The organism is Knoellia locipacati, assembly GCF_044791685.1.
GTDB classification, from domain to species: domain Bacteria; phylum Actinomycetota; class Actinomycetes; order Actinomycetales; family Dermatophilaceae; genus Knoellia; species Knoellia locipacati_A.
Map to the genome: position 1 here is coordinate 283,239 of NZ_CP087730.1, position 57,671 is coordinate 340,909.

The 57,671-nt window shown below is 72.1% G+C and carries 50 protein-coding genes (2 of these 50 cut by a window edge); 16 read left to right on the forward strand and 34 right to left on the reverse strand.

What is annotated here, in order from left to right; all coding sequences use genetic code 11:
- From gatB to LL946_RS01370, 7 genes are all read right to left on the reverse strand, one after another.
- Nucleotides 1–479, reverse strand: the start of a protein-coding gene (gene gatB / locus LL946_RS01340; protein ID WP_404384002.1) for an Asp-tRNA(Asn)/Glu-tRNA(Gln) amidotransferase subunit GatB. The gene continues 1,048 nt to the left of window position 1, outside the view; the window shows 479 of its 1,527 coding nt (coding positions 1–479); it begins with the start codon at nt 477–479; its stop codon lies beyond the left edge, outside the window.
- A 1-nt stretch (nt 480) separates the two neighbouring features.
- Complete coding sequence (gene gatA / locus LL946_RS01345; protein WP_404384004.1) at nt 481–2,007, reverse strand: Asp-tRNA(Asn)/Glu-tRNA(Gln) amidotransferase subunit GatA; 1,527 nt, start codon at nt 2,005–2,007, stop codon at nt 481–483.
- Between the two features lie 87 nt (nt 2,008–2,094).
- Entirely contained in the window at nt 2,095–2,436 is a 342-nt protein-coding gene (gatC, locus tag LL946_RS01350) for an Asp-tRNA(Asn)/Glu-tRNA(Gln) amidotransferase subunit GatC (RefSeq protein WP_404384006.1), read from the reverse strand.
- 129 nt (nt 2,437–2,565) lie between these two features.
- Complete coding sequence (locus LL946_RS01355) at nt 2,566–2,961, reverse strand: universal stress protein (RefSeq protein ID WP_404384008.1); 396 nt, start codon at nt 2,959–2,961, stop codon at nt 2,566–2,568.
- 1 nt (nt 2,962) lies between these two features.
- Entirely contained in the window at nt 2,963–4,519 is a 1,557-nt protein-coding gene (locus tag LL946_RS01360; protein WP_404384010.1) for a tripartite tricarboxylate transporter permease, read from the reverse strand.
- Between the two features lies 1 nt (nt 4,520).
- The gene (locus tag LL946_RS01365) at nt 4,521–5,024 is read right to left on the reverse strand and encodes a tripartite tricarboxylate transporter TctB family protein (protein ID WP_404384012.1); all 504 of its coding nucleotides are present in this window, start codon (nt 5,022–5,024) and stop codon (nt 4,521–4,523) included.
- Nucleotides 5,024–6,046, reverse strand: a complete 1,023-nt coding sequence (locus tag LL946_RS01370) for a Bug family tripartite tricarboxylate transporter substrate binding protein (RefSeq protein ID WP_404384014.1) — start codon at nt 6,044–6,046, stop codon at nt 5,024–5,026. Before LL946_RS01370 ends, LL946_RS01365 begins: the two co-directional genes overlap by 1 nt.
- A 148-nt stretch (nt 6,047–6,194) precedes the next feature.
- On the opposite strand from LL946_RS01370, the gene LL946_RS01375 reads away from it, so the two are divergent.
- Nucleotides 6,195–7,862, forward strand: a complete 1,668-nt coding sequence (locus LL946_RS01375) for a sensor histidine kinase (protein ID WP_404384016.1) — start codon at nt 6,195–6,197, stop codon at nt 7,860–7,862.
- A gap of 3 nt (nt 7,863–7,865) precedes the next feature.
- Entirely contained in the window at nt 7,866–8,576 is a 711-nt protein-coding gene (locus LL946_RS01380; RefSeq protein ID WP_404384018.1) for a response regulator, read from the forward strand.
- On the opposite strand, the gene LL946_RS01385 is transcribed toward LL946_RS01380, so the two are convergent.
- From LL946_RS01385 to LL946_RS01405, 5 genes are read right to left on the reverse strand one after another with little or no spacing between them, the layout of a single operon-like run.
- Nucleotides 8,558–9,985: an aldehyde dehydrogenase family protein gene (locus tag LL946_RS01385; RefSeq protein ID WP_404384020.1), complete on the reverse strand. Its 1,428-nt coding sequence runs from the start codon at nt 9,983–9,985 to the stop codon at nt 8,558–8,560. The two genes, LL946_RS01380 and LL946_RS01385, sit on opposite strands and share 19 nt — an antisense overlap.
- Complete coding sequence (locus tag LL946_RS01390) at nt 9,982–10,422, reverse strand: cupin domain-containing protein (protein WP_404384022.1); 441 nt, start codon at nt 10,420–10,422, stop codon at nt 9,982–9,984. The genes LL946_RS01385 and LL946_RS01390 overlap by 4 nt, the downstream gene beginning before the upstream one ends.
- 3 nt (nt 10,423–10,425) lie before the next feature.
- Complete coding sequence (locus LL946_RS01395; RefSeq protein ID WP_404384024.1) at nt 10,426–11,487, reverse strand: isocitrate/isopropylmalate dehydrogenase family protein; 1,062 nt, start codon at nt 11,485–11,487, stop codon at nt 10,426–10,428.
- Nucleotides 11,484–11,816, reverse strand: coding sequence for a putative quinol monooxygenase (locus LL946_RS01400; RefSeq protein WP_404384026.1), 333 nt, complete (start codon nt 11,814–11,816; stop codon nt 11,484–11,486). The genes LL946_RS01395 and LL946_RS01400 overlap by 4 nt, the downstream gene beginning before the upstream one ends.
- Nucleotides 11,813–12,883, reverse strand: a complete 1,071-nt coding sequence (locus tag LL946_RS01405) for an Ldh family oxidoreductase (protein ID WP_404384028.1) — start codon at nt 12,881–12,883, stop codon at nt 11,813–11,815. The genes LL946_RS01400 and LL946_RS01405 overlap by 4 nt, the downstream gene beginning before the upstream one ends.
- A 64-nt stretch (nt 12,884–12,947) precedes the next feature.
- Here LL946_RS01405 and LL946_RS01410 point away from each other — a divergent pair, with 64 nt between their 5' ends.
- Entirely contained in the window at nt 12,948–13,652 is a 705-nt protein-coding gene (locus LL946_RS01410) for a GntR family transcriptional regulator (RefSeq protein WP_404384030.1), read from the forward strand.
- A 51-nt stretch (nt 13,653–13,703) separates the two neighbouring features.
- Here the strand turns inward: LL946_RS01410 and LL946_RS01415 are convergent, their stop codons facing one another.
- Nucleotides 13,704–14,417 (reverse strand): transporter substrate-binding domain-containing protein, encoded by a 714-nt coding sequence (locus LL946_RS01415; RefSeq protein ID WP_404384032.1) that lies wholly within the window; start codon nt 14,415–14,417, stop codon nt 13,704–13,706.
- Between the two features lie 160 nt (nt 14,418–14,577).
- Here LL946_RS01415 and LL946_RS01420 point away from each other — a divergent pair, with 160 nt between their 5' ends.
- Nucleotides 14,578–15,003 carry a hypothetical protein gene (locus tag LL946_RS01420; RefSeq protein WP_404384034.1) on the forward strand — a complete coding sequence of 142 codons (426 nt, stop codon included), beginning with the start codon at nt 14,578–14,580 and terminating at the stop codon, nt 15,001–15,003.
- Entirely contained in the window at nt 15,000–15,404 is a 405-nt protein-coding gene (locus tag LL946_RS01425; protein WP_404384036.1) for a hypothetical protein, read from the forward strand. Before LL946_RS01420 ends, LL946_RS01425 begins: the two co-directional genes overlap by 4 nt.
- A 62-nt stretch (nt 15,405–15,466) precedes the next feature.
- Here LL946_RS01425 and LL946_RS01430 read toward each other — a convergent pair whose 3' ends face one another.
- The gene (locus tag LL946_RS01430) at nt 15,467–15,835 is read right to left on the reverse strand and encodes a hypothetical protein (RefSeq protein ID WP_404384038.1); all 369 of its coding nucleotides are present in this window, start codon (nt 15,833–15,835) and stop codon (nt 15,467–15,469) included.
- 113 nt (nt 15,836–15,948) lie between these two features.
- Here LL946_RS01430 and LL946_RS01435 point away from each other — a divergent pair, with 113 nt between their 5' ends.
- Together LL946_RS01435 and LL946_RS01440 are read left to right on the forward strand one after the other, a co-directional pair.
- Entirely contained in the window at nt 15,949–16,254 is a 306-nt protein-coding gene (locus LL946_RS01435) for a hypothetical protein (protein WP_404384040.1), read from the forward strand.
- Nucleotides 16,251–17,273 carry a hypothetical protein gene (locus tag LL946_RS01440; RefSeq protein WP_404384042.1) on the forward strand — a complete coding sequence of 341 codons (1,023 nt, stop codon included), beginning with the start codon at nt 16,251–16,253 and terminating at the stop codon, nt 17,271–17,273. The genes LL946_RS01435 and LL946_RS01440 overlap by 4 nt, the downstream gene beginning before the upstream one ends.
- A gap of 90 nt (nt 17,274–17,363) precedes the next feature.
- Here LL946_RS01440 and ligA read toward each other — a convergent pair whose 3' ends face one another.
- The 7 genes from ligA to LL946_RS01475 are packed head-to-tail and all read right to left on the reverse strand — an operon-like array spanning nt 17,364 to nt 28,119.
- Nucleotides 17,364–19,583, reverse strand: a complete 2,220-nt coding sequence (ligA, locus tag LL946_RS01445) for an NAD-dependent DNA ligase LigA (protein ID WP_404384044.1) — start codon at nt 19,581–19,583, stop codon at nt 17,364–17,366.
- Nucleotides 19,584–19,604: 21 nt separating this feature from the next.
- Nucleotides 19,605–20,951, reverse strand: coding sequence for a nucleotide disphospho-sugar-binding domain-containing protein (locus LL946_RS01450; RefSeq protein WP_404384046.1), 1,347 nt, complete (start codon nt 20,949–20,951; stop codon nt 19,605–19,607).
- A complete protein-coding gene (locus tag LL946_RS01455) occupies nt 20,926–22,812 on the reverse strand; it encodes a glycosyltransferase (RefSeq protein ID WP_404384048.1) in 1,887 nt (628 codons plus the stop codon). The genes LL946_RS01450 and LL946_RS01455 overlap by 26 nt, the downstream gene beginning before the upstream one ends.
- A 58-nt stretch (nt 22,813–22,870) precedes the next feature.
- The gene (xdhC, locus tag LL946_RS01460; protein WP_404384050.1) at nt 22,871–23,710 is read right to left on the reverse strand and encodes a xanthine dehydrogenase accessory protein XdhC; all 840 of its coding nucleotides are present in this window, start codon (nt 23,708–23,710) and stop codon (nt 22,871–22,873) included.
- Between the two features lie 3 nt (nt 23,711–23,713).
- Entirely contained in the window at nt 23,714–26,152 is a 2,439-nt protein-coding gene (gene xdhB, locus LL946_RS01465) for a xanthine dehydrogenase molybdopterin binding subunit (protein WP_404384052.1), read from the reverse strand.
- On the reverse strand, nt 26,149–27,630 hold the full coding sequence (locus LL946_RS01470; RefSeq protein WP_404384054.1) for a xanthine dehydrogenase small subunit: 1,482 nt from the start codon (nt 27,628–27,630) through the stop codon (nt 26,149–26,151). Before LL946_RS01470 ends, xdhB begins: the two co-directional genes overlap by 4 nt.
- 21 nt (nt 27,631–27,651) lie before the next feature.
- Nucleotides 27,652–28,119: a DUF664 domain-containing protein gene (locus LL946_RS01475; RefSeq protein WP_404384056.1), complete on the reverse strand. Its 468-nt coding sequence runs from the start codon at nt 28,117–28,119 to the stop codon at nt 27,652–27,654.
- 94 nt (nt 28,120–28,213) lie between these two features.
- Between LL946_RS01475 and LL946_RS01480 the strand changes: the two genes are divergently transcribed.
- The gene (locus LL946_RS01480) at nt 28,214–29,725 is read left to right on the forward strand and encodes a long-chain fatty acid--CoA ligase (protein ID WP_404384058.1); all 1,512 of its coding nucleotides are present in this window, start codon (nt 28,214–28,216) and stop codon (nt 29,723–29,725) included.
- 121 nt (nt 29,726–29,846) lie between these two features.
- Here LL946_RS01480 and LL946_RS01485 read toward each other — a convergent pair whose 3' ends face one another.
- Genes LL946_RS01485 through LL946_RS01495 form a run of 3 tightly spaced genes read right to left on the reverse strand, consistent with a single transcriptional unit; the run spans nt 29,847 to nt 32,493 of the window.
- Nucleotides 29,847–30,854, reverse strand: coding sequence for a DMT family transporter (locus LL946_RS01485; protein ID WP_404384060.1), 1,008 nt, complete (start codon nt 30,852–30,854; stop codon nt 29,847–29,849).
- A complete protein-coding gene (locus tag LL946_RS01490) occupies nt 30,854–31,855 on the reverse strand; it encodes a methionine synthase (RefSeq protein WP_404384062.1) in 1,002 nt (333 codons plus the stop codon). The genes LL946_RS01485 and LL946_RS01490 overlap by 1 nt, the downstream gene beginning before the upstream one ends.
- A complete protein-coding gene (locus tag LL946_RS01495) occupies nt 31,852–32,493 on the reverse strand; it encodes a pyridoxamine 5'-phosphate oxidase family protein (protein ID WP_404384064.1) in 642 nt (213 codons plus the stop codon). Before LL946_RS01495 ends, LL946_RS01490 begins: the two co-directional genes overlap by 4 nt.
- 77 nt (nt 32,494–32,570) lie before the next feature.
- Here LL946_RS01495 and LL946_RS01500 point away from each other — a divergent pair, with 77 nt between their 5' ends.
- A complete protein-coding gene (locus tag LL946_RS01500) occupies nt 32,571–33,989 on the forward strand; it encodes a PLP-dependent aminotransferase family protein (protein WP_404384066.1) in 1,419 nt (472 codons plus the stop codon).
- 29 nt (nt 33,990–34,018) lie between these two features.
- On the opposite strand, the gene LL946_RS01505 is transcribed toward LL946_RS01500, so the two are convergent.
- From LL946_RS01505 to LL946_RS01525, 5 genes are all read right to left on the reverse strand, one after another.
- The gene (locus LL946_RS01505) at nt 34,019–34,993 is read right to left on the reverse strand and encodes a pirin family protein (RefSeq protein ID WP_404384068.1); all 975 of its coding nucleotides are present in this window, start codon (nt 34,991–34,993) and stop codon (nt 34,019–34,021) included.
- Nucleotides 34,994–35,029: 36 nt separating this feature from the next.
- Nucleotides 35,030–36,226, reverse strand: coding sequence for a tRNA 2-thiouridine(34) synthase MnmA (gene mnmA / locus LL946_RS01510; protein WP_404384070.1), 1,197 nt, complete (start codon nt 36,224–36,226; stop codon nt 35,030–35,032).
- Nucleotides 36,226–37,374 carry a cysteine desulfurase family protein gene (locus LL946_RS01515; protein WP_404386760.1) on the reverse strand — a complete coding sequence of 383 codons (1,149 nt, stop codon included), beginning with the start codon at nt 37,372–37,374 and terminating at the stop codon, nt 36,226–36,228. Before LL946_RS01515 ends, mnmA begins: the two co-directional genes overlap by 1 nt.
- 155 nt (nt 37,375–37,529) lie before the next feature.
- Entirely contained in the window at nt 37,530–38,486 is a 957-nt protein-coding gene (locus tag LL946_RS01520) for an electron transfer flavoprotein subunit alpha/FixB family protein (RefSeq protein WP_404384072.1), read from the reverse strand.
- 13 nt (nt 38,487–38,499) lie between these two features.
- Nucleotides 38,500–39,291: an electron transfer flavoprotein subunit beta/FixA family protein gene (locus LL946_RS01525; protein WP_404384074.1), complete on the reverse strand. Its 792-nt coding sequence runs from the start codon at nt 39,289–39,291 to the stop codon at nt 38,500–38,502.
- 207 nt (nt 39,292–39,498) lie between these two features.
- On the opposite strand from LL946_RS01525, the gene LL946_RS01530 reads away from it, so the two are divergent.
- A complete protein-coding gene (locus LL946_RS01530) occupies nt 39,499–40,116 on the forward strand; it encodes an HAD family hydrolase (RefSeq protein WP_404384076.1) in 618 nt (205 codons plus the stop codon).
- A gap of 15 nt (nt 40,117–40,131) precedes the next feature.
- Here LL946_RS01530 and LL946_RS01535 read toward each other — a convergent pair whose 3' ends face one another.
- Together LL946_RS01535 and LL946_RS01540 are read right to left on the reverse strand one after the other, a co-directional pair.
- On the reverse strand, nt 40,132–40,926 hold the full coding sequence (locus LL946_RS01535) for an enoyl-CoA hydratase/isomerase family protein (RefSeq protein WP_404384078.1): 795 nt from the start codon (nt 40,924–40,926) through the stop codon (nt 40,132–40,134).
- 1 nt (nt 40,927) lies between these two features.
- Nucleotides 40,928–41,455, reverse strand: a complete 528-nt coding sequence (locus tag LL946_RS01540; protein WP_404384080.1) for a T3SS (YopN, CesT) and YbjN peptide-binding chaperone 1 — start codon at nt 41,453–41,455, stop codon at nt 40,928–40,930.
- 87 nt (nt 41,456–41,542) lie between these two features.
- Between LL946_RS01540 and glgX the strand changes: the two genes are divergently transcribed.
- From glgX to LL946_RS01555, 3 genes are all read left to right on the forward strand, one after another.
- On the forward strand, nt 41,543–43,708 hold the full coding sequence (gene glgX, locus LL946_RS01545; RefSeq protein ID WP_404384082.1) for a glycogen debranching protein GlgX: 2,166 nt from the start codon (nt 41,543–41,545) through the stop codon (nt 43,706–43,708).
- A gap of 100 nt (nt 43,709–43,808) precedes the next feature.
- Nucleotides 43,809–48,245: an FtsK/SpoIIIE domain-containing protein gene (locus LL946_RS01550; RefSeq protein WP_404384084.1), complete on the forward strand. Its 4,437-nt coding sequence runs from the start codon at nt 43,809–43,811 to the stop codon at nt 48,243–48,245.
- Between the two features lie 203 nt (nt 48,246–48,448).
- Complete coding sequence (locus LL946_RS01555; RefSeq protein WP_035938865.1) at nt 48,449–48,697, forward strand: WhiB family transcriptional regulator; 249 nt, start codon at nt 48,449–48,451, stop codon at nt 48,695–48,697.
- A gap of 135 nt (nt 48,698–48,832) precedes the next feature.
- Here LL946_RS01555 and LL946_RS01560 read toward each other — a convergent pair whose 3' ends face one another.
- Both LL946_RS01560 and LL946_RS01565 read right to left on the reverse strand, forming a co-directional pair.
- A complete protein-coding gene (locus LL946_RS01560; protein ID WP_404384087.1) occupies nt 48,833–50,314 on the reverse strand; it encodes a sensor histidine kinase in 1,482 nt (493 codons plus the stop codon).
- 25 nt (nt 50,315–50,339) lie between these two features.
- Complete coding sequence (locus tag LL946_RS01565; RefSeq protein WP_404384089.1) at nt 50,340–55,238, reverse strand: NAD-glutamate dehydrogenase; 4,899 nt, start codon at nt 55,236–55,238, stop codon at nt 50,340–50,342.
- 144 nt (nt 55,239–55,382) lie between these two features.
- Here LL946_RS01565 and LL946_RS01570 point away from each other — a divergent pair, with 144 nt between their 5' ends.
- From LL946_RS01570 to LL946_RS01580, 3 genes are read left to right on the forward strand one after another with little or no spacing between them, the layout of a single operon-like run.
- Nucleotides 55,383–55,697 carry a hypothetical protein gene (locus LL946_RS01570; RefSeq protein WP_404384091.1) on the forward strand — a complete coding sequence of 105 codons (315 nt, stop codon included), beginning with the start codon at nt 55,383–55,385 and terminating at the stop codon, nt 55,695–55,697.
- Nucleotides 55,694–56,218, forward strand: coding sequence for a hypothetical protein (locus LL946_RS01575; RefSeq protein ID WP_404384093.1), 525 nt, complete (start codon nt 55,694–55,696; stop codon nt 56,216–56,218). Before LL946_RS01570 ends, LL946_RS01575 begins: the two co-directional genes overlap by 4 nt.
- 53 nt (nt 56,219–56,271) lie before the next feature.
- On the forward strand, nt 56,272–56,760 hold the full coding sequence (locus tag LL946_RS01580) for a DUF2505 domain-containing protein (protein WP_404384095.1): 489 nt from the start codon (nt 56,272–56,274) through the stop codon (nt 56,758–56,760).
- Between the two features lie 74 nt (nt 56,761–56,834).
- Here the strand turns inward: LL946_RS01580 and pruA are convergent, their stop codons facing one another.
- A protein-coding gene (pruA, locus tag LL946_RS01585) for an L-glutamate gamma-semialdehyde dehydrogenase (RefSeq protein WP_404384097.1) crosses the window boundary here: on the reverse strand, nt 56,835–57,671 show its 3' portion. 795 nt of this gene lie beyond the right edge of the window; only the last 837 of its 1,632 coding nucleotides appear in the window; the start codon falls outside the window, past its right edge; its stop codon occupies nt 56,835–56,837.

A 57,671-nucleotide genomic window follows, 5' to 3' on the forward strand; every position in this document is an offset into this window, starting at 1 on the left:
GCGCCGTGGATGCGACCCGTGGAGCCGCCGACGTGCAGCGACTTGCCGGTGTCCTCCTCCATGTGCGCGCGCTCGATCTCGACGCGGAAGGTCGAGCCGTCGTCGAGCGGGACGTCGAGGTAGCCCTCGAAGGCGATCGGCTCGTCGTACTGCGAGGTCTGGAAGTTCTTGGGCATGTCCGGGTAGAAGTAGTTCTTCCGGGCGAAGCGGCACCACTGCGCGATCTCGCAGTTGAGCGCGAGACCGATCCGGATCGCCGACTCGACGGCGACCTCGTTGACGACCGGCAGCGCTCCGGGCAGGCCCAGGCACACCGGGCAGACCTGGGTGTTGGGCTCGGCGCCGAACTCGGTCGCGCAGCCGCAGAACATCTTGGTGTTGGTCCCGAGCTCGACGTGGACCTCGAGCCCGAGCACCGGGTCGAAGGCCGCGAGGACGTCGTCGTAGGCGAGGGTCGCGTCGGTGGTCGTGGTGCTCATGTCACGCACCCTTCGTCGTGGAGGTGGACAGGTCGGGCGCCTTCGCGAGCAGGGGTCCGCCCCACGCGGCGAGGAGGCGCTGCTCGAGAGCCGCGCCGACGGCATACAGGCGGTCGTCGGCCGTGGCCGGCGCGAGGATCTGGAAGCCCGCGGGCAGCCCGTCCTCGTCGGCGAGACCACTCGGGAGCGACATGCCGGGGACACCGGCGAGGTTGGCCGGGATCGTCGCGATGTCGTTGAGGTACATGGCCATCGGGTCGTCGAGCTTGTCGCCGAACCGGAACGCCGTCGTCGGCGCCGTCGGCGACACGAGGACGTCGGCCGACTCGAAGGCGCGGGTGAAGTCATCGGCGATGAGCCGCCGCACCTTCTGCGCCGAGCCGTAGTAGGCGTCGTAGTAGCCCGACGACAGTGCGTAGGTGCCGAGGATGATGCGGCGCTTGACCTCGTCGCCGAAGCCCGCGTCACGCGTCGCCGCCATGACCTGCTCGGCGCTCGGGTCGTCGACGCCCTCGGGCAGGACCCGCAGGCCGTAGCGCATGGCGTCGAACTTCGCGAGGTTGCTCGACGCCTCCGACGGAAGGATGAGGTAGTAGGCAGCAAGCGCCGCGGTGAAGCTCGGGCACGAGACCTCGACGACCTCGGCGCCGGCGTCGACGAGGTGCTGGACCGACTCGTCGAAGCGGGCCTGCACGCCGGCTTGGAAGCCCTCGCCTGTGAGCTCGCGGACGATGCCGATCCGCAGGCCCGTGACGTCGGCGCGACGCGCGGCCTCGACGACGGCGGGGACGGGCGCGTCGATCGAGGTCGAGTCCATCGGGTCGTGCCCGCCCATGACCTCGTGCAGCAGCGCCGCGTCGAGGACGGTGCGCGTGCACGGACCCGCCTGGTCGAGCGATGACGCGAGCGCGACGAGGCCGTAGCGCGAGACGCCGCCGTAGGTCGGCTTGGTCCCGACCGTGCCCGTGACGGCGGCCGGCTGGCGGATGGAGCCGCCGGTGTCGGTGCCGATCGCGAGCGGCGCCTGGAACGACGCGACGACCGCGCTCGAGCCACCACCCGAGCCGCCGGGGATGCGGTCGAGGTCCCACGGGTTGCGCGTCGGGCCGTAGGCCGAGTGCTCGGTCGAGGAGCCCATCGCGAACTCGTCCATGTTGGTCTTGCCGAGGATCGGCATGCCGGCCTGCTTGAGGCGCGTCACGACCGTCGCGTCGTAGGGCGGGATCCAGCCCTCGAGGATCTTGGAGCCGCATGTCGTCGGCAGGCCCTTGGTCGCCATGACGTCCTTGACGGCGATCGGAACGCCGGCGAGGTGGTGCAGCTGCTCGCCGCGGCCCCGTCGCTCGTCGATGTCGCGAGCGGCCGCGAGGGCCCCGTCGCGGTCGACGTGGAGGTAGGCGTGGACGTCGCCGTCGACGGCGTCGGTCCGGTCGAGCAGCGCCCGGGTCACCTCGACCGAGCTCGTCCCACCACTGGTGAGGAGGTCGGCGAGCTCGGCGGCGCTGGCGCGGGTCAGGTCGGTGGTCACATCGGTCCTTGGGTGGTCGCTGCGGGAAAGCGTGGTGCGGCAGAGGCGGAGGTATGCCGTGAGCTCACCTCACGGCATACGGTCGCCTCAGTCCTCCCTGACGAAGCCGGCTCCTACGTCGCCGTATTCGTCTGGGGCCGGATCCAGGATGCGGGGGACGGAGAAGCGCTGCTGGTCGGACTCCGGGGCACCCGCGAGGGCCGCCTCGGCGCCGAGGCTGGGCCGGACGACGTCGGGACGGGTGACGTTGACGATCGGCATCGGGTGGCTCATGGGCTCGACGCCCTCGATCGGCGACTGCTGCACGATCGCCACCGACTCGAGGATGACGCCCAGCTCGCCGACCATCTTGTCGAGCTCGGCGTCGGAGAGGTCGATGCGGGCGAGACCGGCCAGGTGTGCCACGTCGTCGCGGGTGAGTTCAGCCATGCGCGCCAGTCTAGGACTCCGCGCAGGGCGCCGCGTCAGGGCTCCGACGGCACGGTCGTGGGGCGACCGACACGGCAGAGCCGCCCACGGGAGATCCCGTGGACGGCTCCGACCGTGGTGCGGTCCGGCTCAGCGGGGGGCCTTGACGGCGAGCACCGGGCACTCGGCGTCGAGCAGCACCTTCTGGGCCTGGCTCCCGAGGAGGAGCTTGCCGACAGGGGTGCGGCGACGGACGCCGATGACGATGAGCTCGGCGTTGGTCTCCTCTGCCAGCTCGACGAGCACCTCCGCGGGGTCCTTCTTGTGGACCGCGTGCGACACCTCGTAGTCGAGGCCCGACGCGTCGAGCTCGTCCTTGAGCGCGGTGAGCTCCGCGTCGTCGACGTAGCGGTTGTCGGCCGAGGCCGCCCCGGTGCTCGCGTTGACGACGAGCAGCCGGCTGCCCCGGCTGCGGGCCTCGACGACGGCCGCGTCGAGGGCGGCCCGCCCTTCCTTGGTGGGTACGAACCCCACGATGACCGGCATGTCAGGCTCCTTGGTTGTTGGCGTGCTGCTGGAGGCGGGGGTCGTCGGGGCCCGTGGTGGGGTCCTCCGGCGGCGTCCGGCGGTCGCGGACCCGCGACCAGACGAACGGGACGAGGACCACGAGCAGGATGAGCAGGTAGACGACCTTCGAGAACGTCGTGTTGACGAGGCCAGAGAGGTGCCCGTCGCTGATCTGCAGGGCGCGGCGCATGAAGACCTCGGCCCGGGGGGCGAGGATGAGGCCGACGATGAGCGGCACGACCGGTAGGCCGTAGCGCCGCATCGCGAACCCGAGCCCGCCGACGAGCAGCAGCAGCCAGAGGTCGAACGGCGAGCCGTTGGCCGCGTAGGCGCCGAGCGAGGCGAACATGAGGATGCCGGCATACAGGTAGGGCCTGGGGATGAGCAGGAGCTTGGCCCAGAGACCGGCCATCGGCAGGTTGAGCGCGAGGAGCATCGCGTTGCCGATGAGCAGGCTCGCGATGAGCGTCCACACCAGTGGCCCCTGCTCGTCGAACAGCCGCGGACCCGGTTGGATGCCGTAGGTCTGGAAGGCGAGGATCATCACGGCCGCGGTCGCGGTCGTCGGGATGCCGAGCGTGAGCAGCGGGACGAGGCTGCCGGCTGCCGAGGCGTTGTTGGTCGCCTCGGGTCCGGCGACGCCCTCGATGGCGCCGTGGCCGAACTCCTCGGGCTTCTTGGACAGCTTGCGCTCGGTGACGTAGGACAGGAACGTCGGGATCTCCGCACCACCTGCCGGGATGGCACCGAACGGGAAGCCGATGGCCGAGCCGCGCAGCCACGGCTTCCACGAGCGCGAGAGGTCCTCGCGCGTCATGAGCCGGCCCTTGATGGGGATGATCCGGGCCGGCGCTCGCCGCAGGTGCGCCGCGATCCACAGCGCCTCGCCCATCGCGAAGACCGCCACGGCCACGACGACGACGTCGATGCCGTCCGAGAGCTGGTCGATGCCGAAGGTGAGTCGCTGCTGGCCCGACGTCTGGTCGATGCCGACGAGCCCGATCCACACGCCCAGCGCGAGGCTGGCGAAGCCGCGGATCTTCGAGGAGCCGAGGACCGTGGTCACCGCGACGAACGCGAAGAGCATGACGGCGAGGTAGTCCGGGTCGCCGAGCTGGATCGCGAACTTCACGACCTGGGGCGCGAGGAGCGCGAGGCACAGCGTGGCGATCGTGCCGGCGACGAACGACCCGATGGCCGCGGTCGACAGGGCCGCGGCACCGCGGCCCGCCTTGGCCATCTTGTTGCCCTCGATGGCTGTCATCACCGAGGCGCTCTCGCCCGGTGTGTTGAGCAGGATCGAGGTCGTCGAGCCGCCGTACATGCCGCCGTAGTACAGGCCGGCGAACATGATGATCGCCTGCTCGACGGGCAGGGTGTAGGTGAGCGGCAGGAGCAGGGCGATGGCCATGGCCGGCCCGATGCCGGGCAGGACGCCGATGGCGGTGCCGAGGAGCACGCCGAGGAAGGCGTAGAGGAGGTTCATCGGCGTGAGGGCTGCCGACATCCCATCGAAGAGGGCGTTGAGGCCGTCCATGTCAGAGGATCCCGTCCAGGAGCCCGGCCGGGAGCTTGACGTCCAGGCCGAGGAAGAAGCCGTACCACGTGACGAGCGAGAGCAGGACCGAGATCACCGCGAGCCTCACGTAGTGGCGGTTGCCGAGGGCGAAGGCGGAGCCGAAGAAGAGCACGGCGCCGGTGATGGGCCAGCCGAGGCGGTCGATGAAAGCCGCGTTGAACGCGAACGCCGCCGCGAGCATCCCGACCGTCCTCCAGTCCGACCCGTGGCTGAGGTCGACGTCCTCACCGCTCTCCTGCTCACCGCGCCCACCGCGCGCGATGTCGACAGCGAGGAGCACGGCGCAGAGGATGAGGAGGCCGCCGACGAACATGGGGACGGTGCGTGCGGTCATGAAGCCGCGCGCGCCCCGCTCGATCAGGCCGAGGGCGTCGACGATCGCGACGATCCCCAGGGCCAGCAGGAGGAGGGACACCCCGTACTCGGAGCGCCCCTCCCCCCGCGACTGCACCTGGTCGCTCATCAGGCGAGACCCAGCTCCTTGAGCACACCGGCGACGCGGTCGCTCTCGGAGGTCAGGAAGGTCGAGAACTCGTCGCCGGGGATGAAGGCGTCGGTCCAGCCCTTGTCCGCGAGCGTCTTCTTCCACTCCTCGGTGCCGTGCAGGGCCGTCACGGCCGCGATGAGCTTGTCCTTGTCGGCGGCGGAGATCTCCGGAGCCGCGACGAGACCGCGCCAGTTGGTGAAGGTGAGGTCGACGCCCTGGTCCTTGAGCGGCTTGGCATCGAGGCCCTCGACCGCCGTCTCGCTCGTCACGGCGAGGACACGCACGTCACCGGACTTGGCCTGCTCGACGACCTCGCTCACGCCGGTGGCGGCGAAGCCGAGCTTCTTGCCGAGCACGGCCGTCATGAGCTCGCCACCGCCGTCGTAGGCGACGTAGTTGACCTTCTTGGCGTCGAGGCCGACGGCCTTGGCGAAGAGCATCGGGGTGAGGTGGTCGGGACCGCCGACGTTGGACGCGCCACCGACGGGCACGGCGCCGGGGTTGGCCTTCCAGGCGTTGATGAGGTCGTCGAGCGTCTTGAAGGGCGAGTCCTTCGCCACGACGATCGCCTCGGACTCCTCGATGAGCTTGGCGATGGGCGTCGTGTCGGTGAGCTTGGCCTCCGACTTGTTGCTGTAGGACGCACCGACGACGCCGAGGCCCATCTGCATGAGCAGGTCGCCCTTGCCCTTCTCGTTGATGAGGCGGGCAAGACCGACGGTGCCACCGGCACCGGCCTGGTTGAACACCTCGACGGAGCCGCTCAGGCCCGCGGACTGGAGGTCTGCGGAGACGGCGCGGGCCGTCTGGTCGTAGCCGGAGCCGGGCGAGTTCGGGACCATGATGCGCAGGCCGGAGAGCTTCTCGGCCGTGGCGCTGCCACCGGAGCCGGAGCCGGAGGCGGTGTCGTCGTCGGTGTTGCTCACGCCGCACGCGGTGAGGGCGAGGGCTGCGGCTGCAGTGAGGGCGGCGCTGCGAACCAGAGTGGTCAGTCGCACGGGGGACTCCTTTGTCGAGGTGGGTGCGTCGCGTCCAACGTTCGCCCCTGCAGGCGGCCCTGTCACTGTTGCGGGCACAGACGTCGTTGAGTTCTTTGTGCTCACGGCCCTGCGTCGTGCTCGCACCGGCGACCGGCACAATCGAGGGGTGGCGCGACGACGGTCAGGACGGGTGCGGGCGGCGCTGCGCCGTCTCTGGCCGCAGACCCTGGCCGGCCGCATGCTCGCGACCCAGCTGCTCATCGTGAGCATCGTCTTCGTCGGAGTGGGTGCCCTCTCCGTCGCCCAGCAGGGGGCGGGCGTCACCGACCGCGAGGTCCGGCGGGCGCGCCAGGTCGCGGAGCAGGTGACCCAGGAACCGGGCGTCCGCCAGGTGCTCGGCCCGCAGGGCGAGGCGTGGATGTCGCAGGCACAGGCGGCGCTGGAGTCCGCCCGCACGCTGTCGGACTCCGAGGGCGTCTACCTCGCCCGCACGTCCGACGGCTCCGTCGTGGCCGCGGCCGCCGAGAACCCGGTGAGCCGGCTGCCCCGGACCGATGCCTTCGAGGGCAGCTCCTGGCTCGGCGGCGAGGGCGACGACGACGACCCCGAGACCATCATGGCGATGGCACCGGTGAACGTCGCCGGGGAGCTCGAGCCGGTCGGTGTCGTCGCCGTGACGCGCACCTCCCCCTCCGTCTGGGACGACCTCGCCACCATCACCCCCAACCTCCTCACCTACCTCGGTCTCGCCGGGCTCATCGGCGTGCTCGGCTCACTGCTGCTCGCCCGTCGCGTCAAGCGGCAGACGCTGGGGCTCGAGCCGCGCGAGATCGCCGGGCTCGTCGAGCAGCGCGAGGCGGTGCTGCACGGCATCAAGGAGGGACTGCTCGCCATCGACCTCGCCGGACGCGTCACCCTGATCAACGACGAGGCGGCCACCCTGCTGTCCATCCCGCAGGCGGGCGCCGTGGGGCACTCCCTGTCCGAGCTCGGCGCCGACCGCCCGCTTCTGGGGCTCTTCCCGACGCGACGGCTGCGCAGCGGCCCGACGGTCACGGTCACCGACGAGCCGGAGGTCACGTCCGTCGACCGGGTCCTCCTCGTCAAGGGCCGGCTCGTCACCGCGAACGTCATGCCGGTGCGGCAGCAGGGACGTCTCGTGGGACACGTCGCCACCCTCCGCGACCGGACCGAGCTGCTCGAGCTCCAGCGCGACCTCGACGTGACCCGCGCGACCACGGACTCGCTGCGGGCCCAGGCCCATGAGTTCAGCAACCGGATGCACGTCGTCGCCGGGCTCATCGCGCTCGAGGAGTACGACGACGTCCGGGACTACATCCGTCACATCACGGCCGACGAGGCCGAGCTCACCGCACGGGTGGGGACCGCGGTCGCCGACCCGGCCGTGGCGGCCATGCTCATGGCCAAGTCCCGGCAGGCCGCAGAGCGGGGCATCACGCTCGACCTCGACGACGACACCCACCTGGCCCGCCTCGACGGTGACCTGTCCACGGACCTCAACACGATCCTCGGCAACCTCGTCGACAACGCCCTCGACGCCGTCCCTGAGCTCAGCGGCCGGGTGCGGGTGGCCCTGGCGGGCCCGGACGACGGCACGGTCCGCCTCACGGTGCGCGACAACGGCCCCGGCGTCCCGACCGGCGACATGGGCACGCTGTTCGTGCGCGGCTTCTCGACCAAGGACAGCGAGCCGGGGTCGTCACGCGGCATCGGCCTGGCCCTCGTGCGTATGGTCTGCACCAAGCGAGGAGGAGAGGTGAGCGTGAGCAACGACGACGGTGCCGTCTTCACGGTCCACCTCCCGACGTCCTGAGCCATGGCGCCCATCGACTCCCTCCCCATCCGCACCGTCGTCGTCGACGACGACTTCATGGTGGCTCGGCTGCACTCGAGCACGGTCGCCCGCCTCGACGGCTTCGAGGTAGTCGGTGTCGCGAGCACGGGCGCCCAGGCCCTCGCGCTGGTCAAGGACAAGCGGCCGGACCTCGTGCTGCTCGACGTCTACCTGCCCGACCTCACCGGGCTCGAGGTGCTGCGCCGGCTGCGCGGCCTGGGTGCCGACTGCGACGTCATCGTCATCAGCGCGGCGCGCGACCTCGACTCGCTCCGCCAGGCGATGCAGTCAGGGGTCTACCAGTACCTCGTCAAGCCGTTCGAGCTCGACGAGCTCCGACGACGGCTCGACGAGTACGCCCGGCACTGCGCGCGGATCCGTGGCCAGGACCCCGGCACCGCGGTCGAGCAGGAGGAGGCAGACCGCCTCTTCCGCACCGGCCCCGCGGGCCGGTCCCGCAGTTCGCTCCCCAAGGGGATCAGCCCCGAGACGGTTGCGCTCGTGAGCGGCGCGCTCGCAGGTGCCGGTGACGACGGCCTGTCGGCGACGGAGTGCGGCGAGGCCGTGGGGATCGCGCGCAGCAGCGCCCGCCGCTACCTCGAGTACCTCGTCGACTCGGGCGCGGCCGCCGTCCGTCACCGCTACGGGTCGGCCGGCCGCCCCGAACGTCGCTATCAGACGGCGGCCCAGTAGGTCCGCTGGTTCATGAACGCGTACATCCCCTCGGCACCGAGCTCACGGCCGTAGCCCGACTGCTTCGTCCCGCCGAACGGGACGCGGACGTCGGAGGCGACGACCGCGTTGACGAAGACGGCGCCGGTCGTGACCCGCGCCGCCAGGGCGACGGCCCGCTCGGTCGACGCGCTCCAGACCGACAGACCGAGCCCGTATGCCGTCGCGTCGGCCAAGCGGGCCGCGTCCGCGTCGTCCCGGGCCACCACGACGGCGGCCACCGGGCCGAACGTCTCCTCGTCGAACACCGGGACCCCGGGCCCGTCGACGATGAGGACGGTCGGCTCGAAGAACCAGCCGTCACCCGTGATCGCCGACCCGCCGGCCACGAGGCGCGCCCCGGCCGTCACCGACTCGTCGACCTGGCGCTGGACCGCCGTGCGGAGGTCGTCGCGCGCCAGCGGCCCGACGTCGACCGACTCGTCCGTCGGGTCGCCCACGCGCAGGGCCGAGACCCCCAGGAGGAAGCGATCCATGAACTCGTCGGCGACCTCGGCGGCGACGATGAACCGCTTGGCACAGACGCACGACTGACCGCCGTTGTGGAAGCGAGCGCGCACGGCGGCGTCGGCCGCCGCCGCCACGTCGGCGTCAGAGAGCACGACGAAGGCGTCGGACCCACCGAGCTCGAGGACGGACGGCTTGACCGCACGGCCGGCCGCAGCCCCGACCGCGGCACCGGCGCGGTTGCTGCCGGTGAGCGTCACCCCCGCGACCCGTGGGTCGGCGACGAGCCGGTCGCTCACCTCCGGGACGTGTGCCTCGGCGACGACGAGCGTCCGCAGGAGGCCGTGCGGCGTCTCCTGTTCCATGCCTGCACCGCGCACGAGCGACTCGATGGCGAGCGCCGACCCGGTGACGTTCGGCGAGTGCTTGAGCAGCACCGTGTTGCCCGCGCCGAGGGCGGGCAGCACGAAGCGCATGACCTGCCACAGCGGGAAGTTCCACGGCATGACGGCGAGGACGGGCCCGATGGGCTCACGGGTCACCCACGCACGCGCGCCGCCTCCCACGTCGACCGGTTGTGGCTCGAGGAGTCGCGCGAGGTTCGCGGCATACCAGCGCGCTGTGGTCGCGGACTTGTCCACCTCACCACGGGCCTCGCGCAGGGGCTTGCCCATCTCGGACGTGATGAGCGCAGCGAGCGACTCGCGCTGTGCGTCGAGGGAGTCGGCGATCCGGACCAGGAGGGACGACCGATCGGCGCGCCGGACCGACGCCCACGTCCGGGCGGCCTCGGTCACCTCGGTGACCGCCGCCTCGATCGCAGCGTCGTCCATCACCGGGTAGGACGCCAAGGCCTCGCCGGTGGCCGGGTTGACGGTCTCGATGACGGCTTCGACGGCGGTCTCGGTGTCGGTCTCGGTCACGGGGTGCTCAGCCCGCCCCGGTCGGCATCGGACAGGTGCTCGAACGTCTCCCCGGTGGCGGTGATCGTCCGGGTCACGTCGCGGCCGCCGTAGACCCAGTAGATGCGCATGACGCCGGTGCCACGGTTGTAGAAGCGGTGTGGCACACCGGCCGGGACCCACGTCGCCTCGCCGGCGACGAGGTCGAACTCCTGCCCGTCGACCTCGGCGACGGCCTCGCCCTCGAGGATGAGCACGGACTCCTCGACGTTGTGGCTGTGCAGCGGCAGGCCGGTCCCCTCCTGGAACTGCGTCTGCCCGGTCGTCACGTGGTTGCTCTCGCAGTTCCACTTCCCGACGTAGGGCACGGTGCGGACGCCGTTGCCGCGGTCGAACGGCTCGACCTCGTCGGGGCGGATGAGGAGGTTGGGGGCGTCGGGTGCGGTGCGGTCGGTCATCGGTCAGGACTCCAGCTTCGTGAGGAGGGCGGTTGGGAACTGGTCGGTGTCGAGGGAGCCGCGCAGGTCGCGCGTCCGGGTGGCGGGGTCGGCGAGGCACCCGTCGACCGCCGCGTCGACGGCGTCGGCGGCCTTGGCGAACCTCTCGGACCCGCTCCTCTCCGCCCACCAGCGCAGCAGCATGGTGGTGGAGAGGATGAGCGAGGTCGGGTTGGCGATCCCCTGACCGGCGATGTCCGGCGCGGAGCCGTGCTGGGCCTGGGCCACGGCGACGCCGTCGCCGACGTTGAGGGAGCCACCGAGACCGAGGCTGCCCGAGAGGGCACAGGCCAGGTCCGAGAGGATGTCGCCGAACATGTTGGTCGTCACGACGACGTCGAACTCCCGCGGGGAGCGCACGAGGTGGGACGTCGCGGCGTCGACGATGAGCTCGCGCAGCTCGACGTCCGGGTGACGGGCGGCCACGGCCCGGACCTCGTCGAGGAACAGCCCGTCCGAGAGCCTGAGCACGTTCGCCTTGTGGACCGCGGTGACCCGCCCTCGTCGACCGGCCGCGAGCCGGAAGGCCTCCTCGGCGACGGCGTTGCAGGCACGCCGGGAGATCTTGCGGACCGAGAGTGCGAGGTCGGGGTCGGGCATGAACTCGCCGCTGCCGGCCACCATGTTGCGGTCGCTGTAGAAGCCCTCGGTGTTCTCCCGGACGATGACGAGGTCGAGCGCGTCGGGCAGCACGGTGAGGTCTGGGATGCTGCGCGCCGGCCTGACGTTCGAGTACAGGCGGTAGGTCGTCCGGATCGCGGCCGAGGGGTTCCACCCGCCCTCGGCGCGCGAGGGGTAGTCGAGGTGCGACACCGGTCCGAGGATGGTGCCGTCGACCTCGCCGACCCGGTCGAGCACGTCCTGCGGCATCGTCTCTCCGACCGCCTCGTGGGCGGCCCAGCCGACGTCGCGGTGCTCGATCTCCAGGTCGAGCCCGAAGGTGTCGTCGGCTGCGCGGAGCACCCGCTCCGTCGCCGCGGCGATCTCGGGTCCGATCCCGTCGCCGGGCAGCAGGAGCAGCTTCATGCCGTCGCCCCGTGCGGCTTGTCGGTCTCACGGTGGGCGATGACGAGCTCGGTGACCGTGTTGACCTGGCTGCCGGGGACGACGGTGCGCGCCACGGCCTCGCGCCACTGCGCGAAGTGCGCTGCGGCGCGATGTGCGTCGAGCGCCGCCTCGTCCCGGTAGATCTCGTAGAAGACGAAGTGGTGGGGGTCGGACTGCGACCGGCAGACGTCGAACCGGAGGCAGCCGGGCTCGTCGCCGAACGTCGCGGCGGCGTTGCGGGTGATGGCCTCGGTGAACTCCACCAGGCGGTCCGGGAGGACATCGAGCCGGACGACGAGCGAGATCATGAGCTCTCCTTGGGTGCGGTGGTCTCGGGCAGGGCGACGCCGGTGGCGTCCGCGAGCGTCGTGAGCTCGGCCCAGGTCTGGTCGGAGACGGGTATGCCGTCCGCCTCGGCGCGCCGCCGGTTGCGGTCCTCGAGCTCGCCCGGCGTGAGCACCCCGGCGGACCAGGAGGCTGGCTCGCTCCCCCGCACCTGTTCGGCGAGGGCGCTCACGCGGGCGTCGTAGTCCTCGCGGTCGCAGAAGGCGGCCACGTCGAGCGTGATGAGCAGGTGGCCCGCTCCGCTGGCGCCCTCGGGGCGGTAGGGCCCGACGACGTCGGCGCCGAACGCGCTCCCGGTGAGCACACCGGCGAGGACGTCGAACATGAACGCCATGACGTAGCCCTTGGCTCCACCCACGGGGAGGATGAGCCCCTCGATCGCCTCGCGCGGGTCCGTCGTCGGCGTCCCGTCGGCCGCGGCGCCCCACCCCTGCGGGATGGCCTCCCCCCGGTCCGCGGCGACGTAGACCTTGCCGCGGGCGACCGCGGTGTTGGCCATGTCCATGACGAGGACGTCGCCGTCGGGACCCGGGGCGGCGATCGACCACGGGTTGGTGCCGAGGAGCTTCGTGCGCCCGCCCCACGGCGCCATCGCCGGCGAGGCGTTGGTCGCGAGCAGCGCCACGAAGCCGCGCTCGGCGGCATACCTCGTGAAGTAGGCGGCCGTCCCGAAGTGACCCGAGCGGCGCACGGCCACAGCGCTGATGCCGTGCACGCGAGCCCGCTCGACACCGAGCTCGACGGCGCGCTGGGTGACGACCTGCCCGAGGCCGTCCTGCCCGTCGAGGACGACGACGCTGCCCGAGTCACGGACCGTCACCGCCTCGGTCTGAGCGCGCATCGCACCGCTGCGGAGTCGGGCGAGGTACCAGGGCAGGCGGATCGCGCCGTGCGACGGGTGCCCCCACAGCTCGGCGACGAGGAGCGAGTCGGCGAGCAGGTCGGCGTCTTTGGACGGCACACCGTGGGCGCGGGCCACGTCGGCCATGAAGGTGGCGAGCTGCTGCGCGTCGACGGTCCGGGCGGTCATGACACGATGGTTGCATATTTGTATACAAGTAGACAAGTAGTGTCCGCGACGGCAGGATGCCCCCATGTCCACGAGCGCGAGCCCACGACGCCGCAGCGGCGCGCAGTTCGTCTACGAGGAGCTGCTCGCGCAGATCCAGGACATGCGGCTCGAGCCGGGGCAGCGCCTCCACGAGACCGAGCTCGCGAGCGCCCTGGGTGTGAGCCGCACTCCCCTGCGCGAGGCTCTCCGGCTGCTGCTCGCCGAGGACCTCCTCGAGCAGCTCCCCACCGGCGGCATGGTCGTGCGTCGCCTCTCTCCGCGCGATGCCGCGGAGCTGTATGCCGTCCGCGCCCGTCTCGAGGGTCTCGTCGCCGCGGCGGCAGCCGAGCGCGCCGAGCCCACGGATGTCGAACGGCTCACCGCTTTCGTGCAGCGCAACGAGGCGCTCGCCGGTCTCCCCGAGGGCGCCATGGAGTCGGGCCACGCCATCCACGTCGAGATCGAGCGGATCGCCGACCACGCCTGGGCGTCAAGGGTGCTCGCGCAGATCGAGGGTCAGCTCGCGCGCTACCGCCGCTTCAGCAACGCGTCGCCCGACCGGCGCGCAGCGGCACTGGCGGAGCACCGCGGCATCGTCGAGGCGATCGCCGCCGCCGACCCCGCCCGGGCCGGCGCGCGGGCCGAGGAGCACGTGCTGGCGGCGCGCCGGGCGACGGTGGCCCAGCTCGAGGTCAGCCTCGATGCGTCCACCGGCGCAGGATCATCGGGATCACGCCTCCGGACCTGAGCAGCTCCACCTCGACGCGGCGACGAGCGCGCGGTCAGCGACCACCGCCGGTCAGGACGTTCCGGCGGACGCCGCGAGCGCAGGGTCGTGACCGTGCCTCGCGAGGGCCTCGGCGACCCACCCGGTCGCGACGAGCTCGTCCACGACCGAGCGCAGCCAGGCGACGGACTCGTCGCCGTGACGACGTGACACCGCGACCGCCTGCGGGATCTGCATGAACGCACCGTCGAGCACGCGCAGGCCGGGGTTCGCCGACACGTAGGCCTCGATCGGCTGTGCGATGCCGGCCGCGACCTCCAGGCCCTGCTCGGCGAAGACGTCGACTCCGTCCGACCCGCGCACCAGCTCGGCCGAGCCGAGCGACCGCGAGAGGTGGAGGTCGTAGGCGGACCCTAGCTTGACCCCGATCCGTATGCCGTCCCGGTCCACGTCGGCGGCCGAGCGCAGAGGAGAACTCTCGCGGACGGCATACGCGCCCTCGATGAGGACGTAGGGCGCGCTGAAGGCGAGCTCCTCGGCACGCACCGGGTCCACGGCGAGGAAGCAGACGTCCGCGGCACCGTCCCGGACCGCGTCGACCGACTTGCGGGCCGCATCCCAGAGGACGAGGTCCACGGGCACGTCCAGTCGCCGACCGAGCTCGTGGGCGATGTCGACCGTGATGCCGGCCGGCGACTCGGACGAGCCGTTCGTCAGCACGGCGTTGCCGAGGTTGATGGAGGCACGGAGCGCCCCGGTCGGCGCAAGGTCCTCGGTGGTCGTCACGCCGCGATGCTCTCACCCGCGGGCGCTCGGGGCACAGGGCTGGTTCGACAGCTGGACGTGCCGACGCCTGGCGAGGGCCGGTGGCGGTGGCGGCCTCACTGAACGCAGACGTGCCGGGGTTGCGGTGGTTCGCGGCCGCATGGCGGCTAGCCTGCACCGCATGACATCAGGGGATGGCCAGAGGGTGGACGACGACCACCGCTACGACGACGAGGTGCGCGCGGCCCAGCACCGCGCCGAGACCAGTACGGCCTGGAGCGCGCAGGTCATGGCGCTGACAGGGACCGGCTCCGCCGACCGGGGCCGGGTGCGGGCGACGGTGAACCTCGACGGCATCGTCACCGGACTGACGGTGGCCGACAGCACGGCGGCCCGGGGCGGCCGCGTCGTCGAGCTCGCCGTCCAGAGCGCCGTGCACGCTGCCCAGGAGGACGTCCTGCGGCAGACGACCGACCTCACCAGCGCGCAGTGGGGTGCGGACTCGCCGACGACGCGGGTCGTCACCGGTGAGATCGCCGCCAACGTGCGCACGCCCGACCCGGACGAGCCAGATCCCGCCGCCGGCAACCCGGGAGGTCAGTGGTGAGCGCCTTCGACGCCTTCGGTGGCGGGCTCACGGGTGACATCCCGGCGCAGGGCGACCTCGACCGCGCGGTGGCCAAGGCGCGGGCGGCCTTCGCCTGGCGGGCCGAGGTCGACAGGCTCAGCGCAGAGGGCCGGTTCGAGGGCGTGACCGCGACGGTGTCCGGCAACGGCGCCCTCACCGGCCTCACCGTGGCGACGAGCGCCTGCGCCGAGGGTGGCGACGCGGTGACCCAGCGCATCCTCTCCGCGATCGCCGCGGCACAGGAGGAGCTGGTCCGGCTCATCGCCCGCACCAGTGCGGAGGCGTTCGGCGAGGACTCGGAGCAGGACCGCCTCGTGCGGAGCTCGCTGGAGACCCGGTTCGCCCGAGGCGAGGTCCTGCCGGACGACGACGGTCGCTGAGACCGCCTGCGCGTCGGGGCGCCGGCGCGGCGGAGCCAGCGCGGCGGTGCCAGCGCGGCGCCTCAGACCCAGGTGCGTCCGAGGGCCCGGACCCAGGCCCACATCGCCGCAACGCTGCCCACGGTGAGACCGACCGAGGTGAGCACCCAGGCGGTCCAGCGCCAGGCGAGCTCGCCGCTCGACCCGCGGGACTCCGACCGGAACACGCTCCACCACCGGTTGGACGCCAGCGGGCCGTAGTCGCCGCGCTCGTTCGGCAGGAAGGGCAGCCACATGTCCCCCGCCGACCGCGCCCGGAGGAACTCGGTGATGACGGGTCGGACGAGCAGCCAGAGGACGAAGAAGAACATCGCGAACAGCGCCACGCTGACGATGACGAGGAACAGGCGAACCCCCCACACGAGGCCGGTCATGTCAGTCTCGCGAATCATGCGAGCGACCCTAACCGGTCACGATGGGGAGTGCTCCCCATCGCCCCGGTGACGACCGGTCACTAGCCTGTGCGGTGCATCGCACTTCACGACGACCGCATGGGGGATCCGAGTTGACCAGCTTCGACGTCCGCACCGAGGACATCAGTGGGCACGGCCGCAGGGTCGGCTCCTTCGCCGACCGGCTCTCGAACGCCAGCTCGGCCGGCCAGACGTCCCTCGATCCCACCGCCTTCGGTCTCATCAACCAGCCGCTCGCGCTGCTGGCGACCGGCATCGCCCTGGTCGGCAAGAACACCGTGTCCAACCTGTCGATGGACATGGAGGAGACGATGATCGGCCTCACCAACACCGTGACCCAGTACACCAGCGACGACGACACCGCGGCCACCTCGATCGGGAACGCGGGTCAGCGATGAGCGACAACCCGCTGGTCGTCCAGCCCTCCGACCGCTCGTGGCACTCCGGCGCCGGGCTCATCGACTCGGGCGCGAGCTACTGCGAGGCCATCGCCGGTGAGAACTGGGTCGACGCGGCCCTGTCGGGCGTGGCCGTCGGCTTCGACGTCTACGCGACGGTCTCTGACCCGCTCGGCAGCCTGTTCGCCGCCGGCATCGGGTGGATCATCGACCACCTCGACCCGATCAAGACCTGGTTCGACGAGCTGACCGGCAACCCCGAGGCGGTGTCGGCTTTCGCGGGCACCTGGCAGAACGTCTCGACCGAGGTGGGCTCCGTCCGCGACGACTTCCGCGAGAACGCGAGCAGCCGGCTCGAGGGCATGACCGGGCCCAACGTCACCGCCTACCGCGACCACGTCGAGAAGCAGGTCCAGAAGCTCGACCTCATGAGCAAGGGAGCCCGGGCCATCTCGCTCGGCTTCGACGGGTGCGCGGTCCTCGTCGGCTTCGTCCACGGCCTCATCCGCGATGCGCTGGCCCAGATCGCCGGCGCCATCTGCAGCTACGTCGCCGAGCTCGTCCTCACCCTCGGTGCCGCGACCCCGCTCGTCATCCACCAGGCGACGACACGGGTGTCCGCCCTCTGCGCGGAGGTCCTGCCCAAGATCACGGGCCTGAAGAACTCGGTGCGCGACCTCGACACGCTCATCAGCTCGCTCAAGGACATCCTCAACGACATCCCCCGCTTCCTCGGCAGCCGCTACAGCGTCCCGAACCACCCCAACCTGCGCTGGCGCAACGTCCTGCACGACGAGCTCCCGCAGTTCCCGGGCACGAGCCTCAACGACTGGATCCGCGAGATCAACCTCAAGCCGCAGTACGCGCACCTCCTGTCCAAGAACCCGGACCTCTGGGCCAAGGTCATCCGGGACGCGTTCGCCAACGGCACGCCGAACAATCTCAACGACGCCGCCAAGGCGATCCACGCCGCGGTCGACCGTCAGCTGGGCTCGGAGGACCACGCCGGTCACCGCTGACGCAGACCTCGGCGACTCTCGCCACCTTGACCCGGGGCCTTCCCTCGCCCAGCGCCGGCGCTGCCCCATCGGCCAGTGGGCGGCCAGGGGCTACTCGGCGGCCGGCGCGGAACCCGTCTCGAGCAGGGTGCCGAATCCGGCCTCGTCGAGGATGGTCAGTCCGAGCTCGCGCGCCTTGTCCTCCTTGGACCCGGCGCCGGGCCCGACGACGACGTAGTCGGTCTTCTTGGAGACCGAGCCCGACGCCTTGCCGCCGCGCGCGAGGATCGCCTCCTTGGCCTCGTCGCGGCTGAAGCCCTCGAGCGACCCGGTGACGACGACGGTCAGCCCGGCGAGCGTCTGCTCGACCGACTCGTCGCGCTCGTCCTCCATCCGGACACCGTCGGCGGCCCACTGGTCGACGATGGCGCAGTGCCACTCGTTGTCCTCGCGGTCGAACCAGTCGCGGACCGACTCGGCGATGACACCGCCGACGCCCTCGACGCCGGAGAGCTCCTCGACGCTCGCCGCCCGGATCGCGGCCATCGAGCCGAAGTGCTGGGCCAGGGCTCGCGCCGCCGTGGGGCCGACGTGGCGGATCGAGAGCCCGACGAGCACGCGCCACAGCGGCTGCTGCCTGGCGGTCTCGAGGTTGGCGACGAGCTTGGCGCCGTTGGCGGACAGGACCCGGCCGTCGACGACGGCGTCCTGGGGGTCGGTCTTCTTGGCGGCGCGGGTGTAGAGCGGGACCCGCGCGATCTCCGCTGCGGTGAGCCCGAAGAGGGTCGACTCGTCGGTCAGCACTCCCGAGTCGAGGAGCGCGACCGCACCCTCGAAGCCGAGCGCCTCGATGTCGAAGGCCCCCCGACCGGCCAGGCTCGTCAGCCGCTCGCGCAGCTGGGCCGGGCAGCTCCGGGTGTTGGGGCAGCGGATGTCCTTGTCGCCCTCCTTCTCGGGGGCGAGGGGCGTGCCGCACGACGGGCACTCGGTCGGCATGACGAACTCGCGCTCGGTGCCGTCGCGCAGGTCGACGACCGGTCCGAGGATCTCGGGGATGACGTCGCCGGCCTTGCGCAGCACGACCGTGTCACCGATGAGCACGCCCTTGCGTTTGACCTCGGTGGCGTTGTGCAGGGTGGCCCGCTCGACCGTCGAGCCGGCGACGAGCACCGGTGACATGACCCCGAACGGCGTCACCCGGCCGGTGCGCCCGATGCCCACCTGGATGTCGAGGAGCGTGGTGTTGACCTCCTCCGGCGGGTACTTGTAGGCGATCGCCCACCGGGGCGCCCGTGAGGTCGCGCCGAGCTGGCGCTGCACGGCGATCTCGTCGACCTTGACGACGACGCCGTCGATCTCGTGCTCGACGTCGTGGCGGTGCTCCCCCGTCGAGACGATGAAGGCGTTGACCTCCTCGATCGTGTCGAGCACCCGGAAGTGGCTCGACACCGGCAGCCCCCAGGAACCGAGCGCGGCATACGCCTCGATCTGCCGGGTGAGGTCGAAGCCCTCGCGCTTGCCGATGCCGTGCACCAGCATGTGCAGCGGACGCGTCGCGGTGACCCGTGGGTCCTTCATCCGCAGCGAGCCGGCGGCGGCGTTGCGCGGGTTGGCGAAGGGCGCCTTGCCGGCCTCGACGAGCGAGGCGTTGAGGTCGGCGAACGCCTCGATCGGGAAGAAGACCTCACCGCGCACCTCGACGAGGTCGGGGACCGGGTGCTCCGTGGTCCCGGCGAGCTCGGTCGGTATGCCGTCGATCGTCCGGACGTTGAGCGTCACGTCCTCGCCCGTGCGGCCGTCTCCCCGGGTCAGGGCGCGGGTCAGCCGGCCCTTCTCGTAGAGCAGGTTGACCGCGAGCCCGTCGATCTTGAGCTCGCAGAGGTAGTGGAAGCCCTTGCCGGCCTCCCGCTCGACGCGTCCCGCCCACTCGAGCATCTCGTCGGGCGCGAAGGCGTTGTCGAGGCTGAGCATCCGCTCGAGGTGGTCGACGGCCTGGAAGTCGGTCGAGAAGACCGCGCCACCCACGGACTGGGTGGGGCTCTCGGGCGTGCGCAGCGAGGGGTACTCGTCCTCGAGCGCGTTGAGCCGCTTCATCAGGGCGTCGTACTCACCGTCGCTGACGGTCGGCGAGTCCTTGACGTGGTAGGCGAACTGGTGCGCCGTCGCCTGCTCGGCGAGGTCGGTCCACTCGTGGCGGACCTCCTCGGGCACCTCCGCGGCCGGCTCCCCCGACGTCGCGGACTCCAGCTCGTCCTCGGCCACCAGCTCGCTCTCGCTCACCCGGTCATCCTGCCGCACACCACCGACAGGGTGCCCACCGCCGAACGACATCCGGCAGACGGCGGGCCCGGGTCAGCGCACCCCGCCGGACCGGCTCGGCCGCGCGCCCGCGCTGTCGTCAGCCGCAGTCAGCGCCGCGCGGGCACGTCGGGCCCCGGGACGTCGAGTGAGGTCCCGGGACAGCCGTGTGAGCCGGGCCCTCGCGTCCGGAGCGAGGGAGAGGAGTCGCTCGATGGCGGTCCGCAGCTCCGCCGAGGTGGCCGAGTTGGGGTCGAGCGCCTCGCCGAGGCCGGCGGACTCGATCCCGGCCGCGCCCGCGAACTGGTCGGTGGACAGGGGCAGGAGCAGCAGGGGCACTCCTGCGGTCATCGCCTCGGTCACGCTGTTGTTGCCACCGTGCGACACGGCCAGGGCGGCCCGACCCAGCACGGTGACCTGCGGGAGCTCGGGACGGACCAGCCAGGACGGCGGGATCGGGCCCAGCTCGTCACGCGGGGTGGAGCCGGTGGCCAGGGCGACGCGCACGTCGAGGCTGCGCAGGGCGTCCGCGACGCGGGCGAGCACGTCCGAACGCACCGAGAGGAAGCTGCCGAGGCTCACGTAGACGACCGGTGCTCCATCGCGTACCAGCCAGGCGGAGACCTCCTCGTCGGGTTCCTCGGTGCGGACCGAGGACCCGAGGAAGGCGTGCCGCGGCAGCAGCGCGGTGCGCTCGGGCGGGTGAAGCTCCTCGGGGTAGTTGAGCAGCAGGACGTCGCCGGTCTCGGCGAAGGCGTCGGGGCTGGCCGCGGCGCCGGGGTCGAGGGTGGCAAGCACGCCGTTCCACTGCTCGGTGAACGCGTCGCGCACACCCTCGCACTGGCGGCGGAGGGCGACGAGAGCATCCGGGTCGGGCTGCAGACAGCTCGGCCACGCGGGCGGGTAGCCGTAGACCTCGTCCCCCACCGTGAGCGCGGACGGGTGCCCGAGGACGACGTCCGCGTGGGGCACGCCCGCGCCCGTGAGCCCCAGCCGCGCGCTGAAGGCAAGGTGGTCGACGATGACGTGGTCGGGTCGGACGCGGTCCACGAGGACCTGGACCTCACGCGCGACCCGCAGCGGTTCCCACAGCAGGTCGTCGCCGCGAGCGGCCGCCTGGAACGCCAGCGTCGGAACGGCACCGAGACGGGTCGCCTCGAAGAACCCGCGCAGGGCCTCGTCCTCCCCGCGGGGCTGGTCCTCGGCGCGGATGACCCCCGGGTTGGACCCGCGGCCCAGACGGAGGTCCTCGCGCTCGAAGCCGAACCTGTGCACGATCGCGTCGGTCGCCGGGCCCGTGGCGACGACGACCCGTTCGCCCGCCTCGGTCCATGCCGTGCCCAGCGTGGCGAGCGGGAGCAGGTGCGAGGCGTAGTCAGGACTGACGACGAGCAGCGTCACGGGTCACCTCCACGTAGACCGTGGCGAGTGACGCGGCCATCGTGGCGATGCTGAACTCGTCGGCCACGACGTCCCGCGCGTGTTCCGCGCGGGCGGCTGCGTCCGGGGCAGCGGCCAGGCCCAGGGCCGACACGACGGCATCCGCGAGGACCTCCGGCGAGGTGGTGTCGACGAGCAGGCCCGTCACCCCGTCCTCGACGTAGGTCGCCGGTCCGCCAGTTCCCGGGGCGACCACCACGAGCCCCGACGCCATCGCCTCGAGGATGGCGATGCCGAACTCCTCCTTGAGGCTGGCGGACACGTACACCCCACCCGCCGCGCTGAGACCGGGCCGGCCCAGACGGACGGCCGCCAGCCAGGTGGCGACCACCCCGTTCGGGCGATGGCCCGCGAGCAGCAGACCACGCTCGGCGGCCTGCGCCCGGGGAACCGACGCGTCGATGCGGGCGAGCTGCTCGGCCTCGTCGCTCGAGGGGTCGTCGAGGTCGCCCCCGACGACGAGCAGGTTGCACCGGTCGGCGCACGCCGGGTCGGCCGCCCACGCCTCGACGAGCGTCGCCATCCCCTTGACCCGGTGCAGCCGCCCGACCGTGATGGCGAGCGGGAGCCCGCGGCGCGCGGGAGGCAGGGTCGACAGCAGCGCGTCGAGCTCGGTCAGCGCACGTCGGGCCGGCAGGGGGACCTCGACGCCCTGAGCGGCCATGGCCACCTCCCGTGCCGCGCGGTCGACCGGGGCGAGGTCGATGCCCTCGGGCACGACCACGGGACGGTCACCGGCATCCGGGTCGAGGTGCAGGAGGTCGCGCAGGTCGCGCTCCAGCTGGGGCCGAGGGAAGGCCACGAGGCCCGCAGCGCCGGCCGCGAGGTCGCGCAGGAGCCGCACCCGGAAGACGAGGTGCTCGACGTGGTCCGCGGCGCCGAAGGTGGAGCGGTCGAGCGTGCCCGCCTCCTCCCGTGCGGAGATGAGCGCGTGCGGGTCCGGCGCCAGGGTGAGCACCGTGGGGATCCCCAGCTCGCGCGCCACGTCGGCCGCGACCCACGAGCCGACGTCGGCCATCCGCAGGTGGAGGACGTCCACCGGGGCTGCAGCCCTGAGGGCGCGGCGCAGTCCCTGCCGCACGGGCACGCGCAGAGACCAGGTCTCCGCGGCGGGACGGACGCGTCCGGGCAGGGGAATGCCGAGGTAGTGGTGGCCGGGGGCCAGTGGGTCCTCGGGTGTCCGACCGTCGTCGTGGCTGCGCGAGAGGGTCAGCACCCGCGCGATCCGGGGGTCGTCCACCAGCGAGTCGCCCAGGTGGACGAGCAGGGTTGCAATGCCCCCCGTGTCGCCCTTCCCGGCGTTCATGAGGCTGCCGTCGATGTCGGCGTGCAGGAACAGCTGGGCCACGGTCAGACCGGGCCGGCCAGCCTCGGTGCCACCCACACGTGGAGCGTCGTCGACGTCGTCGTCGTACCGGATGACACCCCAGGCCTCGAGCGTCGCCTCGGCGAGCATGCCGACGAAACCGCCCTCGGCCATCGCCACCCGCAGCGGGGCGACGGCATCCGGCAGCGGCGAGCACGAGCGCAGCGCCCAGGTCGCGTGCTCCCGGAGGAACGGCACGGACGAGGTCAGCAGGGGCACCAGGAGCTCGGCGGCCACGGCCGCTCCCCCTGCCGCGGCCGCGTGCACGGCCGCGATGGCCGTCACCTGGTCGGTCTCGTCCTCGATGGCGTCGCGCAGGGCGCACAGCGCGGCATCGCCCTCGTCGCGCACGGAGTCCACGAGGGGGTCGATGAGCTCGATCGCCGCGAGGAGGGAGAGTGCGGTTCGCACCGCGTCGAGCATCCTCAGAGTCGGCGCTGCCAGGGTGGAGGTCACGTCTCCATGGTAGGCCGAAACCCTGTACAAACCCTAGACGTCGCCTGATCGCCTGCTGTCAGGCCGGGCTGCGGCCCTTCCTCGCCGGCTCCGCCGAGGCGGCCGTGAACCGGATGAGCAGGTCGGCGGCCACGCCCACCGCGATCGTCGCCGGCTCCTTGCCGGCGAGCTCAGGGAGCCCGATCGGCGTCGTGACCCGGGCGACGTCGCTCTCGGCGAGGCCACCCTCCGTCAGGAGCCGCTGACGGAGCCGCGCCCACTTGGCGCTCGAGCCGATGAGCCCGATGGATCCCAGTCCCTCGGTGCGCAGGGCCGCGTCGAGGATGGCCGCGTCCTCGGCGTGGTCGTGGGTCATGACGAGGACGTGGGTGCCCGGCGGGAGCTCTCCGAGGACGAGCTCGGGCAGGACCGGGACGGGGTGGACGTGCACCCGGGCGTCGGCGTCGGCCAGTGGCGAGAGCAGGTCGCGCGCCAACGCCTCAGGACGGCTGTCGACGAGGTGCAGGTCGAGGTCGTGGCGCGCGAGGATGCGCGCGAGCTCGTGGCCCACATGTCCCATCCCGAAGATCGCCACGACCGGTGCCACAGCCAGCGGCTCGAGCAGCACGCTCACCTCGCCGCCGCAGCACTGCATGCCGTGCTGGAACGGCGCCTTGTCCGACAGTGACGACGTGAAGGTCTCGGGGACGGTCCTACCCTCGCCGAGCATCGACCGGGCCCGCTCCACGGCGGCCGCTTCCAGGTTGCCGCCCCCGATCGTGTCCCACGTCTGCGTCCGGCCCACGACCATCTTGGCCCCCGCCTCGCGCGGCGCGTGACCCCGCACCGACGTCAGCGTGACGAGGACGCCCGGCTCTCCGCTCGTCCGGAGGTGCTCGACGGCTCGCAGCCAGCGCACGGCTCAGGCCTCCGACAGCTGCTGCAGGGCGGACTCGGACTCGGGGTGCCGGGTGGGCGCGGCCGGGTCGGCCTCCGGCGGCGTGGGCCCCGCTCCCGCCTCGACCTCATGGTCGTGTCCGGCCCGGGCCTCCTGCAGGGCCCAGAACACCGCCTCGGGCGTCGCCGGGCTCGCGAGGTCGACACTCGTCCCCTCCGGCCCGAAGGCGGCGCACGCCTGACGCAGCGCCTCCCTCACCGAGAAGGCGAGCATGAGCGGCGGCTCGCCCACGGCCTTGGACCCGTAGACCGCACCCTCCTCGTGGGCGCGGGCGAGCAGGGCGACGTTGAGGACCTCCGGCATGTCGGCGACGCTCGGCAGCTTGTAGGTGCTGGCCGACGCCGTCGCCAGCCGGCCGCGGTGCTCACCCTCGGAGGTGTCCCAGCGCAGGTCCTCGAGGGTGAGCCAGCCCGCGCCCTGGACGAAACCCCCCTCGATCTGGCCGACGTCGACGAGCGGGGAGAGGCTGTCACCGACGTCGTGGACGATGTCGACGCGACGGGTGCGGTGGGCGCCGGTGAAGCCGTCGACCTCCACCTCGGTCGCGGCGACCCCGTGGGCGAAGTACTTGAAGGGGCTGCCCCGCATGACGGTGGAGTCCCAGTGCAGCCCCTCGGTCCGGTAGTAGCCCGCCGCGAAGAGCTGCGTGCGGGCGAAGTAGGCCTCGCGCACGAGCTCGGCCCACGACAGCGTCTCGTCGGTCGCACCACCCGACACGACGCCGTCCACGAACAGCACGTCCGAGGCAGGCACCCCGAGCCGGTCGGCGGCCACCTCGGCCAGCCGGCCCCGGATCTGCTCGCAGGCGTCCTTGACCGCGCCACCGTTGAGGTCGGCCCCCGACGACGCGGCGGTCGCCGAGGTGTTGGGGACCTTGTCGGTGCGGGTAGGAGCGAGGCGTACGACGGCCAACGGGACCCCCAGCGTGGTCGCCGCGACCTGCAGCATCTTGGTGTGCAGGCCCTGCCCCATCTCGGTGCCACCGTGGTTGACGAGCACCGACCCGTCCTTGTAGACGTGCACGAGCGCCCCGGCCTGGTTGAAGGCGGTGAGGTTGAAGGAGATGCCGAACTTCACCGGCGTGACGGCGAGCCCGCGCTTGACGTGCTCGTGGCCCGCGTTGAACTCGGCGATCTCAGCCCGTCGCCGCTCGAGCTCCCCCTCCACGGCCACCTGCTCCCAGGCGCGCTCGACACGCTCCGCCTGGGTGATGACCTGTCCGTAGGGCGTGCTCTGGCCGTCCTCGTAGAAGTTGCGGCGCCGCAGCTCGTGGGGCTCGATGCCGAGCAGCGGTGCGCACCGTCCGAGGATGTCCTCGATGACGAGCATCCCCTGCGGGCCGCCGAAGCCGCGGAAGGCGGTCTGCGAGGTCTTGTGGGTGCGGGCGACCCGCCCGGTGACCCGGATGTCGGGGATCCAGTAGTTGTTGTCGACGTGGCACAGGGCACGGGCGAGCACCGGCTCGGACAGGTCCAGGCTCCAGCCGCCGTCGGAGGTCACGGTCGCCTCGAGCGCCAACAGGTGGCCCTCGTCGTCGAATCCGACCCGCCACTGGGCGTGGAACCCGTGGCGCTTGCCCGACATCGTGAGGTCCTGGGTTCGGTTGAGCCGCAACCGAACCGGTCGCCCGGTGAGGGTGGCCCCGAGAGCCGCGACCGCGGCATACCCGTGCGGTTGCATCTCCTTGCCACCGAAACCGCCGCCCATGCGCAGGCACTGGACGGTGACCTGGTTGCTGCTCAGGCCGAGGACGTGGGCGACGATCTCCTGGGTCTCGGTCGGGTGCTGCGTGCTGCTCTGGACGAAGATGCGGCCGTCGTCCTCGACCGTGGCCAGGGCGGCGTGGGTCTCGAGGTAGAAGTGCTCCTGCCCCGCCATGTCGATCTCGCCGTGGAAGACGTGCGCCGAGCGCTCGAGCGCCGCCTGCGGGTCACCGCGCTGGACCGTCGGCTGGGCACCCTGGAAGCTCTCGGCAGCGATCGCCTCGGCCAGCGTGATCGTCGACGGGAGCGGCTCGTAGTCGACCTCGACCGCGAGCGCGCCGCGACGCGCGGCCTCGAGGCTCTCGCCGAGGACCCAGCAGACGGCGTGACCGTGGAAGCAGACCTCGCTCGGGAAGAGCGGCTCGTCGTGCTTGATGCCGGCGTCGTTGGTGCCGGGCACGTCGTCGGCGGTCAGCACGCGCACGACTCCCGGCACGGCGTATGCCGGCCGCACTCGGAGTCCGGTCACGCGGGCGTGCGCATGGGGCGCCTGGACCGGCCACGCGTGCAGCACGTCCTTCGTGCGCGGGTGCAGGTCGTCGGTGTAGAGCGCCCGGCCCGTGACGTGCAGTGCCGCGGACTCGTGCGGCAGGGCCAGGCCGACGACCGCGTCGACGGGACGCTCGGACAGGCTGCTCACGGCCGGCCCTCCGACGTCGCGGACCACCCGGCATACAGCTTGAGGAGTGCCTGCCCGAGCATCGCGCTGCGGTAGCCGGCGCTGGCCCGGTGGTCAGACAGCGGCGTGCCCTCCGCGGCGAGGGTGCTCGCGGCGGCCTCGACGCCCGATCGGGTCCACGGCGCACCCTCGAGGGCCGCCTCGGTGCCCAGCGCGCGGATCGGAGTCGGTGCCACGCCGCCGAGCCCGATCCGGGCCCGCGTCACGGTCCCGTCCACGACGTCGAGGGCGAAGGCGACGGCCACGCTGGAGATGTCGTCGACGCGGCGCTTGGCGACCTTGTGGAACGTGGCGATCGGGGCCAGGGGCAACGGAACTCGCACCTCGCGAATGAGCTCGTCGGGGCGGCGCACGCTCTCGCGGTAGCCGATGAAGTAGTCGGCCAGCGCCACGACCCGCTCGCCGTCGGCGCCCGCCAGCACGAGCGAGGCGTCGAGCGCCAGCAGGACGGGCGCGACGTCGCCGATCGGCGACGCCGTGCCCAGGTTGCCGCCGAGGGTGGCCCCGTTGCGGATGAGGGGCGAGGCGAACTGCGGGAAGAGCTGGGAGAGCAGTGGCACCCGGCCGCCGAGCCCGCGCTCGACCTCGGTGAGGGTCAGGGCCGCGCCGATCCGCACCTCGTCGTCGGAGACCTCGAGGCCACGCAGCTCGGGCAGCCGGTCGACGGCGACGAGCAGCGCGGGTCGTGAGCCCTTGAGGTTGAGGTCGACGCCGACGTCGGTGGAGCCGGCCAGGAGCACCGCGTCGGGTCGCTCGACGAGCAGCTGGACCGCCTCGGCCAGGTCGGCCGGGCGCACGAGCTCGGCTCCGTCGGCCACGAGGCGGGTGTGCCGTGCCGGCGTCGGGCGCGCGCGACGCCGCGCGGCGAATGGGTCGGACTCCTCGGGCACGCCGAGGGCGAAGGCCGCGTCACGGATGGGCCGGTACCCGGTGCACCGGCACAGGTTGCCCGAGATCGCGTGGAGGTCGAAGCCGTTCGGGCCGCACTCGTGGTCCGCCCCGTCGCTCGGCTCGGTGGCGGTCCGGCCGGCCCGGTAGAACTCCGCCGCCATCGAGCAGACGAACCCCGGTGTGCAGTAGCCGCACTGCGACCCACCGCGGTCGGCGAGCTCCTGCTGGACGGGGTGCAGCCGCTCGGGGGTGCCGAGCCCCTCGACCGTCACGACCTCCTGGCCGTCCAGGGCCCCGACGGGCACGAGGCAGGAGTTCACCGCCACCCACTCGGTCTCCGTCGTCCCCTCGCTGCCCGGTCGGGCGACGAGGATCGCGCAGGCGCCGCACTCCCCCTCGGCGCAGCCCTCCTTGGCGCCGGTGAGCCCGCGGTCGCGCAGCCAGTCCAGGGTCGTCGTGTGCGGTGTGGCGCGCTCGCCCAGCGGCACGGACGTGCCGTTGACGGTGAGGGAGGCCGCCCCGGCCTCCGTGGGCGACATGCTCGTCATGATGCTCGATCCTAGGACGGATCAGTCCTGTCGCGCGGTGGCGAGCAGGACGTCGCGGGTCACCTCGAGCTGCCCGAGGTGCTGGGCCAGCTCCTCGTAGACGTGCAGGAGCACCTCACCCTGGGTCTCGTATGCCGTTCCGTCCCGTCCCTGGGGCGGGTTCACCGGCGGGGCGCCCGGGTCCGTGACCCGCACGTCCTCGTGGAGCCGACCGCGACCCGACTCGAGCAGGGCGAGCGCCTCGTCGACGGTCCCCGTCGCCGTGAACTCCGCGTCCCGGTCGCGCGGGACGACGATCCCGCGGTTGACCGTCCGGCCCCACCGACCCATGACCCCGACGACGTGGGACACCAGCGCGAACGCCGAGTTCGACCCCTCGACGGAGGGGACCGACGCGTTGACGAGAGGGTCGCCCAGCTCCCGCGCGCACGCGGCATACGCGTCGAGTGCCTCGTCGCAGAACCGGAGGTACGTGTCAAGGGTGATCACGCACAGGAGTCTCTCAGGCGGGGTGCTCCCCACACGGCGCCTCGGCAGACCACAATGGCGGCGACCCCCGTCACGGCAAAGGAGCCAAGATCCCATGGGCAGTGCAGAGTCCAACCTCGCCTCGAACCTCGTCCGCACGGCCACCTCGATGCCGGAGCGACCGGCGATCAAGATGAACGGGCAGGACATCAGCTACCAGCAGCTGCACGGCCTGGCCGCGAAGCTCGCCGGAGCGCTGCGCGCCAGCGGGATCGAGCCCGGTGACCGGGTGGCGCTCATCCTCCCCAACGTGCCCGCGTTCCCCGTCGCCTTCTTCGCGACGCTGCTCGCCGGTGGCGTCGTCGTGCCGATGAACCCACTCCTCAAGTCCGGCGAGATCGACTTCTTCTTCACCAACTCCGGCGCCAAGATCGCGTTCGTGTGGCCGGACTTCGTCGACGAGGCCACCAAGGGCGCCGCGAACTCGGGCACGACGATCGTCGAGTGCGGGCCGATGGGCCCCGTCGAGGGCGTCCTCACCAACGGCGAGCCGATCCCCGAGCCCACCGAGCGCGAGGGAGACGACACCGCGATCATCCTCTACACCTCCGGCACGACCGGCCGGCCCAAGGGCGCCGAGCTCACCCACGACAACGTCAACCTCAACGCGATGCGCTGCGCCGAGGTCATCCAGGAGATCTCGCCCGACGACGTCATCATGGGCTGCCTGCCGCTCTTCCACGTCTTCGGTCTCGTCGTCGGCCTCAACGCCGCCGTCCGGGTCGGCGCCTCGCTCGCCCTCATCCCCCGCTTCGACCCGGCCGCCGCGATCAAGGTCATCGGCGACGAGAAGGTCACCGTGATGCAGGGCGTGCCGACGATGTACGCCGCGATCCTCAACCACCCCGACGCCGACTCGCTCGACGCCTCGTCGCTGCGCACCTGCGCCTCGGGTGGCTCGGCCATGCCGCTCGAGGTGATGAAGGCCTTCGAGGAGAAGTTCGGATGCGTCATCCTCGAGGGCTACGGACTGTCCGAGACCTCACCGGTCGCCTCGTTCAACCTGCCCGGCCGTGAGCGCAAGCCCGGCACCATCGGCCTCGCGATCCCCGGGTGCGAGATGAAGGTCGTCGACCTCGACGGCAACGAGGTCGCGCACGGCGAGGTCGGCGAGATCGCCATCCGCGGCGACAACGTCATGAAGGGCTACTGGGACAACCCCGAGGCGACCGCCGAGGCCATCCCCGACGGGTGGTTCCGCACCGGCGACCTGGCCACGCGGGACGACGAGGGCTACTTCACGATCGTCGACCGCAAGAAGGACATGATCCTGCGCGGCGGCATGAACGTGTACCCCCGCGAGGTCGAGGAGGTCATCTACCAGCATCCCGACGTCCTCGAGGTCGCCGTCGTGGCCGTCCCGGACGAGCTGCTGGGCGAGCAGGTCGGCGCCGGGGTCGCGCTGCGCGAGGGCTCCACCGCGACGCCCGAGGACATCATCGAGTTCACCAAGGAGCGGATCGCGGCCTACAAGTACCCGCGGTCGGTCTGGATCCTCGACGAGCTGCCCAAGGGCCCGACCGGCAAGATCCTCCGGCGCGAGGTCAAAGCACCGACCACGGCCTGACGCCGGTCGACGGACCGGTCCCGGAGAGCACGGACCGCATGGATCGCGCCGGGTGTCGGGGATCGGGGCCCACTGCGAGGTGGATGGCCCCGGATCCCCGACACCGGATCCGGGGGTGGCGTCAGGTGCGAGGAACCGCCGACGCCACCTCGGGTGCGGGGGTGGCCACCCGTCGCGCCGGCGCGTTGATCACCGCGGCCGCGGTGAGGACGATGACGAAGCCGACGACCTCCCACACACCGAGCGCCTCACCGAGGACGAGCACGCCGAGGAGCACCGAGACGATCGGGATGAGGTAGGTGATCGTCGAGCCGACCACCGGCCCGGCCCCCCGCACGACGTCGAACTGCAGGATGTATGCCGCACCCGTCCCGACGATGCCGAGCGCGAGGATGCAGAGCAGCGGCAGCCAGACCCAGCCGCCACCGTCGCTGCCCGCCTCGATGGTCGACGTGCCGAGCCGGGCCCGGTCGTAGGCCCAGATCGACGCGACGCCACCGGGCTGGAACGCGCCCCAGGCGAGCGTCACGGGCACCATGAGCAGGCAACCCATGAGCAGCGTCGCCGCCGGCTGGCTCAGCCCACCGAGGTCGGCCCGGGCGAGGAACCGCCGGTTGTAGGTCCAGCCGATGCCGTAGCAGACACCGCCGAGCAGGGCCATGCCGAAGCCGACGAGGTCGGGGCGGGACGAGGTCCACGGCTGCATGATCGTCACGACGCCCACGAAGCCGACGACGACCGCGACGACCTTGGACCGGGTCGCCCGGGCACCCGGCAGGAACGCCATCGTCGCGAGCACCGTGGCGATCGGGGTCGTCGCGTTGCCGATGCCGGCGAGCGCCGAGCTCACCCGCGTCTCGGAGAGCGCGAAGAGCGTGAAGGGGATCGTGCCGAGGAGGAGACCGGTGACGACGAGGTGTCCCCAGACCCAGCGCTCGCGGGGCAGCGAGCCGCCACGCATCCACAGCAGGGCGAGGATCGTCGCGGCTCCGGTCACGAGGCGCAGCGCAGCGATCTGCACCGCCGAGAGCGACTCGAGACCGATCTTCATGAGGAGGAAGCTCGAGCCCCAGATGAGGACGAGTGCGAGGTACTTGGCCTGCCACGGGACCCTGGGCACGGGAGACATCAGTCCTGCTCCTTCTCGGTGAGCTCTCGCGCGGTCGCGACGGCCACCCGTAGAACGTCGACGGCACCTCTCGGTGTGAGTGCGGGCAGCCCGCAGGTGGGGGTCACGGTCACGTCGGCGAGCGTGGACGCGGGCAGCCCGACCCGGGCAAAGCCGTCCGCGACGAGCGACGTGGCGACGCGTACGGCCTCCGCCGCAGACCCGGGCTGGCTCGTCGGCACGACGCCGGCCCAGAGCCGGGTCCCGGACTCGACGGCGGCGGCGATCGACTCCCACCGCTCGGGGGAGGTCTCGGTGAGGTCGAGCGACAGGGCGGTCGCACCGGCCGCCACCAGAAGGTCGACGGGGGCCGTCGGGTGGCACGAGTGCAGGACGACGTCACCGTCGTGGGCCCCACGAACCTCCCGTATGCCGCGCGACACCTCCGCGCGGTCGACCGCGCGCACGCGGCCGTAGCCCGAGGCGGTGGGGAGCTCGCCGCGCAGCACCGCGAGCACCGACGGCTCGTCGAGCTGGACGGTGAGGACGGCTCCCGGCACGAGCCGCCGCACCTCGGCCACGTGCTGGCGGACGCCCTCGGCGAGCGAGGAGACGAGGTCGCGCCGGGCGCCCTCGTCGGTGACGGAACGCTCCCCCCGGTTGAGCTCGATCGACGCGGCGAGGGTCCACGGGCCGACGACCTGGATCTTGAGCGGGCCGGCATACCCGTCGTAGGCCTCGGCCAGCTCGTCGAGGTCCTGGCGCCAGAACGACCTCGCGCGGGACTGGTCCCGACCCGGTCGGTCGGTGAAGCGCCAGCCCGAGGGCTGGAGGTCGACCGCGAGATCGGCGAGGAGTGCCGCCGAGCGCCCGATCATGTCCGCCCCGGGTCCGCGGGCGGGCAGCTCGGGGAGGTGGGGCAGGCCGAGGCCGTCAGCGTCGGTGAGGAGGTCGCGCACGGTGACCACGGCCTCGCGCGCCGACTCCCCCGGCCAGGAGCCGACTCCTGATACGTGTGTCACGCGAGAACTCTCGCACTCGCGAAGTCACGGACCGAGCGGGGGACCTCGGCGGCGGTCGACGTCGGCGCCGGTTCGGGCTCGAGCGCCACGGTGCGCAGCCCGACAACGCCGTGCCAGGCGTCGGTCTCCTCGTCCGGCGCGCTGGCCGTCCCGGTGCGGGTCTTGGTGAGGAACCTGCCGTCGACGATCGGCAGCGTCATGACGAGGGTCTTGGCCATCTCCTGCCGCGTCATCGGCCGCACCTCGGCGCTGCGGCCCGGGAGGATCCGCTCCGAGAGTGCCTCGAGGGCCGCCTGCCGCTCGTCCTCGGCGAGCGGTGTGAGGCCACCGTGCACGACCGCCGACCGGTAGTTGGCGGAGGAGTCGAAGGTCGTGTGGCCGACGACGAGGGCGTCCACCGCGATGACCGCGAGGGCGGCCGGGGCACCGGCCGCGACGTGGCGCAGCGCCCCGGCGCCGGTGGACCCGTGGAGCAGGATCCGGTCACCCTGACGCGCGAAGAGCATGGGGACGACCCAGGGCTCCCCGTCGACGACGGTGCTCAGGGTGCCGGCGAGCACGTCGTCGAGGATCGCGTCGAGCACAGCACGCTCGGTGCTGCCGCGCTCCTTGTGCCGGTGGAGGGTCAGGTTGGCCATGCGTCCATGCTCACAGTGAAGTGGACCTCGATCCAGAACCACTATCGCGTCAAGTGCAGGACCAGTATTCTGGTGCGATGCCCCGCTCACCGCGCTCGGTCGACCTGCCGCTCGTGCTCGACACCGGTGACCGCCCACTGCGCCACCGGATCGCCGACGCCGTCGTCACCGAGCTGCGCGAAGGCCGGCTCCGCCCCGGCGACCCCCTCCCCTCGACCCGCGTGCTGGCCACGGAGCTCGCCGTCTCGCGTGGACCGGTGGTCGCGGCCTACGACGAGCTCGCCTCGGCCGGCTTCATCGAGACCCGGCCCGGGTCGGGAGCGGCCGTCGCCGAGGGAGCCGACCGCGCCGCACGCGCGGGGGCCCTCTCCTCGGTCGAGCCGATGGCTCCCTGCCGCCCTGCCCCGGCGGCCCGACCCCAGCAGGCCGTGCGCTACGACCTGCGCCCGGGGCGACCGGACATCGGTTTCCTCGACCAGACGGCGTGGCGACGCGCCTGGCGCCACGCGGCCTCGCTGGTGCCGACGAACGACCTGAGCTCGGGCCCGTCCCACGCACGACTGCGTCAGGTGCTGGCCGACCACATCCGTCGCAGCAGGGGCATCGCCCTCGACCCCGACGACCTGCTCATCACGCCGGGCGTGAGCGCCACCGTCCAGGCGCTTCCCGCCGCGCTCGGGCTCGTCGGCCGCCCGGTCGTCGTGGAGGACCCCGGCTACGTCGAGGCGTGGACGGCGTTCTCGGACAGCGGTGCTCATGTTCGTGCGCTGCCGGTCGACGACGACGGCCTCGACCCGAGCCTGCTCCGTCGGACCGATGCCGCCGTCTACGTCACCCCCTCGCACCAGTACCCGCTCGGCGCACGCATGCCCGTCGTCCGTCGCACGGCCCTGCTCGACTGGGCCCGGAGCGCCGACGCGATCGTCATCGAGGACGACTACGACGGCGAGTTCCGCTACGACGTCTCGCCCCTGCCCGCGCTCCGCTCGCTCGAGGGAGCCGACGACCACGTGCTCTACATGGGCACGGCCTCCAAGATCCTCGTCCCGACCCTGCGCGTCTCCTGGCTCGCGCCCCCGCGCCACCTGCGCGACCGGATCCGGACCGAGCTCGACCGCCGCGGCCTGCTCGTCAACGAGATGACCGGCGAGGCGGTCGCCGAGTTCATCGCCAACGGGTCCCTCGCGGCCCACCACGCCAGGGCGGCGCGGACCTACGCCGGCCGTCGCGCCCGGCTCGTCGCCGCCCTCGCCCGCCACCTCCCGGACCACCGGCTCAGCGGCGTCGACGCCGGGCTGCACCTCGTCCTGCTGCTCGACGACGACGTCGACGACCACGAAGTCGCGATGTCGCTCCTGCGTCACGGCGTCTCGGTCAACCCGCTGTCGGCGTATGCCGTCGAGAGCGACCGGCGCGGCCTCGTCATCGGGTATGCCGGCCTGCCTGAGTCGCGCGCCGACGCCGCGGTGCGCGCCCTCGCGCGCGGCCTCAGCTGACGAGAGCGCTCAGCACCCGGCGGGCGAGGTCACAGGACGTTGTGACCGGGGTGCGGCTCGGACGGGATGGTCCCGAGACGTCCTGCCTGGAAGTCCTCGAAGGCCTGCATGAGCTCGGCCCGGGTGTTCATGACGAAGGGTCCGTAGGCCGCGACGGGTTCGCGGATGGGGCGCCCGCCCATGATGTAGAGGTCGAGGCTGGGGCTGCGGCTCTCCTGGCTGTCGTCGGCGGCGACCTCGATGACGTCGCCGGCCCCGAGGACGGCCAGCTGGCCCATGCGCAGCGGCCGGCGGTCGGCGCCCACGGTGCCCCGGCCGCTCAGGACGTAGACGAGGGCGTTGTAGCCCGGGTCCCAGGGCAGCCGGACGCGGGCGCCGGGAGCGACGGTCGCGTGCACGATGCTGATCGGGGTGTGCGTGATGCCCGGGCCGGAGTGGCCGTCGAGCTCGCCGGCGATGACGCGGAGCAGCGCCCCGCCGTCCGGGCTCGAGAGCAGCGAGACCTCGCCGCCGCCGATGTCCTGGTAGCGCGGCGGCGACATCTTCATCGTGCTCGGGAGGTTGACCCAGAGCTGGAGCCCGTGGAAGAGGCCGCCGCTGACGACGAGCGACTCGGGCGGGGTCTCGATGTGGAGCAGGCCCGAACCGGCGGTCATCCACTGGGTGTCCCCGTCGGTGATCTGACCGCCACCCCCGTTCGAGTCACGGTGCACGAAGGTGCCGTCGATGATGTAGGTCACCGTCTCGAAGCCCCGGTGCGGGTGCCACGGGGTGCCCTTGGGCTCGCCCGGCGCATACTCCACCTCGCCCATCTGGTCCATGTGGATGAACGGGTCCAGCGCCGCCAGGTCCACCCCTGCGAACGCCCGGCGCACCGGGAACCCCTCCCCCTCGAAGCCCTGCGGCGCCGTCGTCACCCCGAGCACCGGCCTGCTGGGCGCGGACGCCGCCGGCTCGCCGACGCGCGGGAGGGTGAGGATGTTGTCGACGGTCACAGCAGGCATGACGGGCTCCTTCGCTCGTGTCCCCGGGTGCGGGGTCTATCCACTCCCGTTCAGCGTCATTGAATTCTCTACTATTCCGCGACGCTCCCCGCGGACGTCCTCGCCGCCCGGCCCCGGTCGTCCGGAACGGTCGGAACGGTCGGTCGACGCGATGGTCGCCGAGCCCACGACCCGGGTCCGGTCGTAGAGGACGACGGACTGGCCTGGGGCCACCCCACGCAGCCGCGAGTCGAGGCGGACGTGGACGACCTCGGGGTCGACGTCGTCGACGCGGGCCCATGCCGCGACCTCCTCGCCGTGGGCGCGCACCTGCGCACCCACGCGGACCTCGTCGACCGGCGCCGGTCCGCACCACCGGGCGTGGTCGGCCGTGAGCAGGTCGACGCCGAGCAGGTCCTGGGTGCCGATGAGCACACGGTTGGAGGAAGCCTCGACGCCGACGACGTAGCGGGGGTCGCCGTCGAGAGCGGACCGGTCGAGCCCGAGGCCGCGTCGCTGCCCGATCGTGAAGCCGTAGGAGCCCCGGTGCGACCCGACGACCTCACCGCTGGCCGCGTCGACGATCTCGCCGGGCTGCTCGCCCAGTCGCGAGGTCAACCAGCCCCGGGTGTCACCGTCGGAGATGAAGCAGATGTCGTAGGAGTCCGGCTTCTTGGCGACCGAGAAGCCGCGCGCGGCGGCCTCCTCGCGGATCCGCGGCTTGGTCGTGTCGCCGAGGGGGAAGAACGCACGGGACAGCTGGTCGGCGTCGAGCACGCCGAGGACGTAGGACTGGTCCTTGTCCGGGTCGACAGCTCGGTGCAGCTCGCGCACCACCGCGCCGTCGTCACCGACCCGCTCGACGACCTGCGCGTAGTGACCGGTCGCGACCGCGTCGAAGCCGAGCGCCACCGCACGGTCGAGGAGAGCGGCAAACTTGATCGACTCGTTGCAGCGCAGGCACGGGTTGGGTGTCCGGCCCGCCTGGTACTCCGCGACGAAGTCGTCCATGACGTCCCGCTGGAAGCGCTCGGCCATGTCCCAGACGTAGAACGGGATGCCGAGCCGGTCGGCGACGCGGCGGGCGTCACCGGCGTCCTCGATCGTGCAGCAGCCCCGGGCCGACTCGCGCAGGGTCGCGGCCGAACGCGACAGCGCGAGGTGGACGCCCACGACCTCGTGGCCGGCGTCGAGCATCCGGGCGGCGGCGACCGCCGAGTCCACCCCACCGCTCATGGCGGCCACGACGCGCATCAGGCCGCTCCGCTCGCGCGGCGGGCGCGCTCGACGACTGCCGGAAGCGCCGCGAGGAAGGCGTCGACGTCGGCCTCGGTCGAGGTGTGGCCGAGCGAGAGCCGGAGCGCTCCACGCGCCTCGACCTCGGGATAGCCCATCGCGAGGAGCACGTGGCTCGGCTGGGGCACGCCGGCCTGGCACGCCGATCCCGTCGAGCACTCGACGCCCGCGGCGTCGAGCAGGTAGAGGAGCGAGTCGCCCTCGCACCCGGGCACGAGCAGGTGGGCGTTGCCGGGCAGCCGCCCGGTCGCGTCACCCCCGGTCCAGCACCCGCTGACCGAGATGCCGAGGTCGAGTCCGAGGGCGCCGGTGACCAGCCGGTCGCGCAGCGTGGTGAGTCGCGCCGCGCTCACCTCGCGCTCGGAGACCGCCTCGGTGAGTGCGACAGCGAACGCCCGTATGCCGGCCGCGTCCAGGGTGCCCGACCGCACCTGTCGCTCCTGGCCACCGCCGTGGACCAGCGGCACGAGCTTGGCGTCGCGCCGGGCCAGGAGGGCGCCGACACCGACCGGACCGCCGACCTTGTGCGCCGACACCGTCAGGAGGTCGGCGCCGCTCGCGGCGAAGTCCACGGGGAGCTGGCCGACGGCCTGGACGGCGTCGGTGTGGAACGGGACGCCGGCCTCGTGCGCCGCGGCTGCGAGGTCGGCCACCGGCTGCACCGTGCCCACCTCGTTGTTGGCCCACATGACGCTGACGAGGGCGACCTCGTCGCGCCCGTGGGACTCGAGGACCTCGCGCACGTCGTCGACGGAGACGTGGCCGCACCGGTCCGGCTCGAGCCAGCTGACCTCGGCGCCCTGGCGCCGCACGAGGTGCTGCACCGGGTCGAGGACGGCGTGGTGCTCGATCCCGCTCGCGACGAGACGCGACGCGCCCACGGACCGCAGGCGGGCGGCATACGTGCCCTTGACCGCCAGGTTGTCCGCCTCGGTGCCCCCGGAGGTGAAGACGACCTCGGAGGGTCGGGCGCCGAGCGCCTCGGCGATCTGCTCGCGCGACTCCTCGACGACCGCGCGCGCAGCGCGGCCGGAGGTGTGCAGCGACGACGGGTTGCCCCCGCGTGCGGCCTGCTCGGCCCACGCCTCACGAGCCGACGCCCGCATGGGGGTCGTCGCGGCATGGTCGAGGTACGCGCTCACACCCAAATCCTACGTTCGCCCACCCAGAACGACCTATTGCCCGTTCCAGCGGCTTCCAGCACCGGTGGACGGTGCCGACAACGCGCTGGAACGGGCAATAAGTCGTGTGTGCGGGTGGGTCAGCTCTTGGCCTTCTTGACGGCCTCGGTGGCCTGCGGCAGGACGGTGAAGAGGTCGCCGACGACACCGAAGTCGACGAGCTCGAAGATCGGGGCCTCCTCGTCCTTGTTGACCGCGATGATCGTCTTGGACGTCTGCATGCCGGCGCGGTGCTGGATCGCGCCCGAGATGCCCGCCGCGACGTAGAGCTGCGGCGAGACCTGCTTGCCGGTCTGGCCGACCTGGTTGCTGTGCGGGTACCAGCCGGCGTCGACCGCGGCGCGCGAGGCGCCCACGGCGGCGCCGAGGCTGTCGGCGAACTGCTCGACCGGGCCGAAGTCGCCGCCGGTGCCGCGACCACCGGAGACGACGATCGCCGCCTCGGTGAGCTCGGGACGGCCGGTGGCGGCCTTGGGCTTGGACTCGACGATCCGGACCGCCTTGGCGGCGTCGGAGAGCGTGAGCTCGATCGTCTCGACCTCACCCGCGGCGGGGGCCGGCTCGATGGCGACCGAGTTCGGCTTGACCGCGATGATGGCCGAGCCCTTGGTCACGGTCGACTTCACCGTGTAGGAGCCGGCGAAGACCGACTGGGTCGTCTCGACGCCCTCGCCACCGGCGGTGACGTCGACGGCGTCGGTGATGAGACCGGACTCGGTGCGGATCGCGAGCCGGGCCGCGATCTCCTTGCCGGCCGCGTTGCTCGGGATGAGCACGGCGAGCGGGGAGGTCTTCTCGACCACCGCCGCGAGGATCTCGGCCTGGGGGGCGACGAGGTACTCGAGGGCGTCGGGGGCGTCGTAGACGTAGACCTTGTGGGCGCCGTACTTGGCCAGCGTGACCTGCGCGGTCTCGGCGTTCGGGCCGATGTAGACGGCGGAGGGCTCGCCGAGGCGGCGGGCGATCGTCAGGAGCTCGGCGGTCGCCTTGCGGATCTTGCCGCCGGCGTGGTCGACGAGGACGAGAACTTCAGCCATGGGTGATTTCTCCTCAGACAAACTTCTGGGCGGACAGGAACTCGGCGAGCTTGGTGCCACCGTCGCCCTCGTCGGTGACGAGCTGGCCCTGCTCACGCGGCGGGCGCTTGGCGAACGAGGTCACCTTGGTCCACGCGGCGTCGAGGCCGACCTGGCCGGCGTCGATGCCGAGGTCCGCGAGGGTCCAGGTCTCGACCGGCTTCTTCTTGGCGGCCATGATCCCCTTGAAGGAGGGGTAGCGCGGCTCGTTGATCTGGTCGGTGACCGAGATGAGCGCGGGGAGGGTCGACTCGATGGTCTCGGACGCGACGTCGCCGTCACGGCGGATCGAGACCTTGTCGCCGTCGATGGTGAGCTCGGAGGCGTAGGTGACCCCGGGGAGGCCGAGACGCTCGGCGACCATCGCCGGCACGACGCCCATGACGCCGTCCGTCGAGGACATGCCCATGAGGACGAGGTCGGGGTTGCTGCCACCCGCGGCCTTCTTGACGGCCTCGGCGAGCACGAGGGAGGTCGCGGCGGAGTCGGAGCCGTGGATGGCCCCGTCGCTCACGTGGACCGCCTTGTCGGCGCCCATCTGCAGAGCCTTCTTGACCGCGTTGACGGCCTGCTCGGGGCCGACCGTGATGACGGTGACCTCACCCTCGCCGGCCTCGGCCAGCTTGAGCGCCTCCTCGACCGCGTACTCGTCGAGCTCCGAGAGCAGGCCCTCGACGCCCTCGCGGTCGGTCGTGTTGTCGGCCTCGTTGAAGGTGCGGTCGGACTGTGCGTCGGGCACGTACTTGACGCAGACGACGATGTTCATGCGTGCCTCGTCCTCTTCTCTGGGATGGGTTCCGGGGGTGGTCAGGTCCACGCACGAGCGTATGCCGGGTGCTCGCCTCCCGGAGAATCCTCCGGGCGTGATGGTGGGCACAACCAAACTGCCTGGTGCTCAGCCGCACAGGGAGTGGTGACTAGGGGACCATCGGAAGGAGACGAAGCCGAGCAGTCGAGCTGAGGAGGGAACGCCGTGATCAAGGTCCTCCTCCTCGACCTCGACGGCGTCCTGCGGATCTGGGACGCCTCGCTGACCGAGGCGGTGGAGCTCAGCCACGGACTGCCGGCGGGGGCCTTGACCACGGTCGCCTACGCCCCGGAGTGCATCGGCCCGGCGCTGACCGGGGCCATCGACGACCGTGCGTGGCGCGACACCGTGGCCCAGGTGCTCGCCGCCGACCACGGTGAGGGCGCCCGCGCCGCGGTCGAGGAGTGGATGCTGCCTGCGGGTGAGGTCGACACCGAGGTCCTGGAGGTGGTCCGGCGCGCCCGCACGAGGCTGCAGGTCATGCTGCTCACCAACGCGACGAGCCGACTCGAGGACGACCTCGTGCGGCTGGGCCTGGCGGACGAGCTCGACGACGTCGTCAGCAGCCACCAGCTCGGTCTGACCAAGCCCGACCCCGACGCGTTCAGCCGTGCCGCGCTGAGGACGCGGTTGATGTTCAGCGAGATCGCCTACGTCGACGCCTCCCGCGAGAACATCGCCACGGCGGAGATCCTCGGGATCACCTCACACCTCTACCGCGACGTCGAGGGCCTCAACGAGTTCGTCGACGAGGTCCTCGAGGCGACGGCCTCCGTGCACTGACCGGTGACGCCCGGCTCAGGCGCCCTCGAAGGTCGCCTTGCCCGGGCCGTTCTCGAGGAACGAGCGCATGCCCGCGTCGCGGTCCTTCGTGGCGAAGACCGACGCGAAGAGCAGCCGCTCGATCTCGAGGCCGCTCTGCAGGTCGACCTCGAGGCCGGAGTCGATGGCCTCCTTGGCCGCGCGGATCGCGTAGGCCGGCCCACCGGCATACCGGCTCATCATCTCCTTGGCGGCGGTGAGGACGGCCTCGGAGCCGCGCTCACCGGGGTCGACGACCGCGTCGACGAGGCCGATCGCGAGCGCCTCGTCGGCGTCGACGAAACGCCCGGTGAAGATGAGGTCCTTGGCCTTGGCCGGACCGATGAGGCGGGCGAGCCGCTGCGTGCCGCCGGCGCCGGGGATGACACCGAGGAGGACCTCGGGCTGCCCGAGCCTGGCGTTGCTGGCCGCGATCCGGAAGTCGCACGCGAGCGTGACCTCGCAGCCACCACCGAGCGCGTAGCCGGTGATCGCGGCGACGGTCGGCTTGGGGATGCGGGCGAGGGCCCGGGTGAAGTCCTGGAACAGGTGCGAGTGGTCGACCATGTCGGTGTAGGACCAGTCAGCCATCTGCTTGATGTCGACACCGGCCGCGAAGACCTTCTCGCCGCCGTAGACGACGACCGCGTAGACGTCCTTGCGCTCGCTCGCCTCGGCCGCGGCGGCGATGAGGCCGTGCTGCACCTCGTCGTCGAGCGCGTTCATCGGCGGCCGGTCGAGGCGGATGACGGCGATGCCGTCCTCGACCTCGAGGCGCACGACCTCGCTCACGTCAGCTGCCCTGGGTCGGCGCCGCGCCGTTGGCGTCGGGACCCGGCGCACCCTGCTCTCCCGGCGTGCCCTGCTCGCCCTGGCCCTGACCGGGCTCGAGACCGAGCGCGCGCTCGTGCCAGAGCTGGACGGCCGAGAGGATGATCGAGGTGCTCACCTGCACGAGGGTCGCGACGTCGGCGCCCTGGACGACGAGGTGCTCGCTGGTGACGACGAGGGTGTTGTTGGCGACACCGGTCTTGACGCAGTTGAGCGAGAGGTTGACCTCGTTGCACGTCGCGGAGACCTTGTCGGCGTCGCTCGCGACCTCGTCGGGGAGGGTCCACTGGCCGAAGACGCGCATGACCGGCAGGTCACCCTCGGTGACCCGCACGAAGATCGTCTGGTCGTTGGCCTGGTAGGCCACGTCACCGTCGGTGTCGATGTTGGGCTGGGCGCCGGCGTCGACGAGCACGTCGAGCACGCGACCGCGCAGCGGGTGCTCGTTCGCGGGCGGCGGGAAGTTGGGGAGGGAGGTGGGATCACTCATGAGTCCACCTTGTCATGGCCCGCGTGCGACGCGCGCGGGTGTGGGTCACAGTGCGCCGGGCCCGGACGGCCTCAATAGGCTGCGCGCATGACGCCGCTGACGTCCGCCGCCGCAGCTCCCTCCCTGCGCGTTGCCCCGGACCTTCCCCCCGCTCCCGGCGTGACCGTCGTCGAGGGCGGGATCGAGGTGAGCGTGTATGCCGGGCACGCGGACTCCGTGGAGCTGTGCCTCTTCGACGAGGGTGACACCGAGGGTGCGAGCGAGCGCCGGGTGGCCCTGGTCGACCACGCCTACGGGTGGTGGTTCGGCTTCGTGCCCGACGTCGGCGTGGGCCAGCGCTACGGCTTCCGGGTCGACGGCGAGTGGGACCCCGAGCGAGGCATGCGGCACAACCCGGCTCAGCTGCTCATGGACCCCTACGCCCGGGCCATCGAGGGTCAGGTCCGCTGGGGACCGTCGGTCTTCGGGCACGTCGTCGACGACGGCACGTGGCGGGGTGACGGCTCGACCCCGTCGGCCGGCGACTCAGCCCCCGACATGCCGCGATGCGTCGTCATCGACTCCGCGTTCGACTGGGGCGACGACGCTCCACCGGCGGTCACCCGCAGCGAGACGGTGATCTACGAGACCCACGTCCGCAACCTGACCATGAACCTCGAGGACGTGCCCGAGGATCTGCGAGGCACCTACGCCGGCATGGCGCACCCGGCGACGATCGAGTACCTCACCGCCCTCGGCGTCACCGCCGTCGAGCTGCTCCCGGTCCACTCCTTCGCCTCCGAGCCCTTTCTCGTCCAGAAGGGCCTGGCCAACCACTGGGGCTACAACACACTCGGCTTCTTCGCGCCCCACGCGCCCTACGCCTCGGCGACCGACCCGCAGGCCGTCGTCGACGAGTTCAAGGGCATGGTCAAGCTGCTCCACGCCGCCGGGCTCGAGGTCATCCTCGACGTCGTCTACAACCACACCGCGGAGGCGGACGGCACCGGCGCCACGCTGTCCTTCCGCGGCCTCGACAACCGCGCCTACTACCGCCTCGACGAGCGCGGCCGCGACATCGACGTCACGGGCACCGGCAACACCCTCGACCTGCGCCACCCGGTCATGGCCCGGCTCGCCCTCGACTCGTTGCGCTACTGGGTGAACGAGTGCCACGTCGACGGCTTCCGCTTCGACCTCGCCGTCGCCCTGGGCCGAGGCCGCACCGACGAGTTCGACCCGGACCACCCCTTCCTCGTCGGGCTGCGCACCGACCCCGTGCTCTCGCGCACCAAGCTCATCGTCGAGCCCTGGGACGTCGGGCTGCACGGGTGGCGCACGGGCCAGTTCCCGCCGCCCTTCTCGGAGTGGAACGACCGCTTCCGTGACTCCGTGCGCGACTTCTGGCTCGGCGACCACCGCCCCTCGATGCCGGGCCAGGTGGCCCACGGCGTGCAGGACCTCGCCACCCGGCTCGCCGGCTCACGCGACCTCTTCGGCACGCGAGACCGCGGGCCGACGGCCTCGGTGAACTTCGTGGCCGCGCACGACGGGTTCACGCTCGCCGACCTCACGGCATACGACGTCAAGCACAACGAGGCCAACGGCGAGGACAACAACGACGGCTCCAACGGCAACCGCTCGTGGAACCACGGCGTGGAGGGGCCGACCGACGACGAGCAGGTGCTCGCCCTACGGCGGCGCTCGATGCGCAACCTGCTGGGCACGCTCATGCTCTCGTCGGGCATCCCGATGGTCAACGCCGGCGACGAGTTCGGCCGCAGCCAGGGCGGCAACAACAACCCCTACAACCAGGACAACGAGACGACCTGGTTCCGGTGGCCGCTCGAGCCGTGGCAGGAGGACCTGCTCGCGACGACCCGCCACCTCACCGCGATCCGCCGCGAGCACCCGGCCCTGCGCCAGCGGACCTGGGCCGAGGGCAAGGAGGTCCACGAGGACGGCTCGATCGACCTCGCCTGGTACGCCGCCGACGGCTCGCCCATGCACGAGTGGTCGGCCCCGCACCAGCGGACCCTCCAGATGCTCGTCAACGGTGCCTGGCTCGGGCACGAGTCGGTGCTCGTCGTGCTGCACGGCGGGCTCGAGGAGCAGCGGGTGTCGCTGCCCCAGGCACCCGGGCTCGCCGGCTACCGACTGCTCTGGGACAGCGAGTGGGAGCGTCCTCAGGACGGCGGTGTCGCGGCCGCCGGTGCCGAGGTCACCTTCGCGCCGTTGAGCATGCGCGCGTATGCCGTGACCGACCCGACCTGAGTCCCTCCGCCTCGGCGGACGGCGACTGTGCCCTCCGCTTCGGCGGAGGGCTGTGGACAACTCCACGGCCTCTTCCGCGTTCCTCCCTAGCCTGCTGGCCATGGAGCCGCCCATCGAGCTGGACCTCACCGTCCTGCGCCCCGCGCGCCGGCAGTCGGGCGTGGACGTGCGCGTCACCGCGCCGGCGGGCACGACGTGGGGGGCCGTCGTGCGGCTGCTCGCCGAGGTGGTGGGCGCCGAACCCTCGAGCGTGAGCTGTCACGGGCTCGCGCTCGAGCCCGACGCCGTCGTCGGGATGCCGCCGCTCGTGCACGGAGCGACGCTCGTGCTCGACGAGCCGCCTCGCCCGGCACCACGCTCGACCGCGCCGATGGACCTCGTGGTCGTCGCGGGCCCGGACCCGGGGAGGCGCCACCCGGTGGCTCCGGGTGGGCTCGTCGTCGGGCGTGCTGCGGGCATCGGGATGAGCCTCGACGACGACCACCTCAGCCGACGGCACGTGTCGATCACGCCTGTCGACAACGGTTTTCGCGTGGTCGACCTGTCGTCGACCAACGGAACGCGGTGCGGCGACACGGTGCTCGGCGGACCCGCTTCCCACGGGACGTCGGCCGACGACGCCGGGGAGGGCGCGGGCGCCGGGGAGGGCGCGGGCGCCGGGGAGGGCGTGGGCGGTGGGGTGGCCGACGGCGGTGTGGTCGTGGCCGGTGGTGAGCTCATCGCCATCGGCTCGTCCCTCCTGACCCTGGTGCGCTCCGTCGAGGCGACGGTGCCCGTGCACGCGCGCGGCGACGGCCGCGTCACGGTCAACCGCGCGCCGCGCACGGCCTCTCCGGTCTTGGCGCCCACGGTCTCCGCCCCCTCTCCCCCGACCCCGCCGCGTCGCGCCAGGGTGCCGTGGCTGGCCGCCGTGCTCCCGCTGCCCTTCGCGGGAGTGCTCGCCGTGGTGTTCGGTCCACAGATGCTCGCCTTCGCCCTGCTCTCCCCACTCACGCTCGTCGGCAACGTCGTCGCCGACCGGGTCGGTGCCCGCCGCGACCACGCCCGAGAAATCGCCGCCCACGAGGTCGAGCTGCGTCGCCGGCGGGACGAGCTCGACGCCGCGCGGGCGCTCGAGCGCGGGCAGCGCTGGCGCGACGCACCGGACCCGGCCACCGTCCTCGCCATCGCATCCGGTCCGGGCACCCGTCTGTGGGAGCGCCGTCATGGGGTGGCCGGCTTCGGGAGGGTGCGGGTGGGCGTCGGTGCCCTGCCGTCGCGCTCCGGCTGGGCCCCACCCGGCGGCGGTCCGGTCGAGCACCCGCCGTTGCGTGACCTCCCGGTCGAGGTCGACCTGGCCGCGGTCGGCGGCCTCGGCATCGCCGGGACCAGCGACGACGTCGAGGCGGTCGTGCGTCACGTGCTCGGCCAGGTCGCGACCCTGCACTCACCGCGTGACGTGCGGCTTGTCGTGAGCGATGGCGGTCCCGGCTCCCCGCTCGGCTGGGCTCGCTGGCTGCCGCACACGACGGCATACGGAGACCTGCGCAGGTGTCTCGAGGTCCTGCGGGAGGTCGTCACGGCGCGTGAGGAGGAGCGTGGCCGCGGCCAGGCTCCGGCCCGGCCGACCGTCCTCGTCGTCACCCCCGACGTCGAGGCACAGGGCGACCTCGCCGGTGAGCTCGTCGACCTGCTGGAGCGCGGTCGCGACGTCGGCGTCTGGTCGCTCGTCGGCGCTCGGAGGGCGAGCGCGCTGCCCTCGTCGTGCCACGCGGTGCTCGGTCTCGGCCATGGGGTCGGCGACGGCGCCTCCCGCCTCGACGTCGAGGGCCAGGAGCCAGTGGTGGCGTTCACTGCCGACCTCGTCGGATGGTGGTGGGGCGAACGCGTCGGCAGGTCGCTCGCGCCCCTCGTCGACGGGTCGTCCGGAGGTGACGCGGTCCCCGACGCGGTCGACCTGTTCGACCTCACCCCGTGGCTCGGGGACGCCACCGGCACCGTGGGCGAGGAGCCCGCCTCCGTCCCCCGGCTCGTCGGCCACTGGAGAGCTGGGGGCGGCAGGCCGGTCGCACGTCTCGGCCGCCTCGCCGGCGATCCCTGGACCATCGACCTCGCAGTCGACGGCCCGCACGTGCTCGTGGGAGGCACCACCGGTTCCGGCAAGTCCGAGCTCCTGCGCACCCTCGTGGCGTCGCTGGCGCTCGAGTGCTCGCCGGAGGACCTGTCGTTCGTGCTCGTGGACTACAAGGGCGGATCCGCGTTCGGCGAGTGCGCCGAGCTGCCGCACACCGTCGGCGTCGTCACCAACCTCGACGAGGGCCTGGCCCAGCGTGCACTGGTGAGCCTCGGGGCCGAGATCACCCGTCGCGAGGGCCTGCTCGCGGGTTGGGGTGCTCGCGACTTCGACGACCACCGCCGGCGCGGTGGCCTGCTGCCACGACTCGTCATCGTCGTCGACGAGTTCCGCATGCTCGCCCAGGAGCTCCCCGAGTTCGTCTCGGGCGTGGTCTCCCTGGCCGCCGTGGGTCGCTCGCTCGGCGTCCACCTCGTCCTGGCGACGCAGCGTCCCGCCGGGGTGGTCACCGCCGACATCCAGGCCAACGTCAACCTGCGGATCGCCCTGCGCATGCGCGACGTCGCCGACTCGACCGACGTCATCGGCGGCCCCGAAGCCGCCCGGATCTCGCCGAGCCGACCCGGGCGGGGGTTCGCGCGAGGTGGTGACGGCGAGCTCGTCGAGTTCCAGGCGGCTCGGGTCGGAGGCGGCTCCCACAGCGCGGCCCTGAGGCTCGAGGTCCTTGACCACACCGGCGCCCCGTCATCCATGACCGGCTCGCTGGCGACCTCGGCGGCGCCCGCGGACTCGACGGGAGCCGTCGAGATCCGTGGCGGGTCGCCGGCGACCACGGGACTGGGCCGGGTCGCCTCCCTCGTCCTCGCCGCAGCGGCCGCCCTGCGCGTCGCCGAGCCCCACCACCCCTGGCTGCCACCGCTGCCCGAGCGGCTCGACCCCACCACCCTCGGCGCCGACGGGGTCGGGCTCGTCGACCTTCCCGCCCTCCAGCGGCAGGACGTTCTCGAGCACCGATCCGGGGAGGGTCACTGGCTGCTCGTCGGCGGGCCGCGTTCGGGACGCACGACGGCGCTGCGCACGGTGCTGGCCTCACACGTCGCTCCGGCCGGGTCGCCGACCCACGCCTACGTCATCGACACCACCGGTGAGCTCGCCGACCTCGAGCAGCTCCCCCAGGTCGGCGCCGTCGTCGACTCCCACGACGTCGCCCGGTGCCGTCGTCTCCTCGACCGGCTGCGCGAGCGGAGCATGGGCGACGACGACCCGACTCCTGCCCTGCTGGTCGTCGACGGGTGGGAGCGTCTCGACGCCGAGGGCGACCTCGCCCTCAGCGGGTTGCGCGACGACCTCCTCGACCTCCTGCGCGCCGGCCATCCCACGCTCCGCGCCGTCGTCACCGGGGACCGGTCCACGCTCTCCAGCCGGCTGTCAGCCCTCGCCGGCGAGACCTTCCTGCTCCCCCTCGCCGACCCCGGCAAGGCCGCGTACGCCGGGCTCTACCGGCGCGACCTCCCGTCCAGCCGCGCGCCCGGCCGAGCCGTGCGCCTGCGCGACCGCACCGAGGTCCAGTTCTCGGTGCGCGACCCACTGGCGGAGGCGGCACCTCTCGCGGGCGCGGCGGTGCCTGGCACATCGGAGGCGCCGGAGCCGATCCGGGTACCCCGACTGCCCGCGCTGGTCGACCACGCGTCCCTCGTGTCCCACGTGTCCGGAGTCGATGCCGCCGGGCCGGGTGGTCGTCGTGCCCCCGAGGGCGGCGGTCGTGGTGACCGCGAGAGCGTGCCGCCGCGGGCCGACGTCCTCCCAGTCGGGCTCTCGGCGGACACCGGCTCGGTCGCCCACCTCGACCTCACCCGGCTCGGCCGACGAATCCTCGTCGCCGGCCACCCGAGGTCGGGGCGCTCCACGACCCTGACCACGATCGGGGCCTCGGCCGTGCTGGCCGGGTGCACGGTGGCCGTCGTCGAGTCCGGCACCGGTTCTGTCAGCGAGGTGGTGCGGGCGGTCGCAGCCGAGGCGGGCCGAGGCAAGGCGTTCCGCGTCGACCCCTGGGACAGCGGGCCCCTGGTCTCGGCAAAGCGCCGGTGCCCCGGCCTCGTCGTGCTCGTCGACGACGCCGACCGGCTCGACGGCACCGCCGTGGAGCCGGTCCTGCTCGAGGTGATCGCCCTGGCCGACCGCGACCGGGCGCTCGTCGTGGCGGCGACCACGGTGGCTGCCGTCACCGCGCAGTTCCGGGGAGTCCTGCCAGCGGTCGCGCGAGCCCAGGCAGGAATCCTGCTCGGTCCCCGCGCGCCGGGCGACGGCGAGGGCTTCGGGATCAGGGCGCCCCGAGGGGTGGCGGCGCTCCCGGGGCGGGCCCTCCTGGTGAGCGGCCGGGAGGCGGAGGAGATCCAGGTCGCTCGGGTCCGTCATGTCGGCGCGGAGCTCGCCGCGGGTCGGCGCCCCGCGGAACACCTGCGTCAGCCCACTCGTTGCGCGTGAAGAAGGCTTCGCCGACGGGTGAGGAAATGCAGATTCTGTGCCGCTGGGCCTGTTCGAAATTGGGTCGGTGGGTCTAGACTGACACTTCGGACGTCTGCGTGTTGACGTCCGGTGGTTTGCAAGGGCGCAACCCGAATGTTGGCCCTGCTCCACCCCCGCATGCGGCCAGCACCACTGATCTCCACGGACAAGGAGCACCACCCATGGATTGGCGCGACCGCGCTGCCTGCCTCGATGAGGATCCCGAGCTGTTCTTCCCGATCGGGAACACCGGCCCGGCGATCATGCAGATCGAGGAGGCGAAGGCAGTCTGCCGCCGCTGCGACGTTGTCGACACCTGCCTCAAGTGGGCCCTGGAGTCGGGACAGGACGCCGGCGTCTGGGGCGGACTCTCCGAGGACGAGCGGCGCGCACTCAAGCGCCGCAACGCCCGCGCCCGCCGCGCAGGCTGACTGCAGCCACGGACTCGACCGGCCCCGCCCGACAAGGCGGGGCCGTTCTCGTTGTCCTGCAGGATCGGCGCGCTGACCGCGCCGGGCGCCGGCAGCGCCAGGGAGCCCGGCTCGAACCCCTCCGCCTGGCGGACCTCAGCGCGTGAGCGGACGCAGCCGCGCGGTGAACTCGACCCGGGTGCCGTGCGGCGACGCCGGCTCCCACCGGATCCGGCCCTGGAGGTCCTGCACCAGCGAGGTGACGATCCGCGTCCCCAGTCCTGCGAGCACCGGCCGGAACCCGGCCGGCAGGCCGGTGCCGTCGTCGGTGATCGTCACGGTCAGTCCGTCGACCCCCGGGTCCACCTCGGACCGCTCGACGTGGACCTCGATGCGTCCGCCACGCGACGCGAGACCGTGCTCCACGGCGTTCTGGACCAGCTCCGAGACGATCATCGCCAGCGACGTCGCATCCTCGGCGCGCATCCGACCGAACGTCCCCGTCAGCGTCGACTCGACCCGGTGCTCGGTGACGGCGACGTCGACGACGGCGCGCAGCCCGCGCAGCGCGATCTCGTCGAAGTTCACCGTCTCGTCGATGCCCTGGCTCAGGGTCTCGTGCACGAGCGCGATCGTCCCGACCCGCCGCACCGCCTCGTCCAGCGCGTTGCGCGCCGTCTCGTCCGGGACTCGCCTGGACTGCAGCCGCAACAAAGCCGCGACCGTCTGCAGGTTGTTCTTGACCCGGTGGTGGATCTCACGGATCGTCGCGTCCTTGGTGATGAGCTCCTGCTCGCGCCGCCGCAGCTCGGACACGTCGCGCAGCAGCAGCATCGCGCTCTGCCGTACGCCGCCTTCGGTGAGCGGGATCGCGCGCAGGCTCACGCTGGCCGACTGCGTCGAGACCTCGGTCCACCACGGCGCCCGGCCGGTGATGACGACGGCGAGCGACTCGTCGACCGTCGAGCCCGAGCCCTGCAGCAGGTCGGCCACCACCGTGGCGAGGACCTCACCGATGACGTCACCGCGGTGACCCAGCCGGTGGATGGCGCTGATCGCGTTGGGGCTCGCATAGAGGACGGTGCCCTCGATGTCGAGGTGCACGACGCCGTCGCCGACGCGAGGGGCACCACGTCGGGCCCCGGTCGGCGCCGCGGTGCTGGGGAACTCCCCCGCCGCGATCATCCGGGTCAGCGACTCGGCGAGCAGTCGGTAGGTCAGCTCGAGACGGCTCGGGGTGCGGCCGGTGATGACGTTGCTGTGGCGGGTGATGACGGCGAGCGACCGACCCTCACGCACGACCGGAATCGCCTGCTCCCGCACGGCCGTCTCACCGTGGCCCTCGGGCTCGCGCCCGTTGACGATCCGACGGTGGCGGTAGGCCTCGGAGAGGATCGGCTCACGCCACCGGCCCGAGGTCCGTCCCACGACGTCGTCGTAGAAGACCATCGGTCCGGTGTTCGGCCGCACGTGGGCGACGGCGCGCCACCCGTCGAGGCCCGTCGGCACCCACAGCACGAGGTCGGCGAAGGACAGGTCGGCGATGAGCTGCCAGTCCCCGACGACCAGGTGGACCCATTCGATCTCGTGGTCCTCGAGGGTCGTCGACGCCCTGAGGGACTCAGCAAGGGTGCTCACGCGGCGAGCCTAGGACGTCTCCTCGTCAGCTCACCTGCCGGACCACGGACCGGAGCGTGCGCAGGGCGACCGAGAGTGCCGCGATGTTGGGCTTCTCCAGCGACCGTATGCCGGCCAGCTGGTTGCCGACCCGCTCGGTCGCGCCGTCGCTGGCCTGGTCCCAGGCCGAGATGCGCTCCTCCGCGCTGACGACTCCGTCGCCGTCGAGGTCGCCGTTGAACTCGAAGGCGTTGCGGGTGAAGGACTCCAGGACCGAGTAGAGGTCGTCGCGGAGCGCACCGCGGGCGAGGGCGTCCCACCGGTCGTCGCGGGGCAGGCCGGCGACTCGGGTGAGCATGCCGTCGATCCCGAACCGCTCGGACATCCGGAAGTAGACCTCCGCGACGTCACCGGCCGTGTGGTCCACGTCCGAGGCGATCTCGACGACGTCGAGCAGCGAGTAGCTGTCGAGCAATGAGGCGGCGCGGGCCGCCAGCTCGCTCGGCACGCCCTCGTCCTCCCAGTGCGACGTCTGTGCCAGGACGCGCTTGCGCTCGCCACCCTGGAGCATCTCCGGGATGCGGGGCACGAGGTCGGCGACGACCGGCGCGAACCGCTCGACCTCGGTGGTGATGTCGAGCCCGTGCGGCCGGGCGGCGAGCAGCCACCGGACCGCCCGGTCGAGGAGCCGTCGGAACTCGAGGTAGAGCTCGGTCTGCACGGAGGTGGGGAGCATGTTGTCGAGGTCCTCGACCGCCTTGACGAAGCCGCGCAGGTCGAACACCTCGCGGCAGACGATGAACGCCCGGGCGACCTGGTCGGGGGTGCCCGTGACCTCCTCCGCCGCGCGGAACGCGAAGGTGATGCCGCCGCGGTTGACCATCGAGTTCACGACCGAGTTCGTGATGATCTCGCGGCGCAGGGGGTGCTCACCCAGCTCCGCGGCATACGGCTCCCGCAGTGGCTTGGGGAAGTAGTGCGCGAGCGTCGCCGCGAAGTACGGGTCGTCCGGCAGGTCGCTCTCGAGGATGTCCTTCTTGAGGGCGAGCTTGGCGTAGGCGACGAGGACCGAGAACTCCGGCGACTTCAGCCCCAGCCCCGCGGAGGCGCGTTTCGCGATCTCGGCGTCGCTGGGGAGGAACTCCAGCGATCGGTCGAGCTCGCCGCGCCCCTCGAGCCAGACCATGAGTCGCTGGTGGACCGGCACCATGGACAGGTCCTGGGCGCGGGCGTTGCCGAGCAGGACGTTCTGCTCGTAGTTGTCGCGCAGCACGTGGGCGGCAACGTCGTCGGTCATGGAGGCGAGCAGGGTGTTGCGCTCCTCCGTCGTGAGGTCGCCGCGACGCACGACGTCGCCGAGGAGGATCTTGATGTTGACCTCGTGGTCGGAGGTGTCGACGCCAGCACTGTTGTCGATGGCGTCGGTGTTGACGCGCACCCCTGCCAGCGAGGCCTCGATCCGGCCCAGCTGGGAGAGCCCGAGGTTGCCACCCTCGCCGACGACCTTGACCCGCAGCTCGTCACCGTTGACGCGGATGGCGTCGTTGGCGCGGTCGCCGATGGAGAGGTGGTCCTCGCTCGTCGCCTTGACGTAGGTGCCGATGCCGCCGTTCCACAGCAGGTCGACGGGGGCGAGCAGGATCGCGTGGATGAGCTCGGTCGGGGTCATCGACGTGACGTCGTCCTCGAGGTCGAGCGCTGCCCGCATCTCCGCGGTGATCGAGATCGACTTCAGCGACCGCGGGAACACTCCCCCGCCGGCCGAGATGAGCGACCGGTCGTAGTCGTCCCAGGACGACCGCGGCAGTTCGAACAGGCGCTTGCGCTCCTGGAACGACTGTGCCGCAACGGGATCCGGGTCGACGAACACGTGTCGGTGGTCGAACGCGGCGACGAGCCGGATGTGCTCGGACAGCAGCATGCCGTTGCCGAAGACGTCGCCGCTCATGTCGCCGACACCGACCGCGGTGAAGTCCTCGCTCTGCGTGTCCACGCCCATCTCGCGGAAGTGCCGCTTGACCGACTCCCACGCGCCGCGGGCGGTGATGCCCATGGCCTTGTGGTCGTAGCCCGCCGAGCCGCCGGAGGCGAACGCGTCGTCGAGCCAGAAGCCGTAGGACTGCGCCACGCCGTTGGCGATGTCGGAGAACGTCGCGGTGCCCTTGTCGGCCGCGACGACGAGGTAGGAGTCGTCGCCGTCGTGACGCACGACGCGCTCCGGCGGCACGATCTCGGTGCCGACGCGGTTGTCGGTGATGTCGAGCAGGCCGGAGATGAACGTCCGGTACGCGGACTGCCCCTCCGCGAGCCACGCCTCGCGCGAGACCGCCGGGTCGGGCAGCTTCTTGGCGTAGAACCCGCCCTTGGACCCGGTGGGCACGATGACGGCGTTCTTGACCATCTGCGCCTTGACGAGCCCGAGGATCTCGGTGCGGAAGTCCTCTCGACGGTCGCTCCAGCGCAGCCCGCCACGCGCGACCGAGCCGAACCTCAGGTGCACGCCCTCGACCTGCGGGCTGTAGACCCAGATCTCGTATGCCGGCCGCGGGGCCGGGAGGTCGGGGATGGCCTTGGGGTTGAGCTTGAGCGAGACGTAGGCCTTCGGCTCACCGTCGGCCGCGGGCTGGAAGAAGTTCGTCCGCAGCGTCGCGCTCATCACGGCGAGGAACGAGCGGATGATGCGGTCCTCGTCCAGGGAGCTGACGTCGTCGAGCGCAGCGGTGATGCGCTCGCTGATCTGCTGCTGGAGCGCGTCCCGCTGCTCGATCTCGTCGGCGCCGAACGCCTCGGGGTCGAAGCGTGCCTCGAAGAAGGCCACGAGGTCGGTCGCGATCGACGGGTTCGCCACGAGGGCGTCCTCGAAGTAGGACTGGCTGAACGTCGCCTGGGTCTGGCGGAGGTACTTGGCCACCGCCCGCAGCACGACGACCTGTCGCCACGTGAGCCGGGCGGCGAGGACGAGCTGGTTGAACCCGTCGGACTCCGCACGGCCGTCCCACACGGCGAGGACGGCACCCTCGAAGAGCTCGCGCAGCTCCTCGTGCGGAATACCCGCCCAGATCTGCTGGTCCTGGACCCTCAGCCCGAAGTCGTAGACATGCAGCTGGACCCCGTCGGACCGGCTCACCTCGTAGGGCTGCTCGTCGACGACCTCGACGCCCATGTCGGTGAAGATCGGCAGGATGTCGGTGAGCGACAACGGATCCACGCGGAAGAGCTTGAACCTGCGGATGCTCTCGGGCGAGTCCCCCGGACGGTAGAGCGCGACACTCGTGCGCCGCTCGTCGCTGAGGCCGTCGAGGTGGTGCAGGTCGGCGACGCCCTGGACGACCGAGAAGGTCTCCTCGTATGCCGTCGGGAAGCCGCGCCCGAACCGGTCGAGCAGGCGGTCGCCCTCGACCTCACCGAGGCGGTCGCGCAGACCGTCGCCGAGGCGGTCGGCCCAGTTGCGGCTGACCTCGACGAGCCGGCGCTCGAGCTCGGAGCGCTCCGCCTCGTCGAGGTGTCGAACGCGTTCGCCCACCGGGACCCGGACGACGAACTGCAGCCTGGACAGGGCGCGCTCGCTCACCCGGGCGGTGAACTCGACGCTCTCGCCGCCGAAGGTCTCCTTGAGGATCGCCGCCATGCGGGTGCGGACGCCGGTGTTGTAGCGGTCGCGCGGGATGTAGACCTGGCAGGAGACGAAGCGGCCGAAGTCGTCCTCGCGCAGGAAGAGCTTGGTGCGGCGGCGCTCCTGGAGCTGGGTGACGGCCATGGCCGTCTCGTAGAGCTCCTCGGGCGTGGCCTGGATGAGCTCGTCGCGCGGGTAGGTCTCGAGGACCTCGAGGAGGTCCTTGCCGGTGTGCGAGTCCGGTGCGAGGCCTGACTGCTCGAGGACCGCCTGGACCTTCTCGGCGACGACGGGGAGGCGCAGCACCGATTCGGTGTAGGCGGTCGACGCGTAGAGGCCGAGGAAGCGCTTCTCCCCGGCGGTGCTCCCGTCCTTGGTGTAGGTGCGGATGCCGACGTAGTCGAGGTATGCCGGGCGGTGCACGGTCGAGCGCGAGTTCGCCTTGGTGAGGACGAGGACGCCGCGTTCGCGAGCCTTGCGGCTGGACTGGGGCGACAGGGGGATGAGCTTCTTGTCGGCGGGCGGGTCCTGCTGGAGCATCCCGAGCCCACTCCCGCCGATCGGGCGGATGACGTCGCCCTCGGCCGTCTCCTCGAGGGCGTACTCGCGGTAGCCGAGGAAGGTGAAGTGGTTGTCGGCCATCCACCGCAGGAACGCGCTCGCCTGGCTGACCTCGGCCGCGGAGACACCGGGGGGCGGCGCCCCCTCGAGCTCGGCCGCGATGACGAGGCAGCGGGTGCGCATCGCCGGCCAGTCGGTGACCGCTTCGCGCACGTCGAGGAGGCAGTTGTCGAGGACCGCCGTGAGCTGTTCGCGGGCCGCCTCGTCGCTCTCACGGTCGACGGTGAGCAGGATCCACGACTCGGAGTGGACGTCCGGCTCGCCCTGGGGCGAGCCGGAGACGTCGTCCTCGCAGGTCTCGACCAGCCGGCCGGACTCGTCACGGCGCACGCGGAACTGGGGGTGGATCACGAGGTGGATGTCGACGTCGCGCTGGACGAGGGCACCCGTCACGGAGTCGACGAGGAAGGGCATGTCGTCGGTGACGACCTGGATCACGGTGCGCGCGCTGGACCACCCGTCGGAGTCCGTCGTCGGGTTGAAGACCCTGACTGCGGCGGTGCCGGGTGTGCGGTTGGCGGCGAGGTCGAGGTGTGACTTCACCGCTCCGGCGAGGGTGCGGGCGGGACGCGAGCTCAGCTCCTCGTCCGGCACGTGCCGGAAGTAGTGGCCGACGATGGCCGCCCCGTCCGGTCGGGGGTCGAGAACGGCGAAAGCCGCGACGATGGCGTCCAGTGTGGTCGATCGGGGGTGGACCGATGACTCAGTCATGGTGCGCTGCAGATCCTTTGAGTTGCGGCGTCGCCGATGGCCCTCGGCGGGACACGGCACTGTGTCCGAGAACGAGACTACTCACCCTCCTGCACCTGTGGATGAGCGGCCGGAGATGGGACGCGTGAGCACTAGAGTGACGTGGTGCGCAGGCCCTCCGAACCCCCGGCACTTGCCGTGGTGAGCGACGCGCTGCAGGGCCTGTCCGACACCGTCGCGGGCGTGGAGGACGACCTCCTCGCGAGCCTCGTCGTCCTGGGGGAGCCCGACGCCCAGCGGAGCGTCGACGGCTGGGTCGACCAGGTGGTCGACCTCCTGCGTGCGGTCGACGAGGTCGCCTCGCAGCACCGCGCGACGCTCGCCCGGGCCCGGGCCCGACAGCCGGCCGGTGCCGTCGGTGATCTCGCCGACCAGCGCGACCCGCAGCTCGCCGACCCGCTCTCGTCGGAGCAGCCGTGAGGGGCCCGGTGCCGGGCGACCCGGCGTCCCTCTCCAGCCTCGGGGCGACGGCCCGGCGCGCGACCCGCGACCTCGAGGCGGCCCGCGTGCGGAGCGAGACGGCATACGGATCGCTCAAGGACGGGTGGGGCACCTCGACCTCGGTGCGCGTGCGCAAGGAGGGTGGACGCGCCCTCGCGACCCTCGCCGAGGGTGCGCGGCACGCCGAGGCGGTCGGTGCCGCACTCCAGTCGTATGCCGTCGAGCTGAGTGAGCTCCAGGCGCGCGCCCGCGCCGCGGTCGACGAGGCGTCGGCCGCCGGGCTGGTCGTCGACGCCGGTCAGGTGCAGCTCGCCTGGGGCGTCACGGGCGAGGCCGACTCGGTGGCGACGCACGAGCGCACCGAGGCTGTGCGGCGGCTGCAGGCCGAGCTGGACGCGATCAGCACCCAGCACCGGCGGCGCCGAGACCGGTTCCTCACCGAGGTTGTCGCGTCGACCGCGAACCTCGAGGCGCTCGCGAGCGCCCTGCGGCTCGCGTGAGCCCCCGGATGGAGTGAGAGGATCGGCAGGTCCGCCCACGTGAGGAGCACCAGGTGAAGTTCACGCACCGCGCCGAGTACCCCGCAGCGCCCGACGTCGTCTTCGCGGTGATGAGCGACCAGCAGTTCCAGGACGCCAAGTGCGACGCGACCACGACCGGCCGGTGGAGCGCCGACGTCACCACGGCAGCCGACCGGACGGTCATCACGACGGAGCGCCACCTGCCGACCCACGGGTTCCCCGACGTCGCGAAGTCCTTCGTCGGCGCCACCCTCACCATCATCGAGGTGCAGACGTGGGGGCCGGCCGACGAGGACGGACGCCGCGTCGCCGACCTCAACCTGCACGTCAAGGGCGCGCCGATGACGCTCCGGGGCTGGATCCGGCTGTCCCCCACCGAGTCCGGAAGCATCCACGAGCTCGAGGCGGAGCTGCGCGCAGGAGTGCCCCTCATCGGCGGGCGGCTCGAGAAGGCGGCGGCCGAGCCGCTGACGACCGCGGCGGACATCGAGACCCGCCTGCTCCACGAGCGCCTCGGCTGACGGCCACGTCCCCACGTCCTGCCCGTTCGTGCAGACCTCGGTCGGCGCGAACGGGCAGGCGGTGACGGCTGGGGTCAGACGCCCATGTGCGGGTAGGTGTGGTTCTTCGGCGGGACGAACGTCTCCTTGATCGAGCGCGGGCTCGTCCAGCGCAGGAGGTTCTGGGCCGAGCCGGCCTTGTCGTTGGTGCCGGACGCGCGGCCTCCGCCGAACGGCTGCTGGCCGACGACGGCGCCGGTGGGCTTGTCGTTGACGTAGAAGTTGCCCGCGGCGAAGCGCAGCCGCGAGGTCGCCTCGGCGACGGCGGCGCGGTCCTGGGCGATGATCGAGCCGGTGAGGGCGTAGGCCGAGGCCGAGTCGATGACGTCCATGATCTTGCCGAACTGGCGGTCCGGGTAGACGTGGACCGAGAGCAGCGGACCGAAGTACTCGGTCGTGAAGATCTCGTCGTGCGGGTCCTCGCCGACCATGATCGTCGGGCGGACGAAGTAGCCCTCGGAGTCGTCATAGGTGCCGCCGGCGACGATGTCGATCCCGCTGGTCGCCTTGGCCCGGTCGATCGCGGCCTTGTGCTTGGCGAACGCGCGGTCGTCGATGACGGCGCCCATGAAGTTCGACAGGTCGGTGACGTTGCCCATCGTCAGGCCCTCGGTGAGCTCGACGAGGTCCTTGCTGATGACCTTCCAGATGCTGCGCGGGATGAACGCCCGTGACGCCGCAGAGCACTTCTGGCCCTGGTACTCGAACGCGCCGCGGATCATCGCGGTCCGGACGACGTCGGGATCGGCGCTGGGGTGGGCGAGGATGAAGTCCTTGCCACCGGTCTCACCCACGATGCGCGGGTAGTGGCGGTAGGTCGTGAGGTTGGACCCGATCTCCTGCCACAGCTGCTGGAACACGCGGGTCGAGCC

Coding starts and splice junctions, on each gene's coding strand:
- LL946_RS01520 (WP_404384072.1), bottom strand. CDS start 38,486: ATGGCTGAAGTTCTCGTCCTCGTCGACCACGCCGGCGGCAAGATCCGC.
- LL946_RS01485 (WP_404384060.1), bottom strand. CDS start 30,854: ATGTCTCCCGTGCCCAGGGTCCCGTGGCAGGCCAAGTACCTCGCACTC.
- LL946_RS01505 (WP_404384068.1), bottom strand. CDS start 34,993: ATGCCTGCTGTGACCGTCGACAACATCCTCACCCTCCCGCGCGTCGGC.
- LL946_RS01410 (WP_404384030.1), top strand. CDS start 12,948: ATGTCCACGAGCGCGAGCCCACGACGCCGCAGCGGCGCGCAGTTCGTC.
- LL946_RS01395 (WP_404384024.1), bottom strand. CDS start 11,487: ATGAAGCTGCTCCTGCTGCCCGGCGACGGGATCGGACCCGAGATCGCC.
- glgX (WP_404384082.1), top strand. CDS start 41,543: ATGACGCCGCTGACGTCCGCCGCCGCAGCTCCCTCCCTGCGCGTTGCC.
- LL946_RS01495 (WP_404384064.1), bottom strand. CDS start 32,493: ATGGCCAACCTGACCCTCCACCGGCACAAGGAGCGCGGCAGCACCGAG.
- LL946_RS01405 (WP_404384028.1), bottom strand. CDS start 12,883: ATGACCGCCCGGACCGTCGACGCGCAGCAGCTCGCCACCTTCATGGCC.
- LL946_RS01365 (WP_404384012.1), bottom strand. CDS start 5,024: ATGAGCGACCAGGTGCAGTCGCGGGGGGAGGGGCGCTCCGAGTACGGG.
- LL946_RS01515 (WP_404386760.1), bottom strand. CDS start 37,374: ATGCGGGCGTCGGCTCGTGAGGCGTGGGCCGAGCAGGCCGCACGCGGG.
- LL946_RS01430 (WP_404384038.1), bottom strand. CDS start 15,835: ATGATTCGCGAGACTGACATGACCGGCCTCGTGTGGGGGGTTCGCCTG.
- LL946_RS01380 (WP_404384018.1), top strand. CDS start 7,866: ATGGCGCCCATCGACTCCCTCCCCATCCGCACCGTCGTCGTCGACGAC.
- mnmA (WP_404384070.1), bottom strand. CDS start 36,226: ATGCGCGTCGTGGCCGCCATGAGCGGTGGGGTGGACTCGGCGGTCGCC.
- LL946_RS01470 (WP_404384054.1), bottom strand. CDS start 27,630: ATGACGAGCATGTCGCCCACGGAGGCCGGGGCGGCCTCCCTCACCGTC.
- LL946_RS01390 (WP_404384022.1), bottom strand. CDS start 10,422: ATGACCGACCGCACCGCACCCGACGCCCCCAACCTCCTCATCCGCCCC.
- LL946_RS01525 (WP_404384074.1), bottom strand. CDS start 39,291: ATGAACATCGTCGTCTGCGTCAAGTACGTGCCCGACGCACAGTCCGAC.
- ligA (WP_404384044.1), bottom strand. CDS start 19,583: ATGTCGTTCGGCGGTGGGCACCCTGTCGGTGGTGTGCGGCAGGATGAC.
- LL946_RS01355 (WP_404384008.1), bottom strand. CDS start 2,961: ATGCCGGTCATCGTGGGGTTCGTACCCACCAAGGAAGGGCGGGCCGCC.
- gatC (WP_404384006.1), bottom strand. CDS start 2,436: ATGGCTGAACTCACCCGCGACGACGTGGCACACCTGGCCGGTCTCGCC.
- LL946_RS01555 (WP_035938865.1), top strand. CDS start 48,449: ATGGATTGGCGCGACCGCGCTGCCTGCCTCGATGAGGATCCCGAGCTG.
- LL946_RS01540 (WP_404384080.1), bottom strand. CDS start 41,455: ATGAGTGATCCCACCTCCCTCCCCAACTTCCCGCCGCCCGCGAACGAG.
- LL946_RS01440 (WP_404384042.1), top strand. CDS start 16,251: ATGAGCGACAACCCGCTGGTCGTCCAGCCCTCCGACCGCTCGTGGCAC.
- LL946_RS01420 (WP_404384034.1), top strand. CDS start 14,578: ATGACATCAGGGGATGGCCAGAGGGTGGACGACGACCACCGCTACGAC.
- LL946_RS01500 (WP_404384066.1), top strand. CDS start 32,571: ATGCCCCGCTCACCGCGCTCGGTCGACCTGCCGCTCGTGCTCGACACC.
- LL946_RS01565 (WP_404384089.1), bottom strand. CDS start 55,238: ATGACTGAGTCATCGGTCCACCCCCGATCGACCACACTGGACGCCATC.
- LL946_RS01550 (WP_404384084.1), top strand. CDS start 43,809: ATGGAGCCGCCCATCGAGCTGGACCTCACCGTCCTGCGCCCCGCGCGC.
- LL946_RS01360 (WP_404384010.1), bottom strand. CDS start 4,519: ATGGACGGCCTCAACGCCCTCTTCGATGGGATGTCGGCAGCCCTCACG.
- LL946_RS01400 (WP_404384026.1), bottom strand. CDS start 11,816: ATGATCTCGCTCGTCGTCCGGCTCGATGTCCTCCCGGACCGCCTGGTG.
- LL946_RS01480 (WP_404384058.1), top strand. CDS start 28,214: ATGGGCAGTGCAGAGTCCAACCTCGCCTCGAACCTCGTCCGCACGGCC.